This window comes from Gilliamella sp. BG7, from assembly GCF_046635565.1.
Classification (GTDB): Bacteria; Pseudomonadota; Gammaproteobacteria; order Enterobacterales; family Orbaceae; genus Gilliamella; species Gilliamella apicola_P.
The window spans coordinates 1-57671 of the sequence record NZ_JBIDFB010000007.1; the positions used below are offsets into that span (position 1 = coordinate 1).

The 57671-nt window shown below is 34.2% G+C and carries 46 protein-coding genes, 3 pseudogenes and 1 riboswitch (1 of these 50 running past the window's edge); of the genes and pseudogenes, 21 read left to right on the plus strand and 28 right to left on the minus strand.

The features are described 5' to 3' along the window. The 5 genes from ACGH49_RS05895 to ACGH49_RS05915 all read left to right on the plus strand — a co-directional run. On the plus strand, positions 1–142 hold a 142-nt coding region (locus tag ACGH49_RS05895; protein WP_411588684.1), incomplete at its 5' end, for an IS3 family transposase. A 566-nt stretch (positions 143–708) separates the two neighbouring features. Beyond that, positions 709–2346: a glutamine hydrolyzing CTP synthase gene (pyrG, locus tag ACGH49_RS05900; protein WP_065561398.1), complete on the plus strand. Its 1638-nt coding sequence runs from the start codon at positions 709–711 to the stop codon at positions 2344–2346. 47 nt (positions 2347–2393) lie between these two features. Continuing rightward, entirely contained in the window at positions 2394–3695 is a 1302-nt protein-coding gene (eno, locus tag ACGH49_RS05905) for a phosphopyruvate hydratase (protein WP_411588598.1), read from the plus strand. A gap of 242 nt (positions 3696–3937) precedes the next feature. Continuing rightward, positions 3938–4864, plus strand: coding sequence for a VirK/YbjX family protein (locus ACGH49_RS05910; RefSeq protein WP_411588599.1), 927 nt, complete (start codon positions 3938–3940; stop codon positions 4862–4864). Between the two features lie 80 nt (positions 4865–4944). Beyond that, complete coding sequence (locus tag ACGH49_RS05915) at positions 4945–5853, plus strand: lysine exporter LysO family protein (RefSeq protein WP_411588601.1); 909 nt, start codon at positions 4945–4947, stop codon at positions 5851–5853. A 102-nt stretch (positions 5854–5955) separates the two neighbouring features. Here ACGH49_RS05915 and ACGH49_RS05920 read toward each other — a convergent pair whose 3' ends face one another. The 13 genes and pseudogenes from ACGH49_RS05920 to ACGH49_RS05980 form a co-directional block, all read right to left on the minus strand. Continuing rightward, on the minus strand, positions 5956–7275 hold the full coding sequence (locus tag ACGH49_RS05920; protein WP_411588602.1) for a hypothetical protein: 1320 nt from the start codon (positions 7273–7275) through the stop codon (positions 5956–5958). A gap of 491 nt (positions 7276–7766) precedes the next feature. Beyond that, entirely contained in the window at positions 7767–7916 is a 150-nt protein-coding gene (locus ACGH49_RS05925) for a hypothetical protein (RefSeq protein ID WP_411588603.1), read from the minus strand. Positions 7917–8272: 356 nt separating this feature from the next. Then, positions 8273–9397 (minus strand): annotated as a pseudogene (locus ACGH49_RS05930) (IS3 family transposase). A 389-nt stretch (positions 9398–9786) separates the two neighbouring features. Then, complete coding sequence (locus ACGH49_RS05935; protein WP_065608349.1) at positions 9787–10326, minus strand: methylated-DNA--[protein]-cysteine S-methyltransferase; 540 nt, start codon at positions 10324–10326, stop codon at positions 9787–9789. Positions 10327–10468: 142 nt separating this feature from the next. Then, the gene (locus ACGH49_RS05940; RefSeq protein ID WP_065609484.1) at positions 10469–11233 is read right to left on the minus strand and encodes a histidine phosphatase family protein; all 765 of its coding nucleotides are present in this window, start codon (positions 11231–11233) and stop codon (positions 10469–10471) included. Between the two features lie 13 nt (positions 11234–11246). Next, the gene (locus ACGH49_RS05945; RefSeq protein WP_411588605.1) at positions 11247–12575 is read right to left on the minus strand and encodes a hypothetical protein; all 1329 of its coding nucleotides are present in this window, start codon (positions 12573–12575) and stop codon (positions 11247–11249) included. A 264-nt stretch (positions 12576–12839) separates the two neighbouring features. Next, positions 12840–14234, minus strand: coding sequence for a glycoside hydrolase family 1 protein (locus ACGH49_RS05950; protein WP_411588607.1), 1395 nt, complete (start codon positions 14232–14234; stop codon positions 12840–12842). Positions 14235–14237: 3 nt separating this feature from the next. Continuing rightward, the gene (locus ACGH49_RS05955; protein ID WP_411588608.1) at positions 14238–16118 is read right to left on the minus strand and encodes a beta-glucoside-specific PTS transporter subunit IIABC; all 1881 of its coding nucleotides are present in this window, start codon (positions 16116–16118) and stop codon (positions 14238–14240) included. A gap of 188 nt (positions 16119–16306) precedes the next feature. After that, complete coding sequence (licT, locus tag ACGH49_RS05960; RefSeq protein ID WP_411588609.1) at positions 16307–17149, minus strand: BglG family transcription antiterminator LicT; 843 nt, start codon at positions 17147–17149, stop codon at positions 16307–16309. Between the two features lie 173 nt (positions 17150–17322). Continuing rightward, positions 17323–19197, minus strand: coding sequence for a molecular chaperone HtpG (htpG, locus tag ACGH49_RS05965; RefSeq protein ID WP_411588610.1), 1875 nt, complete (start codon positions 19195–19197; stop codon positions 17323–17325). A gap of 328 nt (positions 19198–19525) precedes the next feature. Beyond that, positions 19526–19822 carry an OST-HTH/LOTUS domain-containing protein gene (locus tag ACGH49_RS05970; RefSeq protein WP_411588687.1) on the minus strand — a complete coding sequence of 99 codons (297 nt, stop codon included), beginning with the start codon at positions 19820–19822 and terminating at the stop codon, positions 19526–19528. Continuing rightward, positions 19802–20532, minus strand: a pseudogene (locus tag ACGH49_RS05975) (NYN domain-containing protein); the annotation flags it as partial. The pseudogene ACGH49_RS05975 and the gene ACGH49_RS05970, both read right to left, overlap by 21 nt. Before the next feature lie 163 nt (positions 20533–20695). After that, positions 20696–22057, minus strand: a complete 1362-nt coding sequence (locus ACGH49_RS05980) for a sodium-dependent transporter (RefSeq protein ID WP_411588611.1) — start codon at positions 22055–22057, stop codon at positions 20696–20698. Positions 22058–22588: 531 nt separating this feature from the next. Here ACGH49_RS05980 and ubiG point away from each other — a divergent pair. From ubiG to guaB, 3 genes are all read left to right on the plus strand, one after another. After that, on the plus strand, positions 22589–23299 hold the full coding sequence (ubiG, locus tag ACGH49_RS05985; protein ID WP_065608337.1) for a bifunctional 2-polyprenyl-6-hydroxyphenol methylase/3-demethylubiquinol 3-O-methyltransferase UbiG: 711 nt from the start codon (positions 22589–22591) through the stop codon (positions 23297–23299). Positions 23300–23411: 112 nt separating this feature from the next. Then, on the plus strand, positions 23412–24734 hold the full coding sequence (gene gntT / locus ACGH49_RS05990) for a gluconate transporter (RefSeq protein ID WP_411588612.1): 1323 nt from the start codon (positions 23412–23414) through the stop codon (positions 24732–24734). A gap of 216 nt (positions 24735–24950) precedes the next feature. Beyond that, on the plus strand, positions 24951–26417 hold the full coding sequence (guaB, locus tag ACGH49_RS05995) for an IMP dehydrogenase (protein ID WP_065608333.1): 1467 nt from the start codon (positions 24951–24953) through the stop codon (positions 26415–26417). Between the two features lie 558 nt (positions 26418–26975). On the opposite strand, the gene pssA is transcribed toward guaB, so the two are convergent. Further along, the gene (gene pssA, locus ACGH49_RS06000) at positions 26976–28331 is read right to left on the minus strand and encodes a CDP-diacylglycerol--serine O-phosphatidyltransferase (protein ID WP_065608331.1); all 1356 of its coding nucleotides are present in this window, start codon (positions 28329–28331) and stop codon (positions 26976–26978) included. Positions 28332–28517: 186 nt separating this feature from the next. After that, positions 28518–29570: an AI-2E family transporter YdiK gene (ydiK, locus tag ACGH49_RS06005; RefSeq protein ID WP_411588613.1), complete on the minus strand. Its 1053-nt coding sequence runs from the start codon at positions 29568–29570 to the stop codon at positions 28518–28520. 101 nt (positions 29571–29671) lie between these two features. Between ydiK and eco the strand changes: the two genes are divergently transcribed. The 8 genes and pseudogenes from eco to ACGH49_RS06045 all read left to right on the plus strand — a co-directional run bounded on the left by eco (position 29672) and on the right by ACGH49_RS06045 (position 37368). After that, entirely contained in the window at positions 29672–30166 is a 495-nt protein-coding gene (gene eco / locus ACGH49_RS06010; RefSeq protein WP_065608327.1) for a serine protease inhibitor ecotin, read from the plus strand. Between the two features lie 339 nt (positions 30167–30505). Next, positions 30506–31615, plus strand: a complete 1110-nt coding sequence (locus tag ACGH49_RS06015; protein WP_411588688.1) for an extracellular solute-binding protein — start codon at positions 30506–30508, stop codon at positions 31613–31615. A gap of 100 nt (positions 31616–31715) precedes the next feature. Then, on the plus strand, positions 31716–32852 hold the full coding sequence (potG, locus tag ACGH49_RS06020) for a putrescine ABC transporter ATP-binding subunit PotG (protein WP_411588615.1): 1137 nt from the start codon (positions 31716–31718) through the stop codon (positions 32850–32852). 322 nt (positions 32853–33174) lie between these two features. Further along, a pseudogene (locus tag ACGH49_RS06025) lies at positions 33175–34044 on the plus strand (ABC transporter permease subunit); the annotation flags it as partial. 243 nt (positions 34045–34287) lie between these two features. Next, on the plus strand, positions 34288–35046 hold the full coding sequence (locus ACGH49_RS06030; protein ID WP_411588689.1) for an ABC transporter permease subunit: 759 nt from the start codon (positions 34288–34290) through the stop codon (positions 35044–35046). A gap of 109 nt (positions 35047–35155) precedes the next feature. Then, a riboswitch (FMN riboswitch) is annotated at positions 35156–35333 on the plus strand. Positions 35334–35494: 161 nt separating this feature from the next. Then, positions 35495–36142, plus strand: coding sequence for a 3,4-dihydroxy-2-butanone-4-phosphate synthase (gene ribB / locus ACGH49_RS06035; protein WP_065608323.1), 648 nt, complete (start codon positions 35495–35497; stop codon positions 36140–36142). A 563-nt stretch (positions 36143–36705) separates the two neighbouring features. Next, positions 36706–37029: a DMT family transporter gene (locus tag ACGH49_RS06040; protein WP_411588617.1), complete on the plus strand. Its 324-nt coding sequence runs from the start codon at positions 36706–36708 to the stop codon at positions 37027–37029. A gap of 24 nt (positions 37030–37053) precedes the next feature. After that, positions 37054–37368, plus strand: a complete 315-nt coding sequence (locus ACGH49_RS06045; RefSeq protein WP_065608319.1) for a DMT family transporter — start codon at positions 37054–37056, stop codon at positions 37366–37368. 100 nt (positions 37369–37468) lie between these two features. Here the strand turns inward: ACGH49_RS06045 and ACGH49_RS06050 are convergent, their stop codons facing one another. Together ACGH49_RS06050 and srmB are read right to left on the minus strand one after the other, a co-directional pair. Continuing rightward, entirely contained in the window at positions 37469–38071 is a 603-nt protein-coding gene (locus tag ACGH49_RS06050; protein ID WP_411588618.1) for a peroxiredoxin C, read from the minus strand. A gap of 131 nt (positions 38072–38202) precedes the next feature. Continuing rightward, positions 38203–39501 carry an ATP-dependent RNA helicase SrmB gene (gene srmB / locus ACGH49_RS06055; protein ID WP_411588620.1) on the minus strand — a complete coding sequence of 433 codons (1299 nt, stop codon included), beginning with the start codon at positions 39499–39501 and terminating at the stop codon, positions 38203–38205. A 357-nt stretch (positions 39502–39858) separates the two neighbouring features. Here srmB and trmA point away from each other — a divergent pair, with 357 nt between their 5' ends. The 3 genes from trmA (at position 39859) to ACGH49_RS06070 (ending at position 43388) form a co-directional block, all read left to right on the plus strand. Then, positions 39859–40956 (plus strand): tRNA (uridine(54)-C5)-methyltransferase TrmA, encoded by a 1098-nt coding sequence (gene trmA, locus ACGH49_RS06060; RefSeq protein ID WP_411588621.1) that lies wholly within the window; start codon positions 39859–39861, stop codon positions 40954–40956. Positions 40957–41317: 361 nt separating this feature from the next. After that, complete coding sequence (locus ACGH49_RS06065) at positions 41318–42004, plus strand: heavy metal response regulator transcription factor (RefSeq protein WP_065608312.1); 687 nt, start codon at positions 41318–41320, stop codon at positions 42002–42004. Further along, entirely contained in the window at positions 41982–43388 is a 1407-nt protein-coding gene (locus ACGH49_RS06070; RefSeq protein WP_411588623.1) for a heavy metal sensor histidine kinase, read from the plus strand. Before ACGH49_RS06065 ends, ACGH49_RS06070 begins: the two co-directional genes overlap by 23 nt. Here the strand turns inward: ACGH49_RS06070 and ACGH49_RS06075 are convergent. The 6 genes from ACGH49_RS06075 to ACGH49_RS06100 all read right to left on the minus strand — a co-directional run bounded on the left by ACGH49_RS06075 (position 43381) and on the right by ACGH49_RS06100 (position 48174). Beyond that, entirely contained in the window at positions 43381–43581 is a 201-nt protein-coding gene (locus tag ACGH49_RS06075) for a YaeP family protein (protein ID WP_411588692.1), read from the minus strand. The two genes, ACGH49_RS06070 and ACGH49_RS06075, sit on opposite strands and share 8 nt — an antisense overlap. A 24-nt stretch (positions 43582–43605) precedes the next feature. Then, a complete protein-coding gene (gene rfaC, locus ACGH49_RS06080) occupies positions 43606–44568 on the minus strand; it encodes a lipopolysaccharide heptosyltransferase RfaC (RefSeq protein WP_411588625.1) in 963 nt (320 codons plus the stop codon). Further along, on the minus strand, positions 44568–45617 hold the full coding sequence (gene rfaF / locus ACGH49_RS06085) for an ADP-heptose--LPS heptosyltransferase RfaF (protein ID WP_065560143.1): 1050 nt from the start codon (positions 45615–45617) through the stop codon (positions 44568–44570). Before rfaF ends, rfaC begins: the two co-directional genes overlap by 1 nt. A 15-nt stretch (positions 45618–45632) precedes the next feature. Then, on the minus strand, positions 45633–46559 hold the full coding sequence (rfaD, locus tag ACGH49_RS06090; RefSeq protein ID WP_065560142.1) for an ADP-glyceromanno-heptose 6-epimerase: 927 nt from the start codon (positions 46557–46559) through the stop codon (positions 45633–45635). A gap of 100 nt (positions 46560–46659) precedes the next feature. Further along, entirely contained in the window at positions 46660–47439 is a 780-nt protein-coding gene (locus ACGH49_RS06095) for a methyltransferase domain-containing protein (RefSeq protein WP_411588627.1), read from the minus strand. Between the two features lie 3 nt (positions 47440–47442). Next, the gene (locus ACGH49_RS06100) at positions 47443–48174 is read right to left on the minus strand and encodes a 1-acylglycerol-3-phosphate O-acyltransferase (RefSeq protein ID WP_411588629.1); all 732 of its coding nucleotides are present in this window, start codon (positions 48172–48174) and stop codon (positions 47443–47445) included. Positions 48175–48260: 86 nt separating this feature from the next. Between ACGH49_RS06100 and mnmD the strand changes: the two genes are divergently transcribed. Both mnmD and ACGH49_RS06110 read left to right on the plus strand, forming a co-directional pair. Continuing rightward, positions 48261–48968: a tRNA (5-methylaminomethyl-2-thiouridine)(34)-methyltransferase MnmD gene (mnmD, locus tag ACGH49_RS06105; protein ID WP_411588631.1), complete on the plus strand. Its 708-nt coding sequence runs from the start codon at positions 48261–48263 to the stop codon at positions 48966–48968. 183 nt (positions 48969–49151) lie between these two features. Continuing rightward, the gene (locus ACGH49_RS06110) at positions 49152–50081 is read left to right on the plus strand and encodes a hypothetical protein (RefSeq protein ID WP_411588632.1); all 930 of its coding nucleotides are present in this window, start codon (positions 49152–49154) and stop codon (positions 50079–50081) included. Positions 50082–50260: 179 nt separating this feature from the next. On the opposite strand, the gene ACGH49_RS06115 is transcribed toward ACGH49_RS06110, so the two are convergent. The 5 genes from ACGH49_RS06115 to dapB all read right to left on the minus strand — a co-directional run. Next, positions 50261–54073: a translocation/assembly module TamB domain-containing protein gene (locus tag ACGH49_RS06115; RefSeq protein ID WP_411588633.1), complete on the minus strand. Its 3813-nt coding sequence runs from the start codon at positions 54071–54073 to the stop codon at positions 50261–50263. A 1-nt stretch (position 54074) separates the two neighbouring features. After that, complete coding sequence (locus ACGH49_RS06120) at positions 54075–55790, minus strand: autotransporter assembly complex protein TamA (protein WP_411588635.1); 1716 nt, start codon at positions 55788–55790, stop codon at positions 54075–54077. Between the two features lie 17 nt (positions 55791–55807). After that, positions 55808–56347: a hypoxanthine phosphoribosyltransferase gene (gene hpt / locus ACGH49_RS06125; protein ID WP_411588636.1), complete on the minus strand. Its 540-nt coding sequence runs from the start codon at positions 56345–56347 to the stop codon at positions 55808–55810. 130 nt (positions 56348–56477) lie between these two features. Next, complete coding sequence (gene tadA / locus ACGH49_RS06130; protein WP_411588637.1) at positions 56478–56975, minus strand: tRNA adenosine(34) deaminase TadA; 498 nt, start codon at positions 56973–56975, stop codon at positions 56478–56480. A 7-nt stretch (positions 56976–56982) separates the two neighbouring features. Beyond that, positions 56983–57671 carry the 3' portion of a 4-hydroxy-tetrahydrodipicolinate reductase gene (dapB, locus tag ACGH49_RS06135; RefSeq protein ID WP_411588638.1) on the minus strand. It continues 133 nt past the right edge of the window, so the window shows 689 of its 822 coding nt (coding positions 134–822); the start codon falls outside the window, past its right edge; its stop codon occupies positions 56983–56985.

Consider the following 57671-nt stretch of genomic DNA (forward strand, 5'->3'; position numbering starts at 1 on the left):
GGCTAATAAAGCACTATTTGAATATATTGAAATCTATTATAATCGGATACGCCGTCATTCAGCCAATGGCTGGGTATCACCTGAACAATATGAACAACAATATTACCAAAACGAAAAAATGATAGAGGTGGGCACTGTCTAATATTTTGGCGAGGATCAACCAAATAAAACTGATGTGATCAAGTTATATTCAAAATCTATTGATAGAGAAAAAAATCAAGAATGGTTATATGTAGGTTTAGCTAATGATCGAGCAACAAAGGGGGTATATACATCTTAGCCAATTAGAATTTAGGGATAAATAGTTCTAATAAATTATTATTGTTCCTCTTCTTTAGCGAGGATCATAGTTTTGTTTTTTATTTATATTCATTACAGTAGTTTCTCAAATTACTGTAAGCAACGTGAGTAATTCTTACACCTTAAAAAATGACAGAGTGATGTGTTGAAGCTAATTATAAAGGATAACTCGATTTAGATGGACGTAATAAAATTCTTGGTATATTGTTAAAGTGCTAACTCAAAAATGGGAGCAAATTTGGCTAATGCTCCCTTTTAAAAGAATTAGTTAAAACTCATTATTCAATTGTGAGATAAGGCAGATTCTGTTATACTACATTCCCGTCTGATTCTTGTATGTTGTATTGGTTTTGATGTCTTAAAATCGATGCAATATTGTTCTAATAAATTAATAATGGTCTGGTATTAATGGTCACGAATTATATTTTTGTTACAGGCGGTGTCGTTTCTTCCCTTGGTAAAGGCATTGCCGCAGCATCTCTAGCTGCAATTTTAGAAGCCCGCAATTTAAATGTCACCATGCTCAAACTTGATCCCTATATCAATGTCGATCCAGGTACAATGAGTCCTATTCAACATGGTGAAGTGTTTGTGACTGAAGATGGTGCAGAAACCGATCTTGATTTAGGTCATTATGAACGTTTTATTCGCACTAAAATGACGCGAAAAAATAATTTCACTACAGGACGTATTTATTCTGATGTGTTACGAAAAGAGCGACGTGGTGATTATTTAGGGGCTACGGTTCAAGTTATTCCTCATATCACTAATGCAATTAAATCACGTGTAATTGATGGAGCAAAAGGTTTTGACGTTGCAATTGTTGAAATTGGTGGTACTGTTGGTGATATTGAATCACTTCCTTTTTTAGAAGCGATTCGTCAATTAGCGGTTGATGTTGGCCGTGAACATACATTATTTATGCACTTAACGTTAGTACCTTATTTGGCCTCTGCTGGTGAAGTCAAAACCAAACCTACGCAACATTCAGTAAAAGAGTTGTTGTCAATTGGTATTCAACCCGATGTATTAATTTGTCGATCCGATCGCATTATTCCTGCTCATGAACGAGCTAAAATTGCACTATTTTGTAACGTGCCTGAGCGTGCAGTGATTTCACTTAAAGATGTCGATTCTATTTATAAAATTCCGGCATTATTAAAATCACAAAACTTAGATACTTTTGTTTGTAAACGTTTCAATCTTGATTGTAAAGAGGCCGATCTTTCTCAATGGGAACAAGTCATTTATGAAGAAGCGAACCCAGTTGGTGAAGTGACTATTGGTATGGTGGGTAAATATATTGCTTTACCCGATGCCTATAAATCAGTGAATGAAGCATTAAAACACGGTGGATTAAAAAATCGTTTAACGGTGAATATCCGTTATATTGATTCAGAAGATCTTGAGTCACGTGGTACTGATTTGCTAGAAGGTTTAGATGCTATCTTAATTCCTGGTGGATTTGGTTATCGTGGTGTTGAAGGCAAAATTATGGCAGCTCGCTATGCCCGTGAAAACAAGATCCCGTACTTAGGTATCTGCCTTGGTTTACAAGTGGCTATGATCGAATATGCACGTAATGTTGCGGGTATTAAAGATGCAAATTCAACCGAATTTGTGAAAGATTGCGCAAGTCCAATTATTGCTTTAATTACTGAGTGGAGTGATCAGTCAGGTAATGTTGTGCAACGTAATGAAAACAGCGATTTAGGCGGTACAATGCGTTTAGGGTCTCAGATTTGTCATTTAGAGCCAAATTCATTAGTATACGGTATGTATAAAAATGAATCGATTACCGAGCGTCATCGACATCGTTATGAAGTAAATAATAATTTATTGCCTGAAGTGGTTAAAGCTGGGTTAAAGGTTACCGGTCTTTCAACGGATAGAAAGTTGGTTGAGATTATCGAAATCCCAGATCATCCATGGTTTGTTGCGTGTCAGTTCCATCCAGAATTCACATCAACACCACGAGATGGACATCCACTATTTAGTAGTTTTATAAAAGCTGCCAAAGCTTATCAAGAGCAGCAACAAAAATAGTTTTAAATTAACATTTGTAATATATCTGTCATATAGAGGAAAATAACATGGCAAAAATCGTTAAAGTACATGGTCGTGAAGTGATCGACTCTCGTGGTAATCCAACTGTTGAAGCGGAAGTTCATTTAGAAGGTGGATTTGTTGGTCTTGCAATCGTGCCATCTGGTGCGTCAACAGGTTCACGTGAAGCGTTAGAACTTCGTGATGGTGACAAATCTCGCTTTTTAGGTAAAGGCGTATTAAAAGCGGTTGAAAACGTTAACGGCCCAATTGCTAAAGCTGTAGTGGGTAAAGATGCGTTAGATCAAGCCGCTGTCGACCAAGCTATGCTTGACTTAGATGGAACTGATTTTAAATCTAATTTAGGTGCTAACTCAATTCTTGCTGTATCTTTAGCAACGGCTAAAGCAGCTGCAGCAGCTAAAGGTGTGCCACTTTATCAACACATTGCTGACCTTAATGGTACTCCAGGTCAATATTCAATGCCATTACCTATGATGAACATCATCAACGGTGGTGAGCACGCTGATAATAACATCGACTTACAAGAATTTATGATTCAACCAGTTGGTGCTAAAACAGTACGCGAAGCAATCCGTATGGGTTCAGAAGTATTCCACAACTTAGCAAAAGTTTTACATGCTAAAGGTATGAATACTGCTGTTGGTGATGAAGGTGGTTTTGCGCCTAACTTAGGTTCAAATGCTGAAGCTTTAGCATGTATTAAAGAAGCAGTGGAAAAAGCAGGTTATGTTTTAGGTAAAGACATCACTTTAGCAATGGACTGTGCGGCTTCTGAATTCTATAACAAAGAAACTGGTAAATATGTATTGAAAGGTGAGGGTAACAAAGAATTCACTGCTCAAGAATTTACTCATTACTTAGAAGGTTTAACTAATGAATATCCAATCCTATCAATCGAAGACGGTTTAGATGAAAGCGATTGGGAAGGTTGGGCTTACCAAACTCAAGCACTAGGTCACAAAATCCAATTAGTGGGTGATGATCTATTTGTGACTAATACTAAAATCTTCAAGCAAGGTATTGAAAAAGGTATCGCTAACTCTATCTTAGTTAAAGTAAACCAAATCGGTACATTAACTGAGTCTATCGCTGCAGTTAAAATGGCGAAAGATGCAGGCTATACTGCAGTTATTTCTCACCGTAGCGGTGAAACCGAAGATTCAACAATTGCTGATTTAGCAGTAGGTTTAGCAGCAGGTCAAATCAAAACTGGTTCAATGAGCCGTTCTGACCGTGTTGCTAAATATAACCAATTAATCCGTATTGAAGAAGCTTTAGGTTCAAAAGCACCATTCAACGGTTTAAAAGAAGTTAAAGGTCAATAATTCTTTTTTATAAAAGATATTATTGCTTAAAAAACGGTGACTAGCTCACCGTTTTTTATTTTTATTTAATTTAATCTTACATAATCATAGGAACAGTTGCACCAACTTAGGTTGTGTTGTACTCTTATCGTTTGATTTTTTTATGGCTGATTATAAATATCAATGCGTATTGATTTAATCGCCAGTAATTGACAGAATAACTAACTCGATTTTAATTTCTACTTATGAATAATATTACGAATATGTCTAGGCCAAAAAGTAAATGGCAACTTTTTAACTGGCTTTATACTGGTAAATTACCATTAAACGAATTATGGCTTAATCCGACTTATCGTTATAAGTTTTTTTTCAGAACCTTGTTTTTAAGTCCAATCACTTTAAAATGGCTTAATAAATTAAGACAGTACCCACTACTTGGCGATTATTTTTCGTGCCAAACAAATTTGCCGTGTAAATTACAGCGTCCTTATTTAGCTTCTTGCTTGAGTCAAAAAGCCCGTTATGACGCTTTGGCATATCACTATGATTTTTTAGCTAAACAACCTGACAGCGTAAGCAAGGCTTTTTATAATCCACAATTGCCTTTTGTATTGGCTGATGTAACGGTTAAAAATGAACAAAGCATTCAAATAGCAGTGCAAGCCCGTAATAAATTTGCAAGAGAGGGCGAAATCAGCCTTTATTTTTATGATAGTGATGGCATCGACTTAGCCACTTTGACGTTTTCAATCGTAGAATATCAAGGTAAGCCAACACTATTTATTGCAGGATTACAAGGCACAGGACATGATGATGCGCGCACGCGTGTGCAAAAAGCAACTAAAGCGTGCTATGGGTTGTTTCCTAAACGTATTGCTGTCGAGGCTGCGTTGACGGTTGCACGTTATTATCAGTTAACGCAAATTGTTGCTGTGGGCAATAAAACCCATATATATAATAATTGGCGTTATAACAGCCGTCAGGAGCGTATTTTGTCTGATTATGATGATTTTTGGTTAACACTTGATAGCAAACAAGATGCCAATGGTTTATTTATATTACCAAGCCAAACTAATCGAAAATCCATTGAAGAAATCGCCAGTAAAAAACGTTCAGAATATCGAAATCGTTACGCTTTATTGGATCAGCTTCAACTTAATATTGAGCAAAAATTAGCATCATTGTCTTGATGATTAGCAGTAATATTTTAAAACATAGGTTTGATCCAATTATTTAAAAATAAAAATCAAGAATAGTTAAGGAATAAAATATGTATTTTGGTATTCTTATTGCGTTAGTGCCATTGTTTATTGGTTATTTAATTAAGATTAAAAATGATAATTTGATGACCAAGATTAACCAAACATTGAGTTGGATGGTTTACCTTATTTTATTCATTATGGGATCTGAACTTGCACATTTAGATAACTTAACTACAAATTTACAAATGATTTTATGTTATACCGGTGTTCTTTTTGTTTGTACATTTGGCGGTAATTTTGTTGTTTTAATTATTTTTGATTATTTTCTTTCTACCAAAGCATATAAAACAGATCAAACTTACGAATCACGTTTTAAAATGATTTTTGAGTCATTGCGTGTTTGTATTGCATTAATTATCGGGTTTATTTGCGGATTATTTCCATTATTTATTTGGCAATATGCAGAAAGTACCACTCAAGTTGTATTGGTTTTTTTATTGTTTTTAGTCGGTATTCAATTACGCAGTAATAATATTTCAATCAAGCATATTCTGCTCAACAAAATAGGCATAATTACAACGCTAATAGTTACGATAAGTGCATTTTGGGGGGGCATTGTTGTGTCATTTGTTTTAGATTTGCCCGCACGAGTTGGTCTTGCTATGTCATCGGGTTTTGGTTGGTATTCGTTATCGGGTATTTTAATGGCAGAAGCCCATGGTCCAATTATTGGTAGTGCCACGTTTTTAAATGATATTCTGCGTGAATTATGCGCAATTATCTTAATCCCAACACTAATTAAACGCTACCAATTAACCACATTAGGTCTGTGTGGTGCAACATCAATGGATTTTACACTCCCCATGCTACAAAAAGGTGGTGGAATAGCCATTGTACCTGCCGCTATTGCCCAAGGTTTTTTATTGACACTAATTATGCCGATATTTATTACGCTATTTAACTATGGTGGATTTTAGCCTAAAGAAAGCCAAGCCAACATAATACTGAAAGACCACATGAGGCACTAAATAATATGACGCCCATTGAATTTAAAATATAAAAACAAGCAGCATGATTTTCTACGTCTGTTTTGTACTAACTATGGGGTATTTACATTCTTGTTTGCTAAGGTGAAGAAGTAATTCTTTTCTTTTTTCATCGGCCAAATCAAAAATTTTTTTCATTTTATGCTGAAATTCACTATCTCTATTATTGGAGTGCATCCAGCCAAGTCTTCTTTCTCTTGACTCTGGATCAAAACAGTGACATAGATTTGCCAGTTTTTGACTGCCTATTTTTTGTTCTAACCATTGTTGAGGATCGTGTTCCATGAAAGGGATAACAAGGCTAGATTTGGTATGCAATGCAATACCTTTTAAGGATGATAGTTTGGCTATCCCCCATATATCTCTATCACAAGCGACTAAATGTGAAATATAAAAATCTGGTTTCTTAGGTTCAGTATATGTATTACTCAAATCATCCATCAATCGAAAAATAAAAAGATCCCATGCACAGTTTTGAATGAATTTAATAGGATCTTGCTTTTGATGTAATCCATTGAGCTTTTGTGTTAATGAAGAAAAATTATCATGGAACAAAATATCTGCACAGCATGCTAGCTCTCGAATCATGAGTATTTCCAAGTCTTTATCCATGAAGTGAAAGAGTTGTTCTAATTTATTTTCAGGTGATTTACAAGAAGATATCTCAAGAATTTTACTCTGAGTCAATAAAAGTTCAATTAATAAGCACCGAAAATTAATAGCCTCACTTAATCCATTATTTAGATTATCCAGAAAACTATTGAATATTGGCTCAATCTCATGTTCAGATTGCTCACGAAAATTGGCCTGATATATCCTTGACCACTTTTCATCCAAAGGGCAATCAATTTTTTTTAAAGCATTTATGGCTGCAAATGTTTTTTTACTACATTCGATAGTTTCAGGGTTAGATTGATAATGCCGTTGTGCTTCATAAAGATAAAAATAAGGATTTACATTACTGTAATCAATATTTAGGGCTTGAATTTGCTTCAATCTCTTTTTTAATTGTTCTGTATGATGATTTTTATAGGCAAGAGAATAAATATAACTGGCAGTATTAGAATCAAAGTAAGTACCCAAACCACATAAATATGGGACTGTATTATTGTGACCAATCATATTAGAATCAATAATAAATAATGATTTGCCTTTATAAATTGATTGGATACCTACTGTTTCATCAATAATAGTATTTTTTAATTTGAATGTTCCTTCATTGTTATCAGATGCATAAATATAACGCCAATATTTTAATATTTCGTAGTTGTCTTTATAAAAATTAATTGCATCAATTGGTGTCGCTTTTTGAGAAAGGTTAAACAAAGCTTCTTGTGTTTCGATATCATTCATGATTTTCACCTATCTAGTATTAAATATTTTTATTAGTTACAGTTAACTAAAATAAAAAGATTAATAATCTACAGTATATACAATACAGAGAAATAAAAAATAGAAGATTGTTTGCTTATAGAAAAGCGTCGAGTTGTTTACACTTCATGATTAAAATAGTCCTCTAAAAACTCATAAGGCGTTTTCCCTGAAATCGCTTTATGCGGTTTAACGATATTATAAAAATTAATGAAACGTTTAAGCTTTGTTGCCTGTCTTTTGCATTACTAAATATTTGTTAATTATCCCACATCTCAATTCAAAGTTTGTATCATTTTTTCAGCTTTCCCATTGTGTTGTCTGGCGGGTTTGGTGGATTTTTGATTGATACGATGGTTATGACATATTTTAACAAATTGGTGTTCACTTATGCCTTGATATTCACGCCCATTATCGGAATAAATGCATTCAATAGTATAAGGTGATTGGGTTAACTCATCGTTTTGTAAAAACTATGCTGAACTAAATTGGGATTTATCAGGGTAAATACCAGCATAAAGCTCACATGAAAAATCATCTATGCCAACAAAAAAATATTCTCTAATTTGCCGTTTCGTTTCATTTTTAAGTAAAGGTAAACGGTTGGTATCAACATGCAACATTTCACCTAGATAGGTTTTGTTATAACGTTTAGCCTGTCGTCTTAATTTATCTTCAATGGAATTTTAGACTTTAATTAGACGTTTTATTTCATAACTGATGTTTTTATAACGTTCATTCTTACTGCTTAAAGAGACAAAAGCTTTAATCGAGCTTTCTTTAGTACGTTATAAATGGTAGGGCGACTGACCAGCGTTTTGCCAAATCAGTGGCTGTTATTTTTTCTTTATGATATAAGCGCAATATCTCTTGTCTGGTGATAAGGCGTTAGTTTTGTTTTTTATGTGTATTCATTACAGTAGTTTCTCAAATTACTGTAATGTGGTATGTCCACACTTTTAGTACTAAAAAGATAAGGTCATCGATTTCTTTTGTATTCAATCGGCGACTGGTAATTTAATGTTAAATGAAGTCGGTTATAATTAAACCAATCCACATAGTGATTAAATTCCAATTTAAGTTGCGCCAGTGAATCAAAAATAGTATTTGACACAAATTCTGTTTTCACTGCTTTAAATGTGCTTTCTGCAATTGCGTTATCATAGAGGCAGCCTTTGCGACTTAACGACTGTTTAATTCCAAATGCTGTTAAACATTCATCAATCAAATGATTATCAAACTCTTTACCTCTATCAGAATGAAACAACTCAATCGTCTGTAAGTTCATTGGAATTTGACTCATAGCTTGCATGACCAGTGCCACTGTTTTATGCCTGCCAGCACTTCGTCCCACTATTTCTCGATTACTGATATCAACAATTACACGAAAGTGGTGCTAACGTTGTTTAACCTTCACATAGGTTAAATTGGTCACTAATATCTTTTGTGGTTGACCTATATCAAATTCTCGATTAAGTTCATTCCCCACCAGCGATTCATTGCTTTTTTCTGTTTGAATACAATATTTTTTACAGGTGTATTTCGAAACCCAGCCATTTTTCGCCATGATTCGACCTATTCGGCGTCGAGATACGGTTATGCCTTGCTTTCTCAGCTCTGCTTGCAGACGCCTTGTACCATAAGCTTGATAATTATTATTAAAAATTTCACCCACTATTTCACTCAGCGATATATCTTGTGGTTGCTGCGTCAATTGCCGTTGATAATAGAAACGATTTCGGGTTACATTTAAACATCGACATAATGCACGTAAGCTGTATCGATGCTTATTATGTAAAATTAACTCGATTTTCTTCCCATTATCAACGCCGCTTGCTTTAGGATATCATTCTCCATTAACAAGCGTTTATTCTCTTTGCGTAGCGCGATAAGTTCGTTCTCTTCAGTTCGACTGATTATCTTTTGCGATGAATGAGCCGGTAGTTTAGTACTGCGTTATCCACTTATCTAATGCTGATTTGGTGAGGTCATACGCTGCGACGATATCCACACGTTTTTTACCATTTTGATATAGCATGACCATTTGTTTTTTGAACTCGTTAGTAAAGCTACGTTTTCTTCTTCGCGATGAATCGATTGCCATTGTTGTTACCTTCTTTTATTTTTAGTTTATCATAACAATGACCTTATAAAACTGGTACTAATTAGTGTAGCCGATCCAATCAAAAATTCACCAAACCCGCCCGTCCGCAAACTAATGGGAAAGCCGAAAGAGTGATACGAACTTTGAATTGCGATGTGGCATAATCAGAATATATTTAGCGATTCAAATGAGAGAAAACAAAAGCCTAAACGCTTTATTAATTTTTATAATACCGTTAAACCGCATAAAATAATTTTTGGAAAAACGCCTTATGAGTTTTTAGAGGATTATTTTAACCATGAAGTGTAAACAACTCGGCGTTTTCATACACTTTAATAAAAATTTGATTGTGTTCTTAAAACATTGGCAACAGTTTTTCTATTTGTAAATTAAAGTGCAGTCCCTTTGGTTGGAATAAAGAATTGATCCGTGTTAATACTTTCTAATGTTAATAACTTTATTTTTTTATCTATTCCACCAGCATAACCTGTTAAATTACCGTTTGCGCCGATAACTCGGTGGCAAGGAATAATGATTGATATGGGATTATGACCAACAGCCCCGCCTACGGCTTGGCTAGACATGCTTGCTTTGTTTGTTTTAATGGCGATCTGTTTTGCGATATCGCCGTAAGTAATGACCTGGCCATATGGAATTTTGCATAAAATTTCCCATACTAAGTTTCGAAAAGGCGTGCCATTTGGTGCGAGCTCTAATTGGTATGGATTCGGTCTTTTTTCTAAAAAATAATCATCAAGCCATTTTTTTGTTGAGTTAAAAATGGTTAAATTAGATTTTTCTTCTGTTCGTGTATTGAGTATATGACCAAAATATTTTTCACCTTCAATCCAAGCCCCAACTAACTTATTTTGTTGACTGGCTAGGGTTATTAGTCCCACTGGAGATGAGTAATTGCATAAATAAAACATATTGGCCTTTTAGTAATATTTAATAAATACACTATTAAATTATGCTTGTTTATAGCGATAAATACTACAAATTTATCGATTAATATTATGAGTTAATAGTAAATGTGGAATATGGCTCATTGGTGAGCCATACATTTTGAAGTTATTTTGCTTGATTTTTACCTTTTTCGACGTAGCTCATATCTCCAAGGCTTTCAACAATAAATTTACCATCGTCGGTGTAACGAATTTTAGTAACACTTGCGTTACCTAATCCAGCTGTAATTGGTTTATCTTGCCATTCTTGAACCATAGCCATAATTGCTAAACCGTGAGATACCACAAGCACGTTGCCACCACCTTGTGCTTTGGCTGATTCAGCAATGGCTTTTAATGATGCTTGCATACGATTTTTTACTTTATTGTAGTCTTCGGCTTCGCCTGATTTCTCAACTGCGGCGATTGCATCCATCATTGCTTTTAGGGTAACCTTGCCTTGAGCCATATCCGCCATTAGCTCTTTATCTGATGCATAACCTAAATGCTGTGCAGCTGGTGTCCACATGTTCGGATCAAAATCTCCTTCATAATCGCCAAAACACTGTTCACGCAAGCCTTCCATTTCATTAATTTGAATTTTATCGCCTTTAGTTTCTAAAACAATGCGAGCAGTTTGTCGTGCTCTACCTAAATCACTTGAATAAACTGAAATAAATTTGACATCTCTCAACCCTCGTCCTAATTGTTCTGCAACCTCGACACCTGGCTTTGTTAGCGGTGTATCAGACCATCCTTGGGCACGGTGTACGTTATTAAACATAGTTTTACCATGGCGAGTGACATAGATATATACATCATCCGCAAAAGCTTGCGATAAGGTCGTTATTGAAATAATTAATGAACTAATTAATATAATAAATTTTTTCATTGTTTTGTCCTCTTTATAATAAATTAAATCGGTAATCAATTACCGTTTCCGCCGAAAGTGAAGGTGAACGTTGGTATTTTCCGTGTCTAAGTTTTGGTGTTAGATCCGAAGCACTGACTGTTTTATAAGACCAACCATATCCAACCTTCGATAAAATAGAAAAATTTCTAAAAGCGCCACTAGTTGGTTTCCATATATCAAAAACGTTAATTTCGCCATTTTTTAATGTATTATGTTTGTAGTTAAATTGGCCATAATTCATATATAAGCCTGTACTATTATCTTTAATAAAATCATAACTCATTACTGTTGTTAGTACCAGTTCACCATCACGCAAATAATCTGCGCCAGCAGCGGCAAGACCGTTAAAACGAGCACGAGTATTTTTACCCAAATGTCGATTATAATATCCGATAGCGTTATGTTTGTTAGCATCTGTATAAGCTAAACCGACTTTAATACTCCAGTCTTCTTCTTTCCATTCGACATCGGTTGCATAGTGCCATGCGTGATCTTCAAACTCCTTTTTGTTTTGTTTCATGGCATCATAATTGTCAAGAGCATAACTTCCGTAGAATTGTCCACCTAAGATTAATTTTTGTATTGGTTTATAAGACAATTCAATTACATGGCGTCTTAAATAATCTTTAGCAACACCATAAGAATAATCTAAAGTGAGATCTTTATCTTTATAAGCGATCTCAGCTGTTGAAATATTATTAATGACTTTTTTACGATCTGCCGTTAAAAAACGCAATTTTTTAGCAGATTCGCGGGGTAGGGTGCTATCAATATAAGCTAATGAAAAATAAACGTTATCATATTTTAGAATTCCGCTATAACCAAGATAGCTATTGCGAGTAAGATGTTTGGTTGAACTTATGACGCCTAAATCTTTCAAGCTATGCCATCCTGCTTTACCATTAAAGTTAATGTCATCATTACCTAATTTTATTTTGGCATAACGTTGGGTAAATTTATTAAATCCGTGAGCGTTATGTTTGTTATAGCCTTTACCATCGTTATAAAGTAGGTTACGGGTCGCAAAGTAATCACTAGCGCCTAATCTTATTATGTTATCATAGGTGACATCAAAACCAATCATGTCAAATAAATAACCCGATTTATAATCAAAACTAAATGCTTGCCCCCAAGCGCTGTGTACCTCTTTAGGTTGGGATGCATTTTCTTTTAAATATTTCCAATGGTTTCGGGTAGAAAATATAAATTTGGTTTCTTTAAAAAATGTATCATCGAGGATTGAGTTTTGGGTTGTTGCATTTGCTAGAATAGAATAACTTGATATCCCTAATAGCATTGTTGTGAGATATTTTATTTTCATTGTTCTTTTTCCTAATCGTTTTTATATTAAAAACCTAAATACCAAATCAGAGATAACTCTCTAATTAATATTTAGGTTTTGCCTGCCAAAAAGCAGTAACAATCTAATAATTTAAAGTTTTGTTTTATTTTTATGTATATATGTTTTTATAGTAATATGATTAATTTAAATAATTTATATCTCTATTCGATTAGTTATTTACCTTGTCACATGTTTATTAAAAAATAATAGGGGGATAAGTAGCATCAATCCTCCCAGATTATTTTATGCTTTCAAATTTTTACCTTGTGATGAAATCACGGATTGATACCAGTAGAAGCTTTTCTTTTTATAACGATTTAATGTGCCTGTGCCATCTTGATTTAGATCTACATAAATAAATCCATAGCGTTTAGTGACTTCGGCTTTAGATGCACTGATAAGATCTATTGGTCCCCAGCTGGTGTATCCCATGACTTCAACACCATCGTTAATGGCTTCTCTGATTTGTACTAAATGATCATTCATATAATTAATCCGATAATCATCATTAATTGTATTGTCTACTTCTAATTTATCTTTAGCACCTAAGCCATTTTCGACAATAAATAACGGTTTTTGATAACGCTCATAAAGTAAATTAAGAAGATAACGAATCCCAATTGGATCGATCTGCCATCCCCACTCGGAAGCTTTAAGATAAGGGTTAGGCACCATATCTAAAATATTACCTTTGGTTTTTTGTGACTCATCATTTGTTGCACAGCAACTCATGTAATAACTAAATGAAACAAAATCGACTGTTTCTTTTAGATCTTGTTTATCTTGTTCAGTAATATCAAGCTTAATATGATTTTCTTTAAAGAAGCGATTCATATAGGTTGGGTAATAACCACGCACCTGAACATCCCCAAAAAATAACCAACCATGATTTTCTTGATGAGTTTCCCAAACATCTTCAGGTTTTGGTGTAAGAGGGTAAGCCACAGCACCTAATAACATGTTACCAATTTTTGCATCTGGAATGATTTGATGACAGAGTTTAACCGCTCGGCCGCTAGCAACTAATTGATGATGGATTGCTTGGTAGATTTGCTGTTTGGTGCTATTTCTGTCCAAACCAACACCGGTGAAAGGTTCATGTAATGACATGTTGATTTCATTGAAGGTAAGCCAATATTTAACCTTATTTTTATAGCGTTCAAAAACAGTTTTAGCGTAATGAGTGAAAAATTCAATGACTTTACGATTTTCCCATCCACCATATTGAGTAACAAGATAATAGGGCATTTCATAATGTGATAAAGTGACTAGTGGTTTTATGTTGTGTTTTGCCATTTTATCAAATAATTTATCATAAAAGGCTAAACCAACTTCATTTGGTTGTTCTTCATCGCCATTAGGAAATATGCGTGTCCAAGCAATTGATGTGCGTAGACAAGTGAAACCCATTTCAGCAAATAGAGCAATATCTTCAGGATAGCGATGATAAAAATCGATAGCTTTGTCTTTAATACTCGCAATATCAGTTTCATTGCGATTGATGATGTCACCAAATAAACCATTTGGCGTACAATCTGATGTAGATAAACCTTTGCCACCTTCACGGTAAGCCCCTTCAACTTGATTAGCGGCAATGGCACCGCCCCAAAGAAAATCATTAGGAAATTTTGTTGACATGTTTTACTCCTTATTTTGGGATAACGCTAATAAAGCCTCTCCACTTTGAATATTATCTTGTTCAAAGATACATTGTATATCTTGATAACTATCACTATTAGTAATGATAATTGGTGTGGTAACTTCAAAACCAGCTTGCTTAATTGCCTCTATATCAAAACTGACTAGCAAATCACCTTTTTTTACTTTGCTACCAGCTTCTACGTGAGCCTCAAAATGTTGACCATCTAATTTAACGGTATCAATACCGATATGAATTAATATTTCAGCTCCAGATTCGGTTTGAAAGCCAATTGCGTGTTTAGTTCGAAATAATGACACAACTTCACCATCATCAGGTGCAACAGCTTGACCAACAGTTGGAATGATTGCAATACCTTTACCCATTAATTCACTGGCAAATGTTGGATCTTTTACCTCACTTAATGGATTGACTTTGCCTGACATTGGGCTATAAATCGTGGTTTTATTTTCAGTATCGATGTTGTTAGAAGATGAATTATCAATTTCATTCGTTTGAGATTTATCTTTATATATACCAAAGAAGTAAGTAACGATTGTTGCAATTGTAAAGGAAATAATTGTAGCAATAACAACCGCATAAAATCTTGCATCAACCCCTTCAATTGGAATTAATTGTAAAAATGAAAATATACTAACCATACCAAACGAATAAGTGACAGTGTGATGATAACCAACAATAGCCCCACCAATTGCGGCAGACAAACAACCAATAACAAATGGTTTTTTTAATGGTAAATTCACGCCATAGATTGCGGGTTCTGTCACACCAAAAATCCCTGATAATACAGATGAACTTGCTAATGCTTTAAATTGCTTATCTTTAGAACGTAACATTACCGCTAATGCTGCCCCTGTTTGTGCAAAAACAGCCGGTAATAAAATAGGTAACATAAAGTCTTCATGATAAAGAGCCAAGTTATTCATCGAAAATGGTACTAATCCCCAATGAACCCCAAATATCACCATGATTTGCCAGCCAGCTGCTAAAATCATTGAAGCAATTACAGGATTTAATTGATAGATGAAGATAATTCCAGAGGCAATAAGGTCACTTAACATTGACACAACAGGGCCAATAACCGCAAAAGTTAACGGTACGGTAATTAATATGCTGAGTAATGGCGAGATAAATTTTTTAAACGAATCATGCAATATTTTATTAAAAGCTCGTTCCAATATAGAATATACCCAACTCGCTAAAATAATTGGAAATACCGATGATGCATAAGGGATTAGACTAATTGGGATTGAAAAGAATTCGGTTTGTAATTCTAATGCGCCTCCCATCATACCGACAATATTAGGGTGAACTAATGCACCGCCAATTGCCATGCCTACATAGGGGTTACCGCCAAATTTTTTAACAGCAGAAAATCCTAAAATAATAGGTAGGTAATAAAAAGGTGCATCAGCAATGGCAAATAGGAAATTATAAGTAGGTGTTTCAGGGATAATGACATTGATTACTTGTAACAACGAGATTAGACCTTTTAAAATCCCGCCAGCAACAAGTACAGCAAGAGCTGGAATAAAAATGCCCGAAACCAGATCAATCAATTTAGAGAAAATCCCCGATTTTTTGCCTGATTGCAAGGTTGGTTGATTATTTTCATTAAGGTTTGTCAGTTGCATAATGTCACTATATACATCAGCAACATTATTACCGATAACAACCTGAAATTGTCCTCCACTTTGTACAACTGTAATCACACCAGCTAACTTTTTTAATGTTTCTGCATCGGCTTTGTTATCATCCTTTAATACAAATCTTAAACGAGTAGCACAATGCACTAAGCTGATAACATTGTCCTTACCTCCAACATGTTGAATAATTGATTCGGCAAACTGTTTATTTTTCATACCTTATCCTTTTCAATGCAAAAAAAAACCTAAATCCCTTTAATTTAAGGAATTTAGGTTTTGCTCGCATAGCTAACTGCTTTTCTATGCAATAACAATCCAAAAATGATTTAATAAAATTAGCATGATTTAAGAATAATGGATATAGTTTGTTTAAATATAATGATTAAAATGTGAGTTATATCACATTATTGATTTTTCAGTTCAGTTCGTAATCGTTCAATATGAATAGTTAAATAGAGACTTTCGTCATCAGAAAGTGGATGTTGATATTGTTGTATTAAATGTAAATCTATCTGTTTAGTACAAATATAGGCTAGTTCGTATTTTTGTCGTACTAATTCATACAAAGAGTTATCTTGTTGTGTTTGCTTGCTGTGGCTTAAAATACGGTGAGCAAAAAATTTTAAATGAGTAACAAAACGTTGATAAGATAGGCAATTTTCGTCATATTCAAAGTTAAAGTGGTATTTCACTATATTAAGAATTTCGCGCATGATTTTAGTCATATTAACAATATTGGGCATTGTGTCATTTAATTGCGCATTGATAATATGAAAAGTAATAAAACCAGCTTCGTCTTCAGGTAATTCAACAGATAATCGTTCTTTTATTATTGATAAGGCATACAAACCGATTTGAAACTCTTTAGGGTAAAACTTTTTGATTTCCCATAGAAATCCATTAGGAATATCAAATCCTTGCTGGTGGCGCTCAATAGCAAAATGGATATGGTCGGTCAGCGAAATATAAATGCTGTCTTGTAATATGCCATCTATGCATTGTTTTGCATGATTAATAATAATTTCAGATGTGGCTAACACTTCAAAAGGAATTTTTGAAAGTAATTCTTCAAATTTAGGGTATGTTTCTTTATTATCGAGTGAAAACTGCTTTTCAATAAGATTTGTATTAATTAAGTCACCTTCACGTTTTTTAAATCCAATTCCACGACCAGTAACAATTAATTCATTACCTTTAGCATCAAGTGTAACAATAACATTGTTGTTTAATATTTTATAAACTTTCATTGGGTGTGATTAATTATATATGTCTATTTATTATGAATAGACATAAAAAAATCGGAAGCAAAAATATAAAGAAATGTGATAAATATCATATTTTAAAAAAATATTGCTTTTCTTTTACTATAAAAAAGCCCCGATAGGGTTAATGTATCGAGGCTGCTTAGTCTATTATTTTATTATTGTGTTAATAATTTATTCATGGTTTGAATAAATTTACTTGGATCGCTAAGTGAACCTTTTTCAGCAAGTAAAGCCTGATCTAGTAGTAGTTCTACCCAATCGTTAAATATGCTTTCATCTTGTGTATCGGCAATACGTTTAACCAGCTTATGATCTGGATTGATTTCAAACGTGTATTTGATTTCTGGTGCTTTTTGACCTGCTGCTGCAAACAATTTAGCCATTTGTGTGCTCATTTCGTCGGCAGCAGTGGTAACAATCGCAGGTGTATCAGTTAAGCGATGCGTTAATTTTACTTCTTTCACTTTATCGCCTAATGCGGTTTTAACTCGTTCAATAAATGGTTCAAGTTCTTTTTCAACTTGCTTTTGTTGTTCAATATCTTGATCGGCTAATTTTTCGATTGATTCGTCTGATTTACTGATAGACTGGAACTGTTTGCCATCAAATTCAGTTAAGTTACTCATCATCCATTCATCAATACGATCGGACAATAATAATACTTCAATACCTTTTTTACGGAATAGCTCAAGATGAGGACTATTTTTTGCCGCACCATAGCTATCAGCGGTAATATAGTAGATCTTTTCTTGACCTTCTTGCATACGGCTAATGTAATCATCTAACGAAACAGTTTGCGCATCGCTATCAGTGTGAGTTGACGCAAAACGAAGTAATTTTGCAATTGCTTCACGGTTTGTAAAGTCTTCACCAGTACCTTCTTTTAATACTAAACCAAACTCACTCCAGAACTGTTGATACTGTTCTTTATCGTCTTTAGCAAGTTTTTCAAGCATTTGTAACACACGCTTAGTACATGCATTACGTAAGTTTTGGGTGATTTTGTTATCTTGCAAAATTTCGCGCGATACATTTAATGGCAAATCATTTGAATCAATTAAGCCTTTTACAAAACGTAAATAGTTAGGCATAAATTGTTCAGCATCATCCATAATAAATACACGTTGTACATACAGTTTTAAGCCGTGTTTATTATCACGATTCCACATATCCCAAGGCGCTTTTGCTGGAATATAAAGTAAGCTAGTATATTCTTGTTTACCTTCAACACGGTTATGACTCCAGCTTAATGGATCGGCAAAGTCGTGTGACAGATGTTTATAAAACTCTTTATATTCCTCGTCAGTCACTTCTGATTTACTACGAGTCCAAAGAGCTTGTGCTTTGTTAACTTTTTCCCATTTGACTTCTTTGCTTTCTTCATCAGTAGTTTGTACTTCAACAGGAAGTGAAATGTGATCAGAATATTTGCTGATAATAGAGCGTAAACGCCAATCGTCTAAAAACTCTTTTTCATCTTCTTTTAAGTGTAAAGTAATTTCTGTACCACGGGTTTCTTTATTATCATCAGATATAGTATATTCGCCTTCCCCTGTTGACTCCCACATAACTGCTTCGTCAGCTTTTGCGGTGGCTGCGCGCGTTCTAACAGTGACTTTATCGGCAACGATAAAAGCAGAATAAAAACCTACACCAAACTGACCAATTAATTGGCTATCTTTGGCTTGATCGCTACCAATGGACTCTAAAAATGCTTTGGTACCTGATTTAGCAATGGTACCTAAGTTTTCAATCACTTCATCACGAGTCATACCAATACCATTATCGGTAATAGTCAAAGTGCCTGTTTCTTTATTAGTTGAAATGCGCACACCAAGTTCACCATCGCCAGCATATAGATCTGGATTTTCTAACGCTTTAAATCGAAGTTTGTCGGCTGCATCGGATGCGTTTGAAATAAGTTCTCTTAAAAAAATCTCTTTATTTGAGTATAAAGAGTGAATCATTAAATGTAGAATTTGTTTAACTTCGGATTGAAATCCACGAGTTTCAGTACCAATTTTGCTCATCGATGAGTTCCTCACATAAAATTAATTAGCCCTAATAATATAAAAATAAATATCAGCAATATAGATTTTAACCTTCTATTTTTTTAATGTACTGCTTTATAAAATTATTTTTAACACTATTTGGACACAAGTTGTTTAATAGTTTAATAATTGATGAATTGTTATATGGGAATAAAAAATGGAATTTCAAGGGAGAATATTAATGAAATTAATATGATTACATTTTTTAACTGTTATATGTATATATATATAAACATAACTTTGTAGGATACCAAATAGAGATAAATCCTGCACAAGATTTAATCTGTTAAATTTTATTTATAAAAGATTATTTTTCTGTTTTTGGGCATACTCTGACTTTTGCTGTATTTTTGTCTAATTTAAATTCAAAGATATCAATGGCTTTTATTAAATTTATTAGCTTAGCATGACCATAATCTTTAACATTAAAATCAGGTTTGGTATCTTTAATATGGGTACCAATTAGTCCTAGTGTTGCCCAACCAAGATTATCTTTTCTTTTTTCAATAGCTTTTTTAATAAGATTAATTAATTCCGTTTTTTGTTTTAATTTATTGGAATTGGTATTTTGGGGAGCAGGAAAGTGTTTTTCTTTAGAAATAATTCTAACTTTTGCTGTAGAAACATCTGATCTGAGTTCAAATATATCATCAAGTGCTTTTATTAAACCTGATAATTTGGCGTAGCCATAACTTCTAGAGTCAAAATCAGATTTAATATTATTCATATACTGACCAACTTCCCCTAGCTGTGACCACCCTTGTTCATCCTCTTTCTCTTTTATGGCTTTTTTAATAAAATTAATTAATTTTTCATCTTTCTTTAATTCATCAGCAGTTTTACGCCCAGATATCGCTACTGTTGCGTTTTTTTCAATTTTTGTTAGGTTATCAAGATAAATAAATTTATCACATGCTTTTATTAATGATTCGGGGGTTTTATCAGTACCAAAACCATAAACGGCGATACCATTTTCTCTTATTCGAGAAGCAAGACGAGTAAAATCACTATCACTAGAGATAATACAAAAGATATTAAAATGATTGCTATATAATAAATCCATGGCATCAATTACCATAGCCATATCCGTAGCATTTTTACCTTTTGTATAAGCAAATTGTTGAACGGGTGTAATTGCGTGAGCTAATAATTGTTCTCTCCAATTATTTAATTGAGGTGAACTCCAATCACCATATAGCGTTTGACACTAATTACTCCATATTTAGCAATTTCATCAAGTAGTAGTGATATGAAACTATAAGATATGTTGTCCGCATCAATAAGAACAGCCAATTTTTGGTTCAATTTACTCATTTCAGTTATTTCCCCCTACAAAATTTATGCATATATTCTAGTTATTGTTATGGATGTAATTGTAGTACATATAGCTTTTATTCTAAGCTAATCGTTTTTTATTTAAACAAAAAAGCCTTGATAACTCAAGGCTTTTATTTGGATTAAAAATTAACTTTAGGTTTTATAAAAATCCATAAACCAAAATGATGATTACCGCAACAGGAACAATATAACGAGTTAATACCGTCCAAACACTAAACCAAAAATCACTTAGATTTAATTCTTCACGGATACGTTTTTGGTTCATCATCCAAGCACCAAATATCACAGTGCCTAAACCTGTAACAGGTAACATTATTTTACTAGTTAAGTAATCAAGCAAATCAAATATATTTTTACCAAATAGTTTCACTTCAGCCCATTCATTAAATGATAAAATACATGCGATACCTAATGCCCAAATAATTAAACTACTTAAAATTGTTGCTGATTTTCTACCCAATGGTGTTTTTTCTTCTAACAATTCAACTGTTGGTTCAAGTAATGAAATAGAAGAAGTTAATGCAGCAAAAGTAAGGAAAATAAAGAATAAAACACCTAAAACAGTGCCGCCAGCCATATTACCAAAAGCAATCGGTAAGGTGACAAAAATAAGTCCTGGTCCTTCACCAGGTTGTAAACCGTTAGCAAATACCAGTGGGAAAATCGCCATACCAGATAGCATCGCTACAATTACATCTAAAATAACTACAGTACGTGCAGTTGATAGTAAGTTCACATCTGAACCCAGATAAGAACCATATGCCATCATAATACCCATACCTAAAGATAGACTAAAGAATGCATGTCCCAATGCCGCCAATACTGCTGTACCGTTAATTGCAGACCAATTAGGGGTGAACAAGAATTTAAAAGCATCATAAAAAGATGGACCGCTAACATAAGCAGCATAACCAACTAAAACAAGTAATAATACACCTAGCCCAGGCATCATCAATTTACAACCGCGTTCTAAACCAGCACCAACACCAAGAGCAACAATAAATGCTGTAGCAAACATAAATATGGTGTGCCAAGTTAGTAGACTGTTAACCTCGCCAAGGAAATGGGTAAAAAGTTGACCAGTAGCTTCGCCATTAGCACCTTCGAAAGAACCTTGAGTAGCCAAAACAATGTAATCGGTCGCCCAACCCCCAATAACACTATAAAATGATAGAATTAAAAAAGAACCTATTACGCCAATAATACCGACCCAGCGCCAAGATCTTGAACGGCCTTCTGAAACAGCGACATCTTCCATTGTATGAATTGGATTTTTTTGCCCGCGACGACCAATTAACCATTCTAAAACTAAAATTGGCAAGCCAATAATAAACATAAATATTAAATAGGTAAGCACAAATGCAGAGCCCCCCATTTCACCTGCCATATAGGGGAATTTCCAAATGTTGCCTAATCCAACAGCAGAGCCAGCTGCGGCAAGCATAAATCCCATGCGCGAACTCCACTGTGAGTGACTTTTTTTCATAGTACCCGTACTCATTAATATTGTTTCCTTTATTCTCAAAATAGTTTAATTAGCGTTGTGAAAAAAGTATGTCTTTTATAAGTGAATTTTTCAATCATGCCATGAAAGACTTCTATAAACAAGATATTATGCAAGTTATTAGTTATATCTGTATAAAAATTTAGCGAGTAGTGATGGGAATGTATAATATTTATTTTTAAGGTGATTATAGTAATTACTATACCATATTAAACATCTTCAAAACAGTTAAAAAGTTAAAATCTGCAATAAAAAATAATAAAAGCGCCATACCTAAAGGAATGTCAATTATATTTGTTAAACAATAATGATATGTTTTGAACTAAATAAACATATTTAAGAACGATTCCTTCTCACAGCTTCATTAATAGGCGCAATCATATTTTGTAGGATAAATTATATAATAAACAATAGTGTTTAATCTGCTATTATTTTAAATAAACAAGATTAATTAGGCTGATTTATTGATAATCACAAGCACATAGCATATAGTTAATTTTTAGATTTTATTGATATTAAAGAGCTACTATGTCGCAAAACATCGACCAAAACGAAATCAACAAATTTTCACAACTTGCTGCCGATTGGTGGAACCCAAATGGTAAATGTAAACCGTTACACATCATCAATCCATTGCGTATGGATTATATAAAACAAAAATGCGGATCACTAACCGACAAACTGGTGCTTGATGTCGGTTGTGGAGGTGGAATATTGTCTGAAAGTCTAGCAAAATTAGGCGCTAAAGTTACAGCTATTGATCTTGCCGAGCAATCGCTAACCGTTGCCAAATTACATGCCTCGCAAAATGATCTATCGATCGATTATCAAAAACAAACAGTTGAAGATCATGCCCAACAACACCCTGCCAAGTATGATGTCATTACTTGTATGGAATTATTAGAACATGTACCTGAGCCGTTTTCAATCATACAAGCATGCGCCAAATTACTTAAACCAAAAGGTAAACTATTTTTATCAACTATTAACCGAAATCATAAAGCCAAATTATTATTGATTTATGGTGCAGAATATATTGCTCATTTGGTACCTAAAGGTACACACGATTTTAATCGATTTATCCGCCCATCAGAGCTAATGGCACTTGTTGAGCAAGCAAAATTAGAGGTAGAGGATATTATTGGTATGGAATATCTTTTATTTAAAAATCAATTCAAATTAAGTTCAAATGTGGATATAAATTATATATTAATGGCACGAAAATCAGATTTGCTTTAAAAATGTGATCAAATTCTCATTTTAGATATTTTTTCCTGTATTTTTTTTAAAATTCTCTATAATTTCGCGTGTTACCGATAACACGGGCCATTTTATTTTAAAGGATTTATTTATGCCGTTATTAATAATTGCTATTGGCGTAGCACTGCTACTTATTTTAATGTTACCGCTTCGAGTCAATGGTTTTATTGCTCTAATTCTAGTTGCATTAAGTGTTGGTGTAATGGAAGGTATGCCTGTTATGGATGTGGTGAAATCCATAAAAAATGGAGTAGGTGGTACACTTGGTAGTTTAGCTTTAATTATGGGCTTTGGGGCAATGTTAGGAAAACTATTGGCCGATTGTGGTGGGGCTCAACGTATAGCAACAACACTAATTGAAACATTTGGTGACAAGAAAATCCAATGGGCGGTTACACTTACTGGTTTTATTGTTGGTTTTGCACTTTTCTATGAAGTTGGCTTTGTTCTTTTATTACCATTAGTATTAACTATTGCCGCAACGTTACGTATATCGCCACTATATATTGGTATTCCTATGGCTGCGGCTTTATCTGTGACGCATGGCTTTTTACCTCCACATCCTGGCCCTACAGCTATTGCAGAAATTTTTAAAGCAGATATGGGGCGTACCTTATTCTATGGTACTATCATCGGTATCCCAACGGTAATTTTAGCAGGCCCAGTATTAGCAGGATTACCATTTATTCGCGTAATTAATCATCCAATTGAAGAAGGTTTATATAATTCTAAAAAATTTACTGATGAGCAAATGCCAAGTTTTACCGTCAGTGTTTTTACTGCTTTAATTCCAGTTATTTTAATGTCAGTTCGTGCGGTTTGCGATATGACTTTAGATAAAGGACATGCAGTGCTACCTTATATAGAATTTCTAGGCGATCCAGTCATTGCAACTTTGATTTCTGTATTAGTTGCGGTATTTACATTTGGGCTTTTACGTGGACGCTCCATGGCAGAAGTTAATGCTACTTTAGTTGATTCAATCAAGATTATTGCCATGATGTTATTAATTATTGGTGGTGGCGGAGCATTTAAACAAGTGCTTGTTGATAGTGGTGTAAAAGTTTACATTGAACAAATGATGCATTCATCGAATATTTCACCTATTTTAATGGCTTGGTTAATTGCTGCATTACTTCGATTAGCGCTTGGTTCTGCCACCGTTGCCGCGTTGACAGCTGGTGGCATTGTGTTCCCTCTAATTGCTTCAACAGGGGTAAGTCCTGAATTAATGGTTATTGCAACAGGTGCCGGAAGTGTTGTATTTTCGCACGTAAATGATCCTGGATTTTGGTTATTTAAAGAATATTTCAATTTAAGCATTTCTGAAACCATGAAATCTTGGTCACTATTAGAAACCATAATTTCCGTATGTGGGTTAGTAGGATGCTTAGCTATTAATATGTTTATTTAATAAAACATCAAGAGTATATTTTTTCCTCATCAGTTTTATTTAATTGGTGAGGGGGAGCAATATATTTTCATTTATATTTAGTTTCTTTGTATTTTCATGTTTATTTATTTTTTTATTTCAATATAGAATAAAATTCTCCTAGCCTTTTAAGTTAAAAGTAAGTAGAATACCTCGGCAATATTTTATCAACAATTTAACTCAATGGTGAATATTGTCATGTCCCGTATAGTGAAAGAAGCTCTCACGTTTGACGACGTGTTATTAGTTCCAGCACACTCAACTGTATTACCTAACACGGCTGATATCAGTACTCAACTAACTCAAACCATCAAGCTCAATATTCCAATGCTTTCTGCCGCAATGGATACTGTAACTGAATCAGATTTAGCTATTGCACTAGCTCAAGAAGGTGGTATTGGTTTTATTCATAAAAATATGTCAATTGGAAATCAAGCCAATCATGTAAAACGTGTTAAAAAACATGAAAGTGGCATAGTGCAAGATCCTGTATCAGTCTTACCAACTGCGACTATACAACAAGTTATCGAACTAGCTAAAGAATATGGCTTTGCTGGTTTTCCGGTTGTGACTGAAACTCAAGAACTAGTTGGCATTATCACTGCACGCGATGTACGATTTGCAACGGATCTCTCTTTACCTGTTACTGCTGTGATGACACCAAAAGAACGCTTAGTTACTGTAAATGAAGGTGAACAACGTGAAATCGTTCTTCAAAAAATGCACGAATACAGGATTGAAAAAGTCCTTGTTGTTGATGGTCGATTCCACCTAAAGGGTATGATCACGGTCAAAGATTATAACAAAGCCGAACAAAAACCCAATGCATGTAAAGACGAGCAAGGTCGTTTGCTTGTTGGAGCCGCCGTTGGTGCAGCGGCAGGTAATGAAGAACGCATTGCAGCATTAGTAGAAGCTGGTGTAGATGTATTATTGATTGACTCATCACACGGCCATTCAGAAGGTGTGCTTGAACGTATTCGCCAAGCAAGAAATTCCTATCCAAATTTACAAATTATTGGCGGTAATGTCGCCACAGCTGAAGGTGCTAAAGCCTTAATTGACGCAGGTGTTAGTGCTGTTAAAGTAGGTATTGGACCTGGTTCAATTTGCACTACACGTATTGTAACTGGTGTTGGCGTACCGCAAATTAGCGCCATAATGGATGCTGTCGAAATTGCACAAAAATACAATATTCCAGTTATTGCTGATGGTGGAATTCGATATTCAGGTGATATTGCTAAAGCTATTGCAGCAGGTGCATCTTGTGTGATGGTTGGATCAATGTTTGCAGGTACTGAAGAAGCGCCAGGTGAGATAGAACTATTCCAAGGCAGAGCATATAAATCATATCGCGGAATGGGTTCGCTTGGCGCGATGACAAAAGGATCTTCTGACCGTTACTTCCAAACTGACAATGCTGCAGATAAACTTGTGCCAGAAGGTATAGAAGGACGTATTGCTTATAAAGGTCCTTTGAAAGAAATTGTTCATCAGCAAATGGGTGGATTAAGATCTTGCATGGGATTAACTGGTTGTGCAACAATTGATGAATTAAAAACTAAATCCAAATTCTATCGCATTACTGGTGCTGGAATGAAAGAAAGCCATGTGCATGATGTACTTATCACCAAAGAGTCACCTAATTACAGAGCTGGAGCATAAAAAGAGAGAGGAGGAATTTTCCTCTTTCTTGAATTTAATTGAAATATTTATTTTTTTATTTTTATTTAAATCAAATTGTTATGATTCAGTTTGATTTTATGATGGTTTGTTTTGAGGTGCCTTATCCTAGCGCTTACAATATGTCGACAACGGGAGTTGATTAGTGCATCAAACATGGATGACACGAGTAACAGAGGAAGGCAACTGAAGGTTATATTCTATAGCTAATGTGTGAGTAAGTTATAGAGGGAAATGAACTCGCTAAATCAGGTTTTGTCACTACTGTTATTCATTTCATCAAGAGATCATGATGTTTGAAACCTAAAGACTCTATAATGATTTGACCTTATTTGTAAAGTTAAATAAGAAACAATACGTTAAATGATGATTTTTATAATCTAAAAAGGTTAATATAATTATTAATCTTATGTCAGAATGTGTTGACAAGGAAGAACGTTAGCCCACGAAACATAAGCATTTCTGGAGGGCTTTATTTATCAGGGAAAATGTCACCTAAAAAGTATCAAAGCTTTTCAGCAAAAGTCTAGTTGAAAACTTTTATAGCAACCGCTTAATAATTCTATCCACTTTTATGCGGCTAATTCGTTTTATTAATTTATGAACTTGGCTCGGATAAAATTGGCTCGCTTGGATTTGTTGAAAATGTGTGACCAATGTGGTTTTTTGACGAATAGTGTCAAGTTCTTGGTTAAATTTATGGCTTAATTCTTGCTTTGGATCATGTATTAATATGCCATTTTCCAGATCAAGTCGCCAAGCGCGTGGATTTAGGTTGTTACCTGTTATAAGTACCCAATTATTGTCCACCCAGATACCTTTAAGATGATAGGTTTGCCCTCCATCCTTCCACAGGCGTATGATGAGTTGCTCTTTGTCAATAAAAGATTGTAGGCGCTCAATAAAGCTTCTTAAATTGATTTCGTATAAGTAGGGTAATCCACCTGATATGTTAAAAGGTTGGTCTGGTGGAATATAAAAGTCGTTGGCTTCTTTATCACCAATAATCAGTTCAACTTGGCGACCTTTACGAAGCAAGCGAATGATATCGCGCACTAAAATGCTTGGCAAATTAAAGTAAGGCGTGCAAAAGGTGATTTTTCGTTCGGTTACGTTGATTAGGTTATGGATGATTTTATTTAATGTGTTATTGCGACCAAGCCCCATTATTGGTGCAACCGATAATGTTTGGTTGTCGGTATTGGCATTATATTGATAATTGGCATCCATTAAATGTTGGCGTAACACCTTTATTTCAGATTTGATTTGTTTTCTAGTTTTATGAGTGCCAATATTAAGTAGTTGCAACGCTTGGTATGGTAAAAAGTGATCGTGAATAAACTGCACCATGCTGTCGGCTAATAACGGATTGGTAATAAAGTGATAACGGTCGTAACGATATTTATCACGTTTGTGTAGGTAGACATTATTAATGCTAGCCCCACTGTAAATGACAGTATTATCAATAATAAAACCTTTTAGATGCAGCACGCCTAATACTTCACGGCGATTAACTGGTACACCATATATGGGAATGTCAATATCAGGATATTGCTGTTTTAGTTGGTAATAATAATTAGCATTGGTATGGGCTTTGTCCTCACCAATTCTTCCACGCTGTGCACGGTGCCAATCAACAAATATTTTAATATCTAAATCAGGATGTTGCTGTTTGATTTGGTACAGTTCGTTAAGAATTTCTTGACCTGCTTCATCTTGCTCTAGATAGAGTGTAACTATATAGATTCGGTGCTGGGCTTTTTTGATATTTTCAATTAAAGCCAGTCGATATGCTTTGGGGTTATAGCAGATATGATATTGCTCGGCATCTTGCTGAATTTTATCTAATTCGTCAAGGTGTTTTTGGTGATTGTATTTTATAAATGGTATTCGCATGATTTATTTGTCATTATAACTGTTAAGTTACATTAAAAAATTGTTTTCAAATGTAAGATAAGTTAAGCCAGTAAAATAACACTCCTTTTAATTTGTATGCATTGTAGCTGAGTTGCTTTAAGTCGAGTAATGTCTTTAGCAACTTTTTTATGCTCTTATGCTTCCTACTCAGTGATAATAAATTGTTTATGATTGTTCATCAACCCATGTTTGAATTATTTTGTAAGTTAAAGCTAGTACGACTGGACCAATAAATAATCCCATTATACCAAAGCCAAGCAAACCGCCAATCACACCAAATAATATAAGTAAAAATGGTAAATTGGCACCTTTTTTTATTAAGTAAGCCCGCATTACGCTATCTAAGGTGGTTAAGATAATTGCCACAACAATTAATACGATACCAGCAATGGTGTTACCTGCCCAAAATTGCCAGAAGATGCATCCCAGCATTACAACCACGGGACCAATTTGTGCAACACAGCAAATAAATAAGATTAGTGTTAGTACTCCCGGTAAAGGCATGTCCGTTAATATAAAACTTAACCCACCAATTAAGGCTAAGGTGATTGCGGTAACCACAACACCAAGTGCTACAGCTCGAATGGATTGCCCTGCTAATGTGACGGTGATTTGGCCATATTGTTTTGATAATCTGTTAGCTAGTAGGTAAATGTATTTGGTGATACTTTCGCCATTTAAAAAGAGTAATAGACTAAAAATAATCATTACACCTGCATGAAAGATGAATATACCAATATTGGTAGCTTGCTCAAGTAGCCAACCTATCATGGTACCAATATAAGGTTGTATGCTTGAAACTAAATCAGAACCATCAGTTTGTATTAAATTTAACCATTTTTGATGTAGTTCAAGACCAAAGGCCGGTACTCTTTCAAGCCAATCAAGTGTTGGTAGTTTTTGATGAGATAGTGTTTTTGCCCATTCAATAAGATGATGACCATTTTGTGCTACCGAGCTAATAATTAATATGAAAGGTATAATGCAAACAAAGGCCAATATTAGTGCCATTACCAGTAGTGATAGCCAGCGTTTGTTAAACAGTTTTTGTTGGATTTTTATCATTAATGGCCAAGTAGCAATCACCACCATAACAGCCCAGAAAAATCCAAATAAAAAAACTTCAACAACACGATAGGTAATAATGATTAGTAAACCAATAATTAACAGGTTTAAAATCAATTTGAGTAAATCGGTAGTGTTTTTTTCTGCTGGCATTTTTACACCATATTTATTAATCTAGTTAGCGTTATTATACGCATTATCGCTGAAAATTAATATGATGGTGTTTATGATTAATTAGTTAATGGAGATTAAAAATGAAAAAATTATTGTTATTAACATTATTAGGTGTAGCATTAACAGCATGTGCAAATTCACCAAAAAAGCAACCTGTTGTACAAAATATCAATGATATAGCACCATTCCCAGCTGCTCAAGTCGGCTTTACGCGTTATGCTATTCATTTACCAACTATTGCAGATGAAAATAATGCGAAAGTTGAGGTGATCATTGGTAAAGAAATGAATGTTGACTGTAATTTGCAAAATATAGGTGGTTTTGTTAAACAAGAAGAGCTCAAAGGTTGGGGATACTCTTATTACGTAGTTGAAAAAACTATTGGTAATATTTCAACATTAATGGCTTGTCCTGAAGGTACTAATAAAAATCAATTTGTGACAATCAACCATAATTTAGGTTTGTTTAGCTATAACAGCCAATTACCTTTAGTCTTTTATGTCCCGAACGATTTGCAAGTTAAATATCGTGTGTGGCAACCAAATGCTAAAATTATGCAAGCAAGTGCTGAATAATTTTGTTATTTGATTGTTAATTGGCTGTTCTTTATTTTCTGAGTGGTTAAAATACAACCACTCAATCTTTAAACTTTCAATATTTGATTTTTTAAGTGGACATCTTTAAAAAAAAAGGTATTTTATCCCTCGTAATGCAAGGTTAGCTCTACTAGTTCATTTGTTTTATTAATGACTCGTGATTGCCTGATTATCTCGGTTTCGCTAGACGGTTGTTATTTTGATAATTTTGGTTATTGTTAACAATGTCGATAGTAAAATTTGGGGGTCCGTTGTGTCTTTGCAATGGGCTTGTGTCTAACATGTAATATCCCTACAACTAGAGGAGAAGTGGTGAGCATGTTTACTCAACGTAAAAAAATTCTTTCAATCGTGGCTGGTGTTTCACTAGCGTTATCTCAATCTGCTATTGCTAAAGATCGTGTCGTACACTTTTACAATTGGGCAGGGCAAATTGGTTCTAATACGATTTCGGATTTTGAAAAATCGACTGGTATTAAACTGGTTTATGATGTTTATGATTCTAACGAAGCTCTTGAAGGTAAATTAATGGCGGGTCATTCTGGCTTTGATGTGGTTTCGCCTTCAGATAGCTTTTTAGCTAGACAAATCAAATCTGATATCTATCTTCCATTAGATAAAAGTAAATTGCCTAATTGGAAAAACTTAGATCCTAATCTAATGAAATTAATGGCAACGCATGATCCTGATAATAAATATGCTATCCCTTATGTGTGGATGACAACAGGTATCGGTTATAACATTGATAAAGTTAAAGAGCGTTTAGGTGATAATGCACCAGTTGATAGCTGGGATTTAGTGTTTAAACCAGAAAATATGGAAAAACTAAAAGATTGTGGTGTGGCATTTTTAGATGCGCCTACCGAAATTTTTGCTAGTGCTCTTCAATATTTAGGTAAAGATCCAAATAGTACAGATGCCAAGGATTATACTGGTGCTGCCTATGAGTTGTTAGAAAAAGTTCGTCCAAATATTCGTTACTTTCACTCTTCACAATATATTACCGATCTAGCTAATGGTGATATTTGTGTGATTTTGGGTTGGTCTGGCGATATTTTACAATCACGAGATAGAGCTAACGAAGCTAATAACGGTGTGCATATTGGTTATCAAATACCAAAAGAAGGCGCCTTAGTCTTTTTTGATACCTTTGCTATTCCAAAAGATTCAGCAAATCCAGATGAAGCTCATGAGTTTTTAAACTTTGTTATGAAACCAGAAATTGCAGCGCAAGTTACTAACGATGTTAACTTTGCTAGCGCTAATCAGGTTGCTAATGAAAATTTTGTAAAACCAGAAGTGAAAAATGATCCAGCAGTTTATCCAAAACCAGAAGTGATGAAAAATTTATTCACTTTAAAAGTTAAAGATCCAAAACTTGAGCGTGTAATTACCCGCACATGGACTAAGCTCAAAACTGGTAGATAAGCGATATTTTGTATATCGAGTCTTAACTAATAATCCAAGACGGAGAGGCTATGAGTCTTTCCGTCTCGTTTTTTTGGCTTGTTGTTATGAGGAAAAAAGAGTGAACGATAAAACAACAAATCAGGTACAGCCTAAAAAAAAGATGATAACTCCTTTATTGGAGATCAAAAATTTAACAAAAGTTTTTAATGATGATTATTATGCCGTTGATGATGTAAATTTGACTATATATAAAGGTGAAATCTTTGCATTATTAGGTGCATCTGGAAGTGGTAAATCAACACTATTGCGTATGCTTGCTGGTTTTGAGCAACCGACTTCGGGGCAAATCATTTTAGATGGAAAAGATTTATCACAGGTTCCACCTTATAATCGTCCTATTAATATGATGTTCCAATCGTATGCTTTATTTCCTCACATGACGGTTGAACAAAATATTGCCTTTGGCTTAAAACAAGATAAATTAAGCAATAGCGAAATTAAACATCGTGTTGAAGAGATGTTAGCGCTTGTACATATGGAGCAATTTGGTAAACGTAAACCACACCAATTATCAGGTGGTCAGCGCCAACGTGTGGCTTTAGCAAGAAGCTTAGCTAAACGACCAAAATTATTGTTACTTGATGAACCAATGGGTGCACTTGATAAACAACTTCGAGATCGAATGCAACTTGAAGTGGTGAGCATTTTAGAACAAGTGGGGGCAACTTGCGTTATGGTTACCCATGATCAAGAAGAAGCTATGACTATGGCTGGTCGTATTGCCATTATGAATAAAGGTCAATTTGTGCAAATTGGTGAGCCAGAAGAAATTTATGAACATCCAAATAGCCGTTATAGCGCTGAGTTTATTGGTTCGGTTAATATCTTTGACGGTATCTTGCAAGAAACGTTAGAAGATGGTTTGATTTTGAGTTGTCCTACTATTAAACATCCATTTAAAGTGGATTATGATTCGCCAGCGGTGGAAGGCGTGCCGATTAAAGTTGCTCTGCGCCCAGAAAAAATTCAATTATGTGAACAATTACCTAAAGATGGATATAACTGCGCTACAGGTGAAGTTGTCGAAATCGCTTATCTTGGGGATTTATCGATTTATCATGTCAAATTGCCAAGTGGACAAGTTATTATTGCACAATTGCAAAATGAGCATCGTTATCGTAAAGGAATGCCAACTTGGGGTGATATAGTTAACTTAAGTTGGGAAGTTGACAGTTGTGTTGTGCTTACTGAATAAACAAAAAGAGGATATCATAATGCGATCCATTGTAGTAGGATTGTTGTTAAATGCATTTGTGTTGCTCAATGTTTATTGGCGTTTTGTAACAACAGGTGCATTTGACAATTTATTTTTAGATGCGCTATTTACCTCAATGACATTGAGCTTTTTATTGTCATGCTTTGGTTGTTTTTTAGCGCATTATAGACCCTCTAAATTTGCTTATCGGCTTATTATTGCTGGCAGTATTTTATTTATTCCAGCAGGGTTAGTTGTAATTTTTTGTACATATAAAAAATTGCGTCAACAACGAGATGATTCGGATTTAATGACTCTTTATGGACGGTTAACGGTAATTGCGATCCCTTATTTATGGATGCTATTACTATTTTTGTTACCATTTTTAATCGTATTTAGGATCAGTTTTTCTGAAATTGCTTTAGCTGTACCACCTTATACTGATTTGTTAAGTTATGACGATGGTTTGCTTAATATTACGTTAAATTTTGGCAATTATTTAAATCTAATTAGCGATACGATTTATATTGATTCGTATTTGCAATCACTTAAGATTGCTGCGATTTCAACCGTGCTTTGTGTTTTAATTGGTTACCCGTTGGCTTGGGCTATTTCTCAATGCAAACAGTCAACCCGTAATATTTTATTGTTGTTAATCATTTTACCTTCATGGACATCGTTTTTAATTCGTGTTTATGCGTGGATTGGTATTTTGAATCCTAATGGTTTATTAAATCATTTTTTAATGTGGTTAGGGGTTATTGATCAGCCTTTGATTATTATGAAAACCTACTTTGCTGTATATATTGGTATCGTTTATTCTTATTTACCATTTGTGGTATTGCCAATTTATACGTCGTTAAGTAAGGTCGATTCAACGTTAATCGAAGCAGCATTAGACTTAGGTTGTAAACCGATAAAGACATTTTTTAAGATCATTGTACCTTTAACCAAAAATGGGGTGATTGCTGGGGGGATGTTAGTGTTTATTCCTGCTGTAGGTGAGTATGTGATCCCTGAATTATTAGGCCCTTCAGAAGGGATTATGATTGGTACACAGCTTTGGACTGAGTTCTTTAATAATCATGACTGGCCAGCTGCTTCGGCTGTAGCTAGTGTGATGTTGATGATATTGATTGTGCCTATTTATTATTTCAATAAATTCCAAAATCGACAAATGGGAGGTAAATAGATGAACGATTTGCCCGTTATTATGCGATCGGCTTTGATTGTTTTTATCTCGTCATTGCTTGGTGCGATTTTATTGAGTATTTTGATTTCATCATCGGGATTATCGCTTTTGGGTGAATGGAGCTTTTACTATGGCTGTTTTGTTTTTAGTTTCATTATTACAGTTTTAGTTACCATTGCGTTGTTATTCCGGTGTTTGAAAGGACTTATCTTTTTGGTGGTATTTTCGTTTTTATATGTCCCAATGATTATTTTGATTGTTTATTCGTTTAATAGTTCCCGTTTGGTGACAGTTTGGGCGGATTTTTCGGCCAAATGGTATTTTGAGTTAATTAATAATGAAACATTACTTAAAGCTGTTGGGCTAAGTTTATCTATTGCTGCAGGTGCTGCAACTTTTGCTGTTGTGCTTGGTACATTAGCGGCTTATGCTATCATTCGTTTTAGAGGATTCCGAGGCTCTAATTTATTTTCGTTTATGACTACAGCACCGCTGGTTATGCCAGATGTTATTACTGGTTTGGCTTTGCTGTTGTTATTTGTGGGAATGGGACAGGTACTTGGTTGGCCAAAAGACCGTGGTGCTATAACTATTTGGATGGCTCATGCTACATTTTGTACCGCTTATGTGAGTGTGGTAATTAGTGCTAGGTTGCGTGAATTAGATAAGTCAATTGAAGAAGCCGCATTAGATCTTGGTGCAAACCCTTTAAAGGTATTTTTTATTATTACATTACCAATGATCGCACCAGCGTTAGTGTCAGGTTGGCTTTTAGCATTTACATTGTCACTTGATGATGTGGTTATTGCTAATTTTGTGACTGGACCAGGTGCTATGACGTTACCTAAATTGATATTTTCAAAAGTACGTTTAGGGGTTGATCCTCAGGTTAATGCTTTAGCAACAATTATATTGCTAATTGTTGGTATTATTGGCTTTATTTCGTGGCTATGGATGCGTAAAGCCGAACGGCGTCGCATAAGTGAAACTCGTAGGCATTAATTAAACTCTGCTCTTTCTATTATTGCCGCTGTTTGCGGCAATATTTCGTTTTAAAACTCCGTGTTTTTTTTATCATTTTGTATTATAGTGTGATTCGTCAATTTTTTGGCAAAATTCTCAGGGCGGGGTGTAAGTCCCCACCGGTGGTATAGCCCACGAGCGCTTAATTTATTTTGTTAACTGTAGTAGTTATTTTATTGCTCGGTTAGATTTTGATAGATTGGGGACAAGCAGATTTGGTGAAATTCCAAAGCCGACAGTAAAAGTCTGGATAAAAGAGAGTTGCTTATCTTTCCAATATTTGCTGAAAGGCAAAGTCATGCTGGTCAAGCACTGCCCTGATTCTGGTATTTTATTTATACTTAATTAATTAGATAGCAAATAGCCATTTAAATTTAATTAGATAAATAATGAAATAAATGAGTTAATAAAAATATAGGTATTTACCATGAATCAGTTTAATTTAAATGAATTTGGAACGCCCATTGAACGTGTTAAAAAAGCAATTGCCTCTATTAAAGCCGGTCAAGGTGTACTAGTTTTAGATGATGAAGATCGCGAAAATGAAGGTGATATTATTTGGGCTGCCGAGTCCATTACCAGTGAACAAATGGCTCTAACCATTCGTTATGGCAGTGGTATTGTTTGTTTATGTTTGCCTAAAAAACGCTGTGATGAATTAAATTTGCCTATGATGGTAGAAAATAATACTAGTAAAAATAATACAGCGTTTACCATCTCAATTGAAGCTGCAAATGGAGTTACAACAGGCGTATCAGCTGCCGATCGCGTTACAACTATTAAGGCTGTTGTGAATGATAACGCCAAACCAAGTGATCTTAATCATCCAGGACATGTGTTCCCTTTAGTTGCTAAAGAGGGGGGCGTATTAGTTCGCCGGGGTCATACTGAAGCATCTATTGATTTAGTAACATTAGCGGGTTTAAAGCCTGCTGCAATATTGTGTGAGTTAACCAATGACGATGGCACTATGGCAAGAGCGTCAGAGGTTGTTAAATTTGCTAAACAGCATCATATGCCCGTTGTGACTATTGAAGATATTGTTGAATATCGTAACCATTTGGCATTGAAATGAAAATTCTAATTTTGAGAAAGTCATATGCTTAACAGTGTTATATAAATTAATGAAAAATTAATTGTTTTTGTTGACGTCTTCATTCGCCGAAGATAAGCTATCGGCGAATGAAAGGGGAGGGAGGATAGGAATAAACCCTTCTCTTATAGTGTTATCCCTTTTCCTAATAAAAGTATTTTTTAGGATGGAGCATAATGCTAAATTTACCTCTTAAGCAGGTAAAAACAAATTCTACTAACTCTTTTTTAACTTATAGATAAAAAACATGAAAAAATAAAATTGCCACTATAGAATTATTTGATTTTTCTTGCAATTTATATTTGTTTATTATATATTCGTTCAAATAATAAAAATGTAATAATGTTTTATAAGCATTAGACGTTTTGGTTTAATAGTTAAGGTCATATAACAATTGATATCTTTTGGCGGCAAATTCTATTTGCGAACCATCTTCAATTTTGCTGTTACTTTATAAGTAATTGAGCATAATCAAGCATTATACTTAAAATACATTGTTGCAAAAAATTGGTTACGAAATAAAGTAATATAAACGAGGGAGCCATATGTTTAGCGTAAACAAAGAGTGGGCATTTGTAGTGTTAACCTGCTTTTTTGAAATATGTTGGATATTAGGATTTAGCATTGCAACCGAGCTTTGGCAGTGGGTTATTATTGTATCGCTCATTATTGTTGATTTTACATTTTTAACTAATGCTTGTAAAAAAATACCAACAGGCACGGTTTATGCCATATTTTCTGGTGTTGGTGCCGTTGGTGCAACGGTGATTGATATACTACTTTTCAATAAAGAGATTAAGTTAATTCAACTCTTTTTTGTGGCTATAATTATTATTGGTGTTGTACAACTAAAACGTGCCGACAGTTAATATTATAAAAAGGACAATTTTATCATGGGATGGCTGTTGGTATTAATAGCATCGGTTTTTGAAGTACTTGGCGCGATAGGTCTAAAATTATATGCTCAGCAAAGAAGTCTGTTTAGATTAGTTTTGTATTGGGGAGGTTTTTTTGTTTCTTTTATACTTTTTTATTTTTCGCTCCATTATCTTGAATTGAGTATTGTATACCCTGTTTGGGTTGGTCTTGGAACATCAGGTGCAGTGTTAGCTAATATGTTGTTATTCAGTGAACCTAAAAACTTTCCCCGCTTATTTGGACTAGCAATTATCATCATTGGAGTTGTAGGTTTACATGCTACTCTATAATCAGCTGTGATTATATGATTACATATAAAAAAACCGGAGATCAACTCCGGTAACGCAAAGCGTAAATTAGGATATGAATGAATAAAAAAATAATATTAAATTAAATTTCATCAGCATGTTGCTTTAAGAAACTTGCAACACCATTTGGATTTGCTTGCATGCCTTTTTTACCTTTTGTCCATTGAGCAGGACAAACTTCACCATGTTCTTCATGGAATTGGTACGCATCAACAATACGAATCATTTCGTCAATGTTACGGCCAATTGGTAAATCGTTAATTGTTTCGTGGCGTACAATACCTTGTTTATCGATAAAAAATGAAGCGCGTAGCGCAACACCAGCTTCAGGATGTTCAATACCATATGCTTGCATAATTGAGTGTTTAATATCGGCAACAATTGGAAATTTAACTTCACCAATACCACCTTTATTTTGTGGGGTATTGCGCCATGCATTATGTACATATTCAGAATCCATTGAAATACCGATTACTTCAACACCACGTTTTTTGAATTCTTCTAGGCGATGATCAAATGCAATGATTTCAGATGGGCAAACAAAAGTAAAGTCCATTGGCCAAAAGAATACAACGGCATATTTACCATTAATATATTGAGATAAATTAAAATTGTTTGTAATTTCACCGGTGCCTAAAACAGCTGCTGATGTAAAATCTGGGGCTTTGCGGGTGACTAGTGTCATAGTGTTTCTCCTTTATAATTAACTGCAACTCATGTTGCAGAGCATTATAGCAATTAAAATCCATTGTCAAAGTTGTTATAAACGATTAGTATCATAATTTTAAGCTATTAATTGTCGGTTATTGTTTGGTGTTATTTATTGATCTTGGGTTTACCTTTATTTTTTGTGACACGATGTCGCTGTTTTAGCTTTTTCTTTTTTACTAGTTCATGCTTTTTATTTACACTTTTTTGTTTTGCTTTTTGTGAAGGCTTCCTCTTAGTTACTGGTTTTGGTACTTTAGTTTTAGGGCGTAATTCATCAATCGTTCTCAATTTAATTGGTTCTTTAATATAGCGCTCAATTTTTTGTAGTAATTCGTTATCATGAGCCTCGACCAACATAATAGCCGTCCCTTTTTTACCTGCACGGGCGGTGCGCCCAATTCTATGTAAATAGACATCAGCTGTTTTTGGCGCATCAAAATTAATAACATGAGTAATATTATCAATATCAATACCTCGTGCAGCAACATCAGTTGCAACAAGCACATTTACAGTGTTAGTACTAATTCTTTTTATTGCTTCGTTTCGTTTGGCTTGTACCATCTCACCTTCTAAATAACAACTATGGATACCAGCTTGATGCAGTAGGCTAACTAATTCATGCACACGTTCACGTTTACGAACAAATACAATTGTTTTTTTTAATTCTTCTTGCTTTAATAAGTGAATAAGAAGTGCCACCTTATGAGTTAAGTCATCGGCACGATAATAAAATTGCAGGATTTTTTTACGTTCTTTGCGTGAAGGCTCGGCATTGATTTCGATTGGATCATTCAAAATGCGGCTAGCAAAGTTATGCAGTCCTTCACCTTCCAGTGTAGCTGAAAATAATAAGGTTTGTTTACGCCAACGGGTTTCGGCTGATATAGTTTCGACATCTTGGGAAAAACCCATGTCTAACATACGATCGGCTTCGTCTAAAATAAGCATTTCAACCGCTCGGCAGTCGAAGTTTTCTTCTTTTATATACTGTAATAATCGGCCTGTTGTAGCAATAACGATATCTTGGTTTTTGCTAAACACTTCAGCGTGATTCATATAAGCAACGCCACCAGTAATAGTTGCAATGCTTAAATTTGTTGATTCGGTTAATAATTTGGCTTGTTCAGCAATTTGCATGGCTAATTCACGAGTTGGAGTTAAAATTAAAATTCGTGGTGGGCCAGATTTTCGACGTGGAAAATCCAGTAAATGTTGAACGGTCGGGATTAAAAAAGCTAGCGTTTTGCCTGTGCCTGTTGGTGCAGAACCTAAAATATCTTTGCCATCTAAAGCAACAGGGATCGTTTGTGCTTGGATTAAGGTTGGAGTGTTTATATTTTTTGTTTGAAGATTATGAATTAAAATATCATCTAATTCTAAATCAGAAAAAGTGTGTGCTGTCATAGTGTTCTTTTTATCTAAAATTATAGGTTATATTATAACGTTAATCATTATAACTACAATCAATAAAAGTGTAATGGAGTATTATTCGATCTTTATAGAGTGTATAATTGTAGTGATGTTTTTATCGTTTAAAACCTAGTTTTATGTCTAAAAATAGATGTTTTATCTAGGGAAAACTTATCATCTTTGGCTGTTTGTGATATGATATGCGGTCATAAAGATAATATACATAATGACTATTTATACTACTGAGGCTAAATTAGCTTAATTAATGTTTAACTATTTTGTGATTTAACACGGGTTGACTCAAATTTCCATATTAAATAATAGTCCTTTAATAACTATCAGATAATGAATATGACCGAATGTTTCTCGAATGATAATTATAATCAACAGTTGAAAAAAAAAGTAGATAATTTAAAAGCATTATTATCAAACTTTTCCCTTCCTGAATTATCGGTATATTGTTCGCCTATTAGCCATTATCGTATGCGTGCTGAGTTTAGAATCTGGCATGATGGTGAAGATCTTTATCATATTATGTATGATAAAAAAAATAAAAAGCGAATACGAATTGATGAATTTCCTATTGCAACTAAGCTAATTAATCAAGCTATGCAAACTATTTTACCGTTGTTACAACATAATCTGTTATTGCGTCATCTTTTGTTTCAAATTGATTATTTTTCGACTTTAAGTGGTCAGCTATTAATTACGCTTTTGTATCATAAGAAGTTAAGTGATGAATGGATTATAGAAGCCAAAAAATTAAAAACGCAATTAGCTAAGCAAGGCATAATCGCTAATATTATAGGACGAGCAAGTAAGCAAAAAATAGCAATTGATGTTGATTATGTTGATGAAGTTTTGCCTGTAATGGATAAGACATTTATATATCGCCAGATTGAAAATAGTTTTACTCAACCAAATGCAGCAGTAAATATTAAAATGCTACAGTGGGCTATATCGGTCACTAAAAATTCGGCGGGTGATTTACTTGAATTTTATTGTGGTAATGGTAACTTTTCGATCGCATTAGCACAAAACTTTCGCAAAGTATTGGCAACCGAAATATCCAAGGCATCGGTTTATTCAGCTCAGCATAATATTTTAGTTAATCAAATTGATAATCTTAATATTGTACGGTTGTCCGCTGAAGAATTTACTAGTGCAATTAAAAAAGAACGTGAGTTTAATCGTTTGAAAGGAATTAATTTGGATGATTATCAGTGTGATACGGTACTTGTAGATCCGCCACGAGGGGGAGTGGATTTAAATACTATTAATATAGTAAAAAATTATAAAAAAATTATTTATATTTCGTGTAACCCTAATACATTGCGTGACAATTTACAGTTGTTGACAAAGACGCATTCAATTCAACATTTTGCTATGTTTGATCAATTTCCTTATACAGATCATGTCGAGACGGGGATTGTGTTGTGTAAAAAGTAAAAGGGTGTAATATTCAATGTAGAGTATTTTAGCTAAAATATACACAATTTATATCTAACGAATTTGTTGTTTTGGGGATATGTAAACTTGTAATTATTTATAACAAAAAAAACCCTAGATAAACTAGGGCTGCATTAAATTGCAAGGAATGGATGAAAGGAAATAAAACAATGAAACAATAATGTCTAGCCTCATGAATCATTGTGTAGCTACTATAGCAAAGATAAACCAACTAATTAATGACAACATAATTACAAAATAGTCATTAAACCATCATGATTGGTTTGGTTTTTATCATTTATTCTATAGTTGTATTATGCAATTACGACAACCAGACAAATAACAAAGGAAGTATTCAAATATGAAATTGTTAGTAGTTGAAGATGAGCAAAAAACAGGTGAGTATCTTCGCCAAGGTTTAGTTGAATCTGGATTTGTTGTTGATTTAACAAATAATGGTCTTGATGGTTATCATAGATCTATGACAGAAGATTATGATCTAATTATTTTAGACGTTATGTTGCCTGATATAGTGGGTTGGAAAATTGTTCAATCATTGCGTGAAGCTGGAAAAGAAACGCCTATCATGTTGCTTACTGCTATGGGGAGTGTGGATGATAAAGTTAAAGGACTTAACTTAGGTGCTGATGATTATCTAGTAAAACCATTTTCGTTTGCTGAATTATTAGCTCGTGTAAAATCTATGCTTCGGCGTAATGTTCCTCAAGTCAATAATTCTCAATTGAGTATTGCGGATCTAGTCATGGATCTTCCTAAACGTATGGTAACACGTGGAGATAAACGCATTGATTTAACCAATAAAGAGTTTTTGTTATTAGAATATTTTTTACGCTACCCAGGTGAAGTATTGCCACGATCATTAATTGCATCTCAAGTTTGGGATATGAATTTCGACAGTGATACTAATGTGATTGATGTTGCAATTAGGCGGTTGCGTAATAAAATCGATGCTGATTTCGAGCCAAAATTAATTCATACAGTTCGTGGAATGGGGTATAAGTTAGATGTCTTGGATGAAGCAGAATAAGTTAATTTCGTTTCGTTTGCCTCTTATTGTTTGTTTATTAACTTGTGGCTTACTTTATTGCTTTAGTTTTTTTATTGAACGTTCTTTTGAGAAAATTTCGATCCAACAAAATGTATCTGAACTTAATTCGGTTATTGATTCTATAGAACGTGAACTTGTTTATTATTCTCCAGATGAGAATCGTGACGAATTTATTCAAAATTTATTATTAATTTTGACTGGACATCACCGTCTATTTGTTTATATCATTGATGAGAATGGTAAAATTGTTTATCGAACACGTGGTCCCAATCTAACCGTTGCTAAAAATTATATTGATTTTGATACTATAATTGAAAATCACAGAACTGATATTTGGAATCAAGATAAAGCATCATATCGAGTTGCAGCTTCTCGTGTCGCTATTGAAAATGATAGACAATATACCACCATAGTTGCTGTCGGTCGTGATTTACATCTTGAGTTCATTCGGCGATTACACGATGGTTTAGGGTTGCTTATTGCTATTGCTTGTATTTTGGCTTTAATTGGCTCATTTGTTAGTGTCTATTTTACTCAAAAACCGATTAATCGGTTGATTAAAAGAATCGAAAAAATTAATTTTAAAAGTCTCAATTACCGTATTCCTACTTCTTTAGTACCAATTAAATACGTCAGTTTAGTGAAAGCATTTAATGATATGCTTAATCGAATGGAGGATGTGTTTGAACGGCAACGTAATTTTACAGCGGATATTGCTCATGAGATGCGAACGCCTATTACCAATTTAACAACTCAAACGCAAATAGTACTGAGTAATGCCAGAACGACTAATGAATATCGTGAGATTTTATATTCTAATTTAGAAGAATACGAAAAAATGTCGCAGATGATTTCTGATATGCTATTTTTAGCACAAGCAGATAATCATCAATTGGTGCCTAATTTAATCGATATTGATTTACATAGCTTGATAACAATAATGTGTGAATATTTTGAGCCACTTACCGATGAGAAGAATATTGCTATTAATCTTGAAGGTAATTGTTCTCATATTCAAGGTGATAAGATGATGTTAAGTAGGGCAATCAGTAATATTTTATCCAATGCAATCCGTTATACACCTGAAAATCAAACAATTACTATAACTTTAAGTCAAGTAAGTGAAAAGCGCGTTCGAATCATTATTTCTAATCCAGGCAAGAAAGTTGACAGTAAACATTTGCCACACCTTTTTGATCGGTTTTATCGAGTTGACGAATCACGTCATCGTAATGATAATTCAGGCACTGGAATAGGGCTTGCTATCGTCAAATCCATTATTGAAACACATAAAGGTTCAATTTACGCTGAGTCTGATGAGCAATCAACCCGTTTTATTATTAATTTACCAACCACTATTTAATATCAAAGTCGCTGATCAGTAAATTAGCCGCTGTATAAGCGGCTTTATCTTTTAGTTCTTGTGGGACATTTTCGTTACGAACAACTTCGTCTAATACTTGCATAACAGCACCTAAGGCATCATCAATATAACCAAGATCATTGCTGCCAATTTGCGCATATTTTTCATAAATAAGAGTACTATATTTATTCATTAAATTCATTTCTTTTTATTCCACTTATAAAAAGCTAACTAATTGTTTATAAACTTGTTCAGCTTGAATGGTTTGCATGCATTTTTCATCTGAGATAATACTAAATTGATTTTTTCCATAGCCGCCAATCAAATTAGGATCGGTTTTGCCAAATAAAGTAATATTTGGACGATCCAATGCAGCAGTTAGGTGACTTAAACCTGTATCTACCGAAACAACTGCTTTTGCTCCCGCAATGATGGTTGCTATATCTGAAAGTGAAAGTTTGGGAAGTACTTCAACGTGCTGAAATCCTTGTGCTAGACGAATTGCTCGTGCTTGCTCATGTGGTGTTCCCCAAGGTAATTTTATTTTTAACCCAGTAGGCTCAACTAATTTAATTAATTTCCGCCAGGCATCTTCGCTCCAGTGCTTTTCATCTCGTGTTGTTGCGTGTAAAAAAATTAGATATTGCTGATTATCGTTAGGTAATGAAGATAAAAAGTGACGCGCAATAGCATAATCACCCATTGAATCAGGTAATGTATATTGTAGGCTTTTTGCAAACAGCAATCTAATGCGCTCAATAGCATGCATTTGTTTAGGTACATTGTGTTTTACATCATAAAACCAACTAGCAATTGGTTCTTTGATACTTTTGCGATCCAAACCGTGTTTAATACCCCGTGCTTTACGAGTAATAAGAAACGCACTTTTAATGAGTCCTTGTGCATCAATAATCACATCATAATGTTGTCGTCTTAAGGTATCAATAAAATCATGGCGCTCTTGACGAATTGCTTTAGCGAACCAATTTTTTCGCCAGCGTCTTATTGCAACCGGTATCACTTGGTTTACAGCAAAGTGCCAACTAGGTATTTGGGCAAAATTTTCTTCTACTACCCAATCAAAGGATATATTTGGTAAATTGTTAGCAGCATCAGTTAATGCTGGTAAAGAATGAAGTACATCCCCCATGGATGATGTTTTAACCACTAATACTCTCATTATTCATTACTCTTCTTACAGCGCATGATGAGTTTCATCAAGGTTTCGAAAACAATATCGGGTTTAATATCGATCAGGCTTTGATGGTAACCTTGTTCTGCATCGCCTTTACGAACACGGTGGTATCCGGTAATTAAACGAATAACTTCAGCTTTATCTGATAGTGGAGGGGTAAAATCTGGACTACTTGGCCCATAAAGAGCAACCAGTGGTCTGTCTAAAGCTGCTGCAACATGCATTAGTCCAGAGTCATTAGTCACAATGGCTTTACAAGCAGCAATTAGGTTAACAGCTTGTTCTAATTGTGTTTGACCTGCTAGATTGATACATTTATCGCGATGTATCATTTTAGCAATAATTTTTTCTCCTACTTCACGATCATTTTGGGACCCAAAAATAATAATTTTAGCGTGCTGTTTAACTAGCATATCAGCAAGTGCCGCGTAATGATAATCGGGCCAGCGTTTTGCAGGGCCAAATTCAGCACCAGGACAAAAGCCAATTAATGGTTCATCTTGTGTTATAGTAAAAGTTGAAAGAGCTTGGGTTATTTCATCTTGTTCGACATTGAGTTTTGGCCATAGTAGTGGTTGTGGTAAATCGGAAGCCGAATGAATCTGTCTATCAGGATAAGCAAGAGCAATATAGCGTTCAACCATCAACGGAAATGCTTGCTTATCAAGTTTACGAAGATCATTTAATAAACCATAACGCATCTCGCCTTTCCAACCTGTACGTTTAGGAATTTTGGCAAAAAATGGAATCAATGCTGATTTGAATGAATTAGGTAATACAATAGCCTGATCATAATGGTTATCACGCAGTGATTTACCTATTTCATGACGTTTTTTTAAAGCAAACTCACCATGGCCTAATGGCATTGCAATTGCTTGATTCACTTCTGGCATTTTATTTAATAGCGCTCGACACCAAGCCGGCGCTAAAACATCAATTTCGTTATTAGAATCAAGTTGTTTTAATGTACGATACAGGCTTTGCGACATCATCATATCGCCAACCCATGAAGGACCAATAATGAGTGTTTTCATTTAATCAATTCCATCTTATTGTTCATTAAGCCATTTCATATATTCAGTAGTTCCTTCTGCAACATTTTTAAATTCAATTGGGCATTTAGTTTGTCTAAATTTAGTCAGATCTGCTTGGGTATAGCTTTGATACCGTCCTTTTAGGTGTTCAGGAAAGGGGATATAATCAATTTCATCTTTTTTATGGTAAGTAAGAACCGCATCAGCGACAGCTTGGAACGATTCTGCTCGACCTGTTCCACAGTTATAAATTCCTGATATTTTATTTTTCCAGAACCATAAATTGACCGCAACGACATCACCAACATAAATAAAGTCACGTTTAAAGTTTTCACTACCTGCAAAGAGTTTTGGTTTTTCACCTTTATTAATTTGTTCATTTAGATGAAATGCGACACTTGCCATGCTACCTTTATGTGATTCACGTGGTCCATAGACATTAAAATAACGGAATCCACAAATAGGCGAATTAGCTTGGGGTAGTAATTGTCTCACATATTGGTCAAATAAGAATTTAGAATATCCATATACGTTTAATGGCTTTTCGTAAGAGCGATCTTCAATAAAGTTATCACTGCGCCCACCATAAGTAGCGGCTGATGAAGCATATAAAAATGGAATATTGAAATCGAGACAGTAATGCAACAAGTCTTTAGAATAGTCATAGTTATTTTCCATCATAAATTTGCCATCCCATTCTGTGGTTGACGAACAGGCACCTTGATGAAAAACAACTTCAATATTAAGATCTTCATGACTAATAATAGCTGCGATGAACTCATCTTTGTCCATATAATCGGCAATATCTAGATCAGCTAGATTAGAAAATTTAGTGCCGTCAGTTAGATCATCAACCACTAAAATATCTTTATGCCCAAGGTCATTCAAACCTTTAACAATATTACTACCAATGAACCCAGCACCGCCCGTTACAACAATCATGATTATTTTCCTTAATCAATAAAACTAATCTGCTTATAATAACGATTTATGATAAATTTTACGAGTGCTCATTTAAAAAAGCATGAGCAAGACGAGTTTTTTATGAATTCATTTTATTTTTTGCAGTAACTAAAATATATCTTGCTAAATTAAGATAAGGTTCAGTTTGGCAGTATTTTTGTTCAAGTTCTAATAGTTGTTCAAAATGAGTTTCTGCTTTGGATTTGTTGATTAGATAGTCATGAAAAATACGAATCCCTGTTTTTTGCAAAATATCAAAATCAAGTTGTGTAAGCCAGTGATATACGTCAGAAGGAACTCTTGGATAATCGGGAGAAAGTGTCTTTTTCTTACGCTTTGTTAACCCTGATTTTGTGTAACCAAAATTGCCTAATGTGACCGTTTTAAACAAAAGCGCATGATAGTTATAAAACATTAACGATAAAAAACCATCAGATTTAAGGTGTTGTTTTAATGATTTTATTAATTCAATTGGTTCAGCAACCCACTCTAATACAGCATGACAAATGACTAAATCAAACTGTTTGTTTATTAAGTTATCAAGCTGCTGAATAGGGCAACAAAGACAATCTATATTTATCTTTTCGGATTGAGCTTTTTGTTTTGCCAGTTCTAGCATTTGTTCAGAGATATCGCAAAGCGTTACTTGATGCCCAAGTTTGGCCAGCCGACAGGCGATCTGACCTTGCCCTCCACCTGCATCTAGAATATTTAATGATTTATTGTGTGGATAGGTAGCTAAAACTTTTTCTAGTTCTTGCCATACTACCGCTTCGCGAATTTGACCTTTGGTTGTGCCATAAATATTTTGTGCAAATTTATTACTGATATCATCAAAATTACGATCTTGTTTATTCATGACTTATTTTTGATTGTTTAGTTGTTTTGCTTCAGCATTTATTTGCGCTATTTTAGTTGCCATTTGGCTATAACACTGTTCCATTAAGGCTCTAGCATCCTCTTTGCCTAGATTTTTGGTTTCGATAGGTTCTAACATTTCAACAATGATATGTCCATTATTTAGGCGGTTTAATTTAATATTACTGGTTTGCGATACACAGATCGGCACAATTGGTACTCCAGCAGCAATGGCAGCTTTAAAAGCACCTGTTTTAAACGGTAATAATCCCCGTCCACGGCTACGAGTCCCCTCAGGAAACATCCAAATAGATATGCCGCGCTTTTTAATTTCATTAACAACTTGCCCAATTGTGTCGTGAGCTTTTGATTTATTGTTTCGGTCAATAAGAATGTTACCTGTAAGATAATAAAGTTGCCCAAAAAAAGGAATCCAAGCCAGACTTTTTTTACCTACTGTTACCGTTTTAGATTGCACAACATCACCCGCTACAACTATATCATAGTTATCTTGATGATTAGCAATATAGATACAGCTAGCTATTTTATTGATATTAGGGATAGTGCGAGTATCAACTTTTACACCCAATATAGGTTTAAAGAAAAAACTAAATAAATGAGCAAATCTTGCTACGTTCTTGGGATTTCTTGGGTTAAATAGGCAAAAAATGACGCCTAATACACAAACAATAATACCAATTATAACACCACTAATTAAGCGAAAAAGAAATAGCATAATTTACCTCATAAGTTAATTTACGTATTATATACTTAATCTAAGCTAATATACAGTTCGTTAACGGCTTCTTCTAAAGGATGATTATGTATAAACCAACTATAACTTGGGACGAAAATCAAACTCCTATCTCTACCCATTTCGATGATGTTTATTTTAATACTGAAGGCGCAATTGAGGAAACCAGATATGTATTTATTGAAGGTAATGATTTACGTCAGCGTTTTTTGAATCATAAGCAAGATACATTTATAGTTGGCGAAACAGGCTTTGGTTCAGGGCTAAGTTTTTTGATTTTATGGGAAAAATTTTTACATTTTAGAAGTCAATACCCGAATCATAGACTTAAACATCTTGCATTTTTTAGTGTTGAAAAGTATCCGTTATCGTTAGATGAATTAATAAAGATTCATAATAGTGTGTTTTTTAAAAGTAAAATATTACTTTCGTTATCAAAACGACTTCAGGCTTTTTTAATTGATTCTACTTTCCAGTTTGACGATGTTAGTTTAAAGATATGTAATGATGATATTAGCAATTTTTCAGATTTTTTAACAAAGCAAAATGTTTTGATTGATGCTTGGTTTTTTGATGGGTTTTCACCAGCTAAGAATCCTGATATGTGGACAGAACGTTTATTTAAAAATTGTTTTAGCCTGACAGCATCTGGCGGTAGTTTTGCTACTTTTACTGCAGCAGGATTTGTTCGTCGTCATTTTATTAATGCAGGATTTATCGTTCAAAAACGAAAAGGATTTGGTTCAAAACGTGAAATGTTAGTTGGCTATAAGTGAGTATGTTTTTATGTATATTTGTTACAGTCTTTTCGCAAATTAGATAAACAACATGAGTAATTTGCACTATTAAGTAATTTTCTAGAAATGGTAAGGTAATTCATATAAAATATTAACCAATAATAACAATTTATTATTTATATTATACTTATGAAAATAAAAGTAAGTTAAATAGGAGAATAGATGAAGGCCTTAAAAAACGTTTTAATTATATTAACCACCGCTATGGTTTTAACCGGTTGTGAAGAAAAAAATGAGGAATATTATTTAAACAATATAGACTCAGCAAATAAAAAAGTAGAGCAATGTAATCAGGATCTAGAAAAGGCATTTATGGCAAGAGATAAAGGCGGTATCGAAAAGATAGAAAAAGATCTTGAATGTCGTACTGCAATGTCTGCAATTAAAAAAGACAAAAAGATAAAATATGAATTAGAAAAGAAACGGAAAGAAGACGAAAGAAAACAAGCAGTAGAATCAGAAATGAGTGCTATCAAAAAACAAATTTCTGGTATGTCGTGGGGCGAATCAGTTAATGAATACTTAAAGGTAGATGAATGTAAAAGTAGTTTTTCGTTTAATAAAAGCCCGAAATGTGAAGCTTGGGAAACGATTTATAAAGAAAAAGTAGATGAAGGTAAAAAAGAGTTAAAACAACTATCTTTTAATGAAATTAAAGAAAAAATGCAGTCTTTATGTAAATTAGATAAAAGAACTGGTTCTAATTGTAGTGTTGCCGAAAAAGCGTTAGAGGAAAAGGCGGCTGATGAATTAGCTAATGCTGATATCCAAACCATTGAATCAACAAAATCACTATACTGTGCAGATGACCTAGTTTTTTTACCAGTTTGTAGTATTAGTTGGGAAAAAGCATGGAAAAAAGAAAATGATAAGTACATTAAATTCTATACAGAAAATAATGCGGAATTTATTACTACATATAACTCATGCATAGATAAATTAGAAGCAATTAAATCTCAAAAATTAGACTGGAATAAAGAAAGTAAATTACAAAAAGCAATAAAAGAAGGATATCCTTGTAGTCAGGTAAAGGATGCTTATACGAAAAGAGGAATGGGGTATTCTTGGTTTGATAAAAAAATTGAAGAATAACCTAATATAGCTCCATGTTAAACAGGAACAAATTAGCGCCAAAGAACTCGCTAAAAGCGAGTTCGTTGGCACTAATTAGAGCGTAAAACTTAGTGCACGTTTTAGGCTAGGCTGATTTTAGCATTTTACTCCATTGAGATACAGCATAAGGTAATGACATAGAGTTCTTTGGGCTAATGTTAAAAATCAAATTGATAAATCAGATCCAGTGTTTGCGCTAAGCTTGATGTAGCGTCTAAATAGAGACTAGGCATTAGTCTGTAACGCAAAGTAAAGGTTGCCAGCGAATCAAATATACCTACACCATATTTAAGTTGTAAATTAGGTAATATGTAGCCACTAACCACAACTTTAGAGTTATTACCAGCACCTTGAGTATCAAGTGTTAGATTTTTAATACCAAATACATTACCAATATCGCCAATATATTTACCTGTTTTCGCTGTGCCAATACCAACCAGCAATGCTGTCATCATATCGCTATCGTTTTGTTCTGTACTATCAAGACCTTGTCCACGGATTAAGTAAGAGAGCGCTTCTTGCTGTGACATGGCGGGATCTGAAAATACTTCAATTTTTGGCGATTCAGAAGATCCTGTAATACGAATTCCTGCCATGATATTGCTATTTTCCATTGCCTCTGGATTACGAATTGCTTCAATATCGAGTGTAGCTTGATCTGCCGATCCTGAAAAAGTAATGATACCTTTATGAATAACCAAATCCTGTCCATAGGCATGGAATCGACCTGTTGGAATCAAAACTTCACCATGTAGATCAAGTCCTTTATTAGTTTGTGCTGCAATTAAGTTACCTTTAAGTGATGCCTTTAGCCCAAATGCATCGACGACAACTTTATCTCCAATATCGATTTCAAGATAACTATTGATTTTAATGCCAAATTCCTGAGGCCTGAGAGGTTTCCGATTTATATCGAGCATTACTTCATCTGGTGAGACATCAACACTTGATGCTGGTAGTGATTCAACTGTTATTTTTCCTTTTGGAATGCTAACTTTACCTAATAACGTTAATTCATCTTGTGTTGCATTGATTTTAATATCGGGAACAATTGACATAACAATCATTGGTGGCACAGTAACTTCCATGGCAGCGCCATTAACAGCTAACGAGGCTTGCCATTTATCTATAGTATTCCAGCTGGCATTACCATTAATATTAACATTGCCAGCTTGAGTTGTTAAAATACCTTTTAATGAGGATGATTTACCATTGAAATTGAGGTCAAATTTAGCTGATTTAATATCAATTGGTAATTGGCTAGATTTGATTTCGCTATTTTGTAAGTTAATATTTCCTGTTAGCAATGGCTCATTTAATGAGCCAGAAAATTTAACGTTACCATTAATAGCCCCTTTAGCATAGTCTTTGCTATCTAATAATGGGTTAATAATTGCTAAAGCTAAGTGATCGATACTTAATTGACCACTTAATTTTTTTTGTTCAATTGGATCAGTAATAACAAGATTACCGTTTATTTTTCCTAATTTATTTAGACCAAATTTCCAATCCAATTTAGCTTGTTGTTCATTAAATTCAGCATCTATTTTGAAAACATCAAAAGGCAATAGTAATGATTGAGAGGTAACCATTTGTTGAATATAAACATCATAACTTGTTAAATTTGCTTTTATTAATGGTATTGTATTGTCATTATTAAATTGAATAGTTATTTTTCCATTTATACTACCAGCAAGTTTGGTTTCACCGTCATTTTGTATTGGTAGCTTAGATAGATTAATGTCTTTTAAAGTGATACTTGTATTAGTGTTTTTGGCTAACAAAAATTGCTTATCGAGGCAAATGCTTGACTTCCCATTAATCCAACAATGAGCATTAATTGCTGGGATTTGATTTTTAACATCATAAGATAAGTCAACAGATTTAGCTAATTGCCAACTGTTATTTTTGTTTAAATTGAGTAGCGCACCTGAAATGGTTCCGTTCCACTTTGTGCGTTTCTTATCAAATTTTCCTGTTAACGATGTTTTTAGTGATGCAGGTTCACCATCAATATTAACGGTTAATATATGTTGGTTTTCACTTCCAGTTAGATCTACATTTAATCTTTTTATAGTTTGGCTTGAAAGTTCTATTGATTGCCCAGTGAGTTTAATGTTGCCACTGGCCTGTTCTTTATACTCAACTTTACCGGTAAGATTAGCTTTAGCTACTTTGATAGTATTAAAAGACAGTGAATTAATGGCTAAATTAGTATCTATAATTGCATTATTAGGTGTGCGGTTAAGTTTTATACTACCCAAAATTGAACCTTGCATACCATCAACTAATAAGGATAATGATTCGAGATTTAATTTTGCCAGTAAATTGCCTTTTTCTGCTGAACCATTTAAATCGATCTGATTTTTACCCCAATTGATTGCAAAATTATTTGCAGTGGCTAAGTTTTCAGAATCAACATATACGTTACCAGATGCTAAAAAATTAGCATGGTTAATATTACCTTTTAATTGTAGATTGGAAAAATCAAACGCCCATTTATCTTTGTCTAGTACGCCTGTAGTTTTAAATTGACCATTTAATCGAATCGGATAGTTAGGTAGTTCTTTGTACATATCAACATTATTTAGTTTTATGCTGATATCCCATTGTAATGCTTGTAGCCAACTTATATTTCCATCTATATTAATTTCACCTTGAGGTAATTTAATGATGCCATGATCAATACTTGCATCTTGATTAGTTCCTTTACCAACAATATCAAACGAGGTATTAGTTAATTCTTTTCCTTCAATAATACCTTTGGCTGACATTTGAAACTGTTTTACATTACCGTTTATTGATGCGGAAAAATCATTTAATTGATACTGAGCTTTTCCTTCAATTGGCCATTGAATATGCTTACCTTCAATTTGAGTGATTACAGGTAAGTATTTTTCAATAAAATTGATATGTCCACTCATCACCATTTGATTCGAACCATCAAGGTTTATATTGGTTAATAACTCACCAAGCAATTTACCAGAAAACTGTGCTTCCAATCGGTTTTGTTCAGTATCTGCTTTTATTAAAGCTAATATTGGCCAGTCATCGTGTAATGTTATTTCGCCTGAAAGTGAAGCATGTCCGCTAGCATAGGGAGTTATAGCATCAGTATCTAATTGTTTTATAATAATACGGCTGTTAACAATATTGGTTTGAATTGCAACGTTATCAAATAGGTAATCATGCCCCCCCATATGTAATAGCCAGTTAGTCCCTCTTAAATTAGTTACATTAATATCTAATGGAATATTAACTTGAGGTAATGATTCAATCAGCGGTTGATTAAAAAGTTGGGCTATTTTTTCATTAAGTGCGATATCTTTATCGGTTGTTTTTACTGGTACATTTGCTGCTTTATTATCTGTAAAAATAGCTTTTAACCCTGTGGCAACAGCAGGATAAACATGAATCTGATTATTAACCCATGTGGCTTTACCCGTAAAGTCAGACATTCCAAATTGCATATCATCAACAGTGACTTTTACATTAGTAAGGTGTGTACTGTTAAGCTCTATAGGTAATGGAGTTTTGAGAACAAAATGTTGTTCTGCGGTAGTATCAATAGTAGTTTCACTTGGTGAACTTTCGATTTCTTTAGTGTTAATTGAAACATTTACACCATTGGCATTGAATTGATTGACGCAGACTTCAGTCTTTAATAAACAAAGTCCTGTGAGTGAAAATGAAGCATCATTAACTTGAACATTAATACTCGGTAATTCAAGCGAAAGTCCTTGTATATGCAAATCATGAAAGGTGCCTTCAACTTGAGCTATTTTTAACTCAGGTAGAAATTTATTTAAAACATAGGTACTTAATTTTACACCAAGACTGGTGTATATAAACAAAATAACAAAAACAATTAGAAAGGCGATAACAGATAAAATGGCGATGCTTCGTTTTTTCCATTTACGTATCCGCTTTAATTTTTTTACTTTTTTAATTCTAGCTGAATTTTTAGTCATATTATAATTCGCTTCCTAAGCCAATGTATAGGTGAATAGAGCCTGTATCTTTGTTAAGTGGTGTTGCTAAATCAACCTTTATTGGTCCAACCGGAGAAGCCCAACGAATGCCAAAACCAGTTCCTGTATAAAATTTAGTTTTATCAACTTTATCTATAGCTTCACCTGTATCTACAAATGCAGCTCCCCACCATGATCCAGATAAATTATATTGATATTCAAGTGAACCTGTGATGAGTTTAGAAGCTCCTTTTAATTTACCTTTTTTATCCTTAGGCGAAATAGACTGATAACTGTAACCTCGAATACTGCGTTCACCACCAGCAAAAAATCTAAATGATGGTGGAACATGGTCAAAATTGCTCGCTTGTATAATGCCAAAATTGCCACGAGCTATAAATCGATGCGATTTTTTTAAGGAGCGAATCCATGCTTGTTGTGCCTGAAATCGCACTAGATTAATATCTGAACCTAATTGTTCTCCAGCTGCTTCAATAGAATAACGTTGTGAATCGCCCCACATTGCTAATAAACTACCATCGGAACGGATTCTTGATATGCTAAGCGATGGGTAATACAAAAATGTTTTAAAACTTGAATCACCTTGGGTAAAGTCATCATTTAACATATTTAATCCTAATGCCGTTTGCCATCCATAAAAATTATCCCAGTTTCGCAAAGCCCCGAACGTATAAGAACGTGAGTAGGTATCATTATTATCTATCTTTTTATAACCACCTTGAATAGTGTAATATTGCTCTAAAGGTGATTTTTTTAAAGGGATTTTGTAACTCATGGTCACCAATTGTTCTGGCGAAGATAACGATAAGTTACTTTGAAAACTTTGCCCTCGACTATTGATCCAAGGTTTATTCCAACCAATCTTACCATGCACGCCGTTATCTGTTGAAAAGCCCAACCCTAAGTCCATATTATTTTTTTTTCGGGGTGAGGTTTCTACATCAATGGGAAGAACTCTATCTTCGGTTAGATGAGGAAAATTTGGGACAACAACCACTGAATTAAACCAGTTTGTAGAAGTAAGGCGTCTATTTAGTAATGACAATTGTTCTGCTGTATATTCTTCACCGTCTTTAAACGGCACAATATTAGCTAAATAGTCATCACGAATTTTGGCATTATGAAAAGTAACTTTACCAAATCGATAGCGTCTACCTGTTGTATAATCAATATTCCAAAAGGCTTGATGTTCAGACATAGATACAGCTAGTTGATGTTTAGGCATATTGGCATCAAAGTAACCTTTTTTTAGTGATAAATTTTGCAGGCTTTTCTTAAATGATTCATAAATACCATGATTTAACACATCGCCAATTTTTGGTAAGTTATTTTTAAGTAAATATTGAAAATCAGGATCTTGCAACCCATCACCAGTAATATTAACATTAAGCTGATCAACTAATATGGGTTCGCCAGGTGATATATTAACAACAAGAACCTTCGGGTTTTGTGCGTTATATTCAAAGCTAGGAGAGTAGTAACCTAATGCGCGTAATGCTTTTTTTGCTTCACTTTCGAAATAACGTTTAAAATTCGGAGTATCACTAATTTTGTCAGGTGTAATTAATGAAGTACGTGCCTCAATATTATCAGCAAGATCGCCTTTTAATCCCTTAATGGCTAACTTCATGTCAGCATAACTTGACGTAGCTGTTATAACTAAAAGTAAACCTAATGAACAGGAGAATCGAGACACATATACCTCGCATAATATTAAGAATCAAGTAATGTTACATGCCCTATATAAGGTAAGTGACGGTAGTGCTGAGCATAGTCAATACCATAACCCACAACAAATTCGTCAGGAATTGAAAATCCGATATATTTAACTGGAACGTTTACTTCACGGCGAGAGGGTTTGTCTAATAGCGTACAAATTTCAATACTGCGTGGATGACGTAATTTTAAAATATCCAAAACTTTGCTAAGTGTATTACCTGTATCTATAATATCTTCGATAATCAATACATCTTTATCACGGATATCTTCATCTAAGTCTTTTAATATTTTAACGTCACGGTTACTAACAACTGCATTATCATAGCTTGACGCTGTCATAAAATCAACCTCGTGCCCGACGGTAATTGCTCGGCTTAAATCGGCCATAAAAATAAAGGAGCCACGTAAAAGTCCAACTAAGATTAATTCATTTTGGCTATGTTGATAATCTTGGCTTATTTGTTGACCTAGTTCAATTACACGTTTTTGGATATCATCAGCAGATATCATCATTTCTAATGTGTGTTTTTTCATTAATAATGCTCAAATTAACTTTTAAAAATTAAATTAGATTCTAACAATTTTCCTTTATAAAAAGAATAAGAAAACTAATTTTTTATTAAAGTAATATGGGAATAGGCTATAGCATTTTATGCTTAAACGCCTAGTTACCTGAAACTTTTTGACAGCCATTCTTGACCAATTTTTTTTGTAAGCGACGTTTTTTAAAAAAGTTGCTCAAAACAGTACTACACTCGTTAGTTAACACTCCGCCAGTTACTTCTGCATAATGGTTGATGCCTTGCTGAGCAAGAATATTGATAAATGAGCCAGCTGCACCAGTTTTATAATCACTAGCACCATAAACAACACGTTTAATACGGCTATGGATAATGGCACCTGCGCACATAATACAAGGCTCAAGTGTGACATAAAGCGTGGTATTAATTATGCGATAGTTGTTTAAATTTTTACCAGCTTGCTCAATCGCTATTATTTCAGCATGCGCAGTAGGATTATGTTTGATAATGGATTGATTAAATCCTTCGCCGACAATTTGATTATTTTCATCAACAATCAACGCACCGACAGGGATTTCTCCAAGCGATTCGGCGTGTTTAGCAAGCATGAGTGCACGGCGCATCCAGATTTCATCTGACATTTTCAAATTACAAATTATTGAGATTTAGGACATCACGCATATCGTATAATCCAACTGGCTGTTTGGCAAGCCATAATGCGGCTCGAACAGCACCATTAGCAAATGTCATGCGGCTAGATGCTTTATGACTAATTTCAACGCGCTCGCCAATATCGGCAAAGATAGCGGTATGTTCTCCTACTATGTCACCTGCTCGGATAGTGGCAAAGCCGATAGCACCTTGTGGTCTTTCCCCTGTATGACCTTCACGACAGTAAACTGCACGATCTTTTAAGTTGCAATCAAGTGCATCTGCAATGGCTTCACCCATAGCTAATGCTGTACCAGAAGGGGCATCAACCTTGTGACGGTGATGGGCTTCAATAATTTCGATATCAGTATAACCACCCATAATTTTAGTGGCTTTTTCCAATAATTTCAGCACTAAGTTAACACCGACACTGAAGTTTGCGGCAAAGACAATGGCAATGTTTTTCGCTGCATTAGTAATAGCTTGTTTGCCTGCATCATCGAAACCAGTTGTGCCAATGATTATCATTTTTTTAGTTTCAACACAAAAAGCTAAGTGGGCGAGTGTGCCTTCAGGTCGCGTAAAATCGATCAATACGTCAAATTGATCTTTAGCTTGTTCTAGATTATCGGTGACTTTAATGCCACAAATACCGATCCCTGCAAGCTCACCTGCATCACTACCAA

What these genes read in the sequence shown, in the direction of transcription:
- ribB (WP_065608323.1), top strand. Translation starts at nt 35,495, where the DNA reads ATGAATCAGTTTAATTTAAATGAATTTGGAACGCCCATTGAACGTGTT.
- ACGH49_RS05925 (WP_411588603.1), bottom strand. Translation starts at nt 7,916, where the DNA reads ATGTTGCATGTTGATACCAACCGTTTACCTTTACTTAAAAATGAAACG.
- pyrG (WP_065561398.1), top strand. Translation starts at nt 709, where the DNA reads ATGGTCACGAATTATATTTTTGTTACAGGCGGTGTCGTTTCTTCCCTT.
- ACGH49_RS06065 (WP_065608312.1), top strand. Translation starts at nt 41,318, where the DNA reads ATGAAATTGTTAGTAGTTGAAGATGAGCAAAAAACAGGTGAGTATCTT.
- ACGH49_RS06115 (WP_411588633.1), bottom strand. Translation starts at nt 54,073, where the DNA reads ATGACTAAAAATTCAGCTAGAATTAAAAAAGTAAAAAAATTAAAGCGG.
- rfaC (WP_411588625.1), bottom strand. Translation starts at nt 44,568, where the DNA reads ATGAGAGTATTAGTGGTTAAAACATCATCCATGGGGGATGTACTTCAT.
- ACGH49_RS06015 (WP_411588688.1), top strand. Translation starts at nt 30,506, where the DNA reads ATGTTTACTCAACGTAAAAAAATTCTTTCAATCGTGGCTGGTGTTTCA.
- mnmD (WP_411588631.1), top strand. Translation starts at nt 48,261, where the DNA reads ATGTATAAACCAACTATAACTTGGGACGAAAATCAAACTCCTATCTCT.
- rfaD (WP_065560142.1), bottom strand. Translation starts at nt 46,559, where the DNA reads ATGATTGTTGTAACGGGCGGTGCTGGGTTCATTGGTAGTAATATTGTT.
- ACGH49_RS05950 (WP_411588607.1), bottom strand. Translation starts at nt 14,234, where the DNA reads ATGTCAACAAAATTTCCTAATGATTTTCTTTGGGGCGGTGCCATTGCC.
- ACGH49_RS05980 (WP_411588611.1), bottom strand. Translation starts at nt 22,057, where the DNA reads ATGAGTACGGGTACTATGAAAAAAAGTCACTCACAGTGGAGTTCGCGC.
- gntT (WP_411588612.1), top strand. Translation starts at nt 23,412, where the DNA reads ATGCCGTTATTAATAATTGCTATTGGCGTAGCACTGCTACTTATTTTA.
- ACGH49_RS06100 (WP_411588629.1), bottom strand. Translation starts at nt 48,174, where the DNA reads ATGCTATTTCTTTTTCGCTTAATTAGTGGTGTTATAATTGGTATTATT.
- ACGH49_RS05915 (WP_411588601.1), top strand. Translation starts at nt 4,945, where the DNA reads ATGTATTTTGGTATTCTTATTGCGTTAGTGCCATTGTTTATTGGTTAT.
- ACGH49_RS06030 (WP_411588689.1), top strand. Translation starts at nt 34,288, where the DNA reads ATGATTATTTTGATTGTTTATTCGTTTAATAGTTCCCGTTTGGTGACA.
- ACGH49_RS06110 (WP_411588632.1), top strand. Translation starts at nt 49,152, where the DNA reads ATGAAGGCCTTAAAAAACGTTTTAATTATATTAACCACCGCTATGGTT.
- ACGH49_RS06040 (WP_411588617.1), top strand. Translation starts at nt 36,706, where the DNA reads ATGTTTAGCGTAAACAAAGAGTGGGCATTTGTAGTGTTAACCTGCTTT.
- ACGH49_RS05940 (WP_065609484.1), bottom strand. Translation starts at nt 11,233, where the DNA reads ATGAAAAAATTTATTATATTAATTAGTTCATTAATTATTTCAATAACG.
- htpG (WP_411588610.1), bottom strand. Translation starts at nt 19,197, where the DNA reads ATGAGCAAAATTGGTACTGAAACTCGTGGATTTCAATCCGAAGTTAAA.
- ACGH49_RS06095 (WP_411588627.1), bottom strand. Translation starts at nt 47,439, where the DNA reads ATGAATAAACAAGATCGTAATTTTGATGATATCAGTAATAAATTTGCA.
- ACGH49_RS06045 (WP_065608319.1), top strand. Translation starts at nt 37,054, where the DNA reads ATGGGATGGCTGTTGGTATTAATAGCATCGGTTTTTGAAGTACTTGGC.
- eno (WP_411588598.1), top strand. Translation starts at nt 2,394, where the DNA reads ATGGCAAAAATCGTTAAAGTACATGGTCGTGAAGTGATCGACTCTCGT.
- ubiG (WP_065608337.1), top strand. Translation starts at nt 22,589, where the DNA reads ATGTCGCAAAACATCGACCAAAACGAAATCAACAAATTTTCACAACTT.
- ACGH49_RS06050 (WP_411588618.1), bottom strand. Translation starts at nt 38,071, where the DNA reads ATGACACTAGTCACCCGCAAAGCCCCAGATTTTACATCAGCAGCTGTT.
- ACGH49_RS05935 (WP_065608349.1), bottom strand. Translation starts at nt 10,326, where the DNA reads ATGTTTTATTTATGCAATTACTCATCTCCAGTGGGACTAATAACCCTA.
- pssA (WP_065608331.1), bottom strand. Translation starts at nt 28,331, where the DNA reads ATGCGAATACCATTTATAAAATACAATCACCAAAAACACCTTGACGAA.
- ACGH49_RS06070 (WP_411588623.1), top strand. Translation starts at nt 41,982, where the DNA reads ATGTCTTGGATGAAGCAGAATAAGTTAATTTCGTTTCGTTTGCCTCTT.
- hpt (WP_411588636.1), bottom strand. Translation starts at nt 56,347, where the DNA reads ATGAAAAAACACACATTAGAAATGATGATATCTGCTGATGATATCCAA.
- ACGH49_RS05920 (WP_411588602.1), bottom strand. Translation starts at nt 7,275, where the DNA reads ATGAATGATATCGAAACACAAGAAGCTTTGTTTAACCTTTCTCAAAAA.
- guaB (WP_065608333.1), top strand. Translation starts at nt 24,951, where the DNA reads ATGTCCCGTATAGTGAAAGAAGCTCTCACGTTTGACGACGTGTTATTA.
- trmA (WP_411588621.1), top strand. Translation starts at nt 39,859, where the DNA reads ATGACCGAATGTTTCTCGAATGATAATTATAATCAACAGTTGAAAAAA.
- srmB (WP_411588620.1), bottom strand. Translation starts at nt 39,501, where the DNA reads ATGACAGCACACACTTTTTCTGATTTAGAATTAGATGATATTTTAATT.
- ACGH49_RS06075 (WP_411588692.1), bottom strand. Translation starts at nt 43,581, where the DNA reads ATGAATAAATATAGTACTCTTATTTATGAAAAATATGCGCAAATTGGC.
- ACGH49_RS05955 (WP_411588608.1), bottom strand. Translation starts at nt 16,118, where the DNA reads ATGAAAAATAAACAGTTTGCCGAATCAATTATTCAACATGTTGGAGGT.
- licT (WP_411588609.1), bottom strand. Translation starts at nt 17,149, where the DNA reads ATGAAAGTTTATAAAATATTAAACAACAATGTTATTGTTACACTTGAT.
- tadA (WP_411588637.1), bottom strand. Translation starts at nt 56,975, where the DNA reads ATGTCAGATGAAATCTGGATGCGCCGTGCACTCATGCTTGCTAAACAC.
- ydiK (WP_411588613.1), bottom strand. Translation starts at nt 29,570, where the DNA reads ATGCCAGCAGAAAAAAACACTACCGATTTACTCAAATTGATTTTAAAC.
- rfaF (WP_065560143.1), bottom strand. Translation starts at nt 45,617, where the DNA reads ATGAAAACACTCATTATTGGTCCTTCATGGGTTGGCGATATGATGATG.
- ACGH49_RS05910 (WP_411588599.1), top strand. Translation starts at nt 3,938, where the DNA reads ATGTCTAGGCCAAAAAGTAAATGGCAACTTTTTAACTGGCTTTATACT.
- eco (WP_065608327.1), top strand. Translation starts at nt 29,672, where the DNA reads ATGAAAAAATTATTGTTATTAACATTATTAGGTGTAGCATTAACAGCA.
- ACGH49_RS05945 (WP_411588605.1), bottom strand. Translation starts at nt 12,575, where the DNA reads ATGAAAATAAAATATCTCACAACAATGCTATTAGGGATATCAAGTTAT.